The sequence below is a fragment of the Vibrio sp. Vb1337 genome (assembly GCF_033338715.1).
GTDB classification, from domain to species: domain Bacteria; phylum Pseudomonadota; class Gammaproteobacteria; order Enterobacterales; family Vibrionaceae; genus Vibrio; species Vibrio alginolyticus.
The window spans coordinates 1-57671 of sequence record NZ_JAWOTD010000006.1 but is presented as its reverse complement, the minus strand read 5'-3'; the positions used below and the strand labels follow the sequence as shown (position 1 = coordinate 57671).

The 57671-nt window shown below is 44.1% G+C and carries 47 protein-coding genes, 1 tRNA gene and 1 other RNA gene (1 of these 49 running past the window's edge); 20 read left to right on the top strand and 29 right to left on the bottom strand.

The window, feature by feature from the left end; translation table 11 throughout:
* The 8 genes from pflB to R7E42_RS08660 form a co-directional block, all read left to right on the top strand.
* On the top strand, positions 1-1037 hold the 3' end of the coding sequence (pflB, locus tag R7E42_RS08695; RefSeq protein WP_005378442.1) for a formate C-acetyltransferase. 1240 nt of this gene lie to the left of the window's left edge; only the last 1037 of its 2277 coding nucleotides appear in the window; the start codon falls outside the window, past its left edge; its stop codon occupies positions 1035-1037.
* 153 nt (positions 1038-1190) lie between these two features.
* Positions 1191-2168, top strand: coding sequence for a lipid A deacylase LpxR family protein (locus tag R7E42_RS08690; protein ID WP_005387855.1), 978 nt, complete (start codon positions 1191-1193; stop codon positions 2166-2168).
* Positions 2169-2379: 211 nt separating this feature from the next.
* Positions 2380-3120 (top strand): pyruvate formate lyase 1-activating protein, encoded by a 741-nt coding sequence (pflA, locus tag R7E42_RS08685; RefSeq protein ID WP_005378444.1) that lies wholly within the window; start codon positions 2380-2382, stop codon positions 3118-3120.
* A 154-nt stretch (positions 3121-3274) separates the two neighbouring features.
* Positions 3275-3940 (top strand): energy-coupling factor ABC transporter permease, encoded by a 666-nt coding sequence (locus R7E42_RS08680; protein WP_005378445.1) that lies wholly within the window; start codon positions 3275-3277, stop codon positions 3938-3940.
* 136 nt (positions 3941-4076) lie between these two features.
* Positions 4077-4577, top strand: a complete 501-nt coding sequence (locus R7E42_RS08675; RefSeq protein WP_005378446.1) for a YfbU family protein — start codon at positions 4077-4079, stop codon at positions 4575-4577.
* A 493-nt stretch (positions 4578-5070) separates the two neighbouring features.
* Positions 5071-7005: a PrkA family serine protein kinase gene (locus R7E42_RS08670; RefSeq protein ID WP_005378447.1), complete on the top strand. Its 1935-nt coding sequence runs from the start codon at positions 5071-5073 to the stop codon at positions 7003-7005.
* A 47-nt stretch (positions 7006-7052) separates the two neighbouring features.
* Positions 7053-8324, top strand: a complete 1272-nt coding sequence (locus tag R7E42_RS08665; RefSeq protein WP_005378448.1) for a YeaH/YhbH family protein — start codon at positions 7053-7055, stop codon at positions 8322-8324.
* Between the two features lie 11 nt (positions 8325-8335).
* Positions 8336-9895 carry a SpoVR family protein gene (locus tag R7E42_RS08660; RefSeq protein ID WP_005378449.1) on the top strand — a complete coding sequence of 520 codons (1560 nt, stop codon included), beginning with the start codon at positions 8336-8338 and terminating at the stop codon, positions 9893-9895.
* Positions 9896-9974: 79 nt separating this feature from the next.
* On the opposite strand, the gene kdsB is transcribed toward R7E42_RS08660, so the two are convergent.
* Genes kdsB through R7E42_RS08635 form a run of 5 tightly spaced genes read right to left on the bottom strand, consistent with a single transcriptional unit; the run spans position 9975 to position 15938 of the window.
* On the bottom strand, positions 9975-10730 hold the full coding sequence (gene kdsB / locus R7E42_RS08655) for a 3-deoxy-manno-octulosonate cytidylyltransferase (protein ID WP_017820020.1): 756 nt from the start codon (positions 10728-10730) through the stop codon (positions 9975-9977).
* The gene (locus R7E42_RS08650) at positions 10730-10909 is read right to left on the bottom strand and encodes a Trm112 family protein (protein ID WP_005378451.1); all 180 of its coding nucleotides are present in this window, start codon (positions 10907-10909) and stop codon (positions 10730-10732) included. The genes kdsB and R7E42_RS08650 overlap by 1 nt, the downstream gene beginning before the upstream one ends.
* Positions 10890-11897, bottom strand: a complete 1008-nt coding sequence (lpxK, locus tag R7E42_RS08645; protein ID WP_017820019.1) for a tetraacyldisaccharide 4'-kinase — start codon at positions 11895-11897, stop codon at positions 10890-10892. Before lpxK ends, R7E42_RS08650 begins: the two co-directional genes overlap by 20 nt.
* A 5-nt stretch (positions 11898-11902) precedes the next feature.
* Positions 11903-13651, bottom strand: a complete 1749-nt coding sequence (gene msbA, locus R7E42_RS08640; RefSeq protein ID WP_054575458.1) for a lipid A ABC transporter ATP-binding protein/permease MsbA — start codon at positions 13649-13651, stop codon at positions 11903-11905.
* A 31-nt stretch (positions 13652-13682) separates the two neighbouring features.
* Entirely contained in the window at positions 13683-15938 is a 2256-nt protein-coding gene (locus R7E42_RS08635; RefSeq protein ID WP_318072584.1) for a DNA internalization-related competence protein ComEC/Rec2, read from the bottom strand.
* Between the two features lie 8 nt (positions 15939-15946).
* On the opposite strand from R7E42_RS08635, the gene R7E42_RS08630 reads away from it, so the two are divergent.
* Positions 15947-16456, top strand: coding sequence for a DUF2062 domain-containing protein (locus tag R7E42_RS08630; RefSeq protein ID WP_005387834.1), 510 nt, complete (start codon positions 15947-15949; stop codon positions 16454-16456).
* Positions 16457-16604: 148 nt separating this feature from the next.
* On the opposite strand, the gene lolE is transcribed toward R7E42_RS08630, so the two are convergent.
* Genes lolE through lolC form a run of 3 tightly spaced genes read right to left on the bottom strand, consistent with a single transcriptional unit; the run spans position 16605 to position 19760 of the window.
* A complete protein-coding gene (gene lolE, locus R7E42_RS08625) occupies positions 16605-17849 on the bottom strand; it encodes a lipoprotein-releasing ABC transporter permease subunit LolE (protein ID WP_086046604.1) in 1245 nt (414 codons plus the stop codon).
* A gap of 2 nt (positions 17850-17851) precedes the next feature.
* The gene (gene lolD / locus R7E42_RS08620) at positions 17852-18559 is read right to left on the bottom strand and encodes a lipoprotein-releasing ABC transporter ATP-binding protein LolD (RefSeq protein ID WP_005378457.1); all 708 of its coding nucleotides are present in this window, start codon (positions 18557-18559) and stop codon (positions 17852-17854) included.
* The gene (gene lolC / locus R7E42_RS08615) at positions 18552-19760 is read right to left on the bottom strand and encodes a lipoprotein-releasing ABC transporter permease subunit LolC (protein ID WP_031778997.1); all 1209 of its coding nucleotides are present in this window, start codon (positions 19758-19760) and stop codon (positions 18552-18554) included. Before lolC ends, lolD begins: the two co-directional genes overlap by 8 nt.
* Positions 19761-20008: 248 nt before the next feature.
* On the opposite strand from lolC, the gene R7E42_RS08610 reads away from it, so the two are divergent.
* The 4 genes from R7E42_RS08610 to R7E42_RS08595 all read left to right on the top strand — a co-directional run bounded on the left by R7E42_RS08610 (position 20009) and on the right by R7E42_RS08595 (position 25535).
* Positions 20009-20578, top strand: coding sequence for a PilZ domain-containing protein (locus tag R7E42_RS08610; protein WP_318072583.1), 570 nt, complete (start codon positions 20009-20011; stop codon positions 20576-20578).
* Positions 20579-20583: 5 nt separating this feature from the next.
* Positions 20584-24045, top strand: a complete 3462-nt coding sequence (mfd, locus tag R7E42_RS08605; protein ID WP_132936528.1) for a transcription-repair coupling factor — start codon at positions 20584-20586, stop codon at positions 24043-24045.
* 7 nt (positions 24046-24052) lie between these two features.
* Positions 24053-24826 (top strand): peptidoglycan binding protein CsiV, encoded by a 774-nt coding sequence (locus tag R7E42_RS08600; RefSeq protein ID WP_005387825.1) that lies wholly within the window; start codon positions 24053-24055, stop codon positions 24824-24826.
* A 160-nt stretch (positions 24827-24986) separates the two neighbouring features.
* On the top strand, positions 24987-25535 hold the full coding sequence (locus R7E42_RS08595) for a GNAT family N-acetyltransferase (protein ID WP_005387823.1): 549 nt from the start codon (positions 24987-24989) through the stop codon (positions 25533-25535).
* A 76-nt stretch (positions 25536-25611) separates the two neighbouring features.
* Here R7E42_RS08595 and R7E42_RS08590 read toward each other — a convergent pair whose 3' ends face one another.
* From R7E42_RS08590 to hinT, 7 genes are all read right to left on the bottom strand, one after another.
* On the bottom strand, positions 25612-26901 hold the full coding sequence (locus tag R7E42_RS08590) for an NAD(P)/FAD-dependent oxidoreductase (protein WP_005378463.1): 1290 nt from the start codon (positions 26899-26901) through the stop codon (positions 25612-25614).
* A gap of 533 nt (positions 26902-27434) precedes the next feature.
* The gene (gene ycfP, locus R7E42_RS08585) at positions 27435-27977 is read right to left on the bottom strand and encodes an alpha/beta hydrolase YcfP (RefSeq protein ID WP_005378464.1); all 543 of its coding nucleotides are present in this window, start codon (positions 27975-27977) and stop codon (positions 27435-27437) included.
* Between the two features lie 75 nt (positions 27978-28052).
* Positions 28053-28934 carry a thiamine kinase gene (gene thiK, locus R7E42_RS08580; RefSeq protein ID WP_318070486.1) on the bottom strand — a complete coding sequence of 294 codons (882 nt, stop codon included), beginning with the start codon at positions 28932-28934 and terminating at the stop codon, positions 28053-28055.
* 24 nt (positions 28935-28958) lie between these two features.
* Positions 28959-29549 carry a penicillin-binding protein activator LpoB gene (gene lpoB / locus R7E42_RS08575; RefSeq protein WP_005378467.1) on the bottom strand — a complete coding sequence of 197 codons (591 nt, stop codon included), beginning with the start codon at positions 29547-29549 and terminating at the stop codon, positions 28959-28961.
* 66 nt (positions 29550-29615) lie between these two features.
* Entirely contained in the window at positions 29616-30008 is a 393-nt protein-coding gene (locus R7E42_RS08570) for a YcfL family protein (RefSeq protein WP_005378469.1), read from the bottom strand.
* Positions 30008-31405: a COG3014 family protein gene (locus R7E42_RS08565; RefSeq protein WP_025766940.1), complete on the bottom strand. Its 1398-nt coding sequence runs from the start codon at positions 31403-31405 to the stop codon at positions 30008-30010. The genes R7E42_RS08570 and R7E42_RS08565 overlap by 1 nt, the downstream gene beginning before the upstream one ends.
* Before the next feature lie 69 nt (positions 31406-31474).
* Positions 31475-31825, bottom strand: coding sequence for a purine nucleoside phosphoramidase (gene hinT / locus R7E42_RS08560; protein ID WP_005378473.1), 351 nt, complete (start codon positions 31823-31825; stop codon positions 31475-31477).
* A 269-nt stretch (positions 31826-32094) separates the two neighbouring features.
* Between hinT and R7E42_RS08555 the strand changes: the two genes are divergently transcribed.
* Both R7E42_RS08555 and R7E42_RS08550 read left to right on the top strand, forming a co-directional pair.
* Positions 32095-34086: a methyl-accepting chemotaxis protein gene (locus R7E42_RS08555; RefSeq protein ID WP_005378474.1), complete on the top strand. Its 1992-nt coding sequence runs from the start codon at positions 32095-32097 to the stop codon at positions 34084-34086.
* 163 nt (positions 34087-34249) lie between these two features.
* Positions 34250-35410, top strand: coding sequence for a DUF1887 family protein (locus tag R7E42_RS08550; RefSeq protein WP_005378476.1), 1161 nt, complete (start codon positions 34250-34252; stop codon positions 35408-35410).
* 157 nt (positions 35411-35567) lie between these two features.
* On the opposite strand, the gene udp is transcribed toward R7E42_RS08550, so the two are convergent.
* The 7 genes from udp to R7E42_RS08515 form a co-directional block, all read right to left on the bottom strand.
* A complete protein-coding gene (udp, locus tag R7E42_RS08545; RefSeq protein WP_005378479.1) occupies positions 35568-36326 on the bottom strand; it encodes a uridine phosphorylase in 759 nt (252 codons plus the stop codon).
* Positions 36327-36640: 314 nt separating this feature from the next.
* Positions 36641-38947: a zinc/cadmium/mercury/lead-transporting ATPase gene (locus R7E42_RS08540; protein WP_318072582.1), complete on the bottom strand. Its 2307-nt coding sequence runs from the start codon at positions 38945-38947 to the stop codon at positions 36641-36643.
* A gap of 172 nt (positions 38948-39119) precedes the next feature.
* Positions 39120-39539, bottom strand: a complete 420-nt coding sequence (locus R7E42_RS08535) for a CBS domain-containing protein (RefSeq protein WP_005378483.1) — start codon at positions 39537-39539, stop codon at positions 39120-39122.
* 247 nt (positions 39540-39786) lie between these two features.
* Entirely contained in the window at positions 39787-40521 is a 735-nt protein-coding gene (locus R7E42_RS08530; protein ID WP_005378485.1) for an RNA methyltransferase, read from the bottom strand.
* Positions 40522-40733: 212 nt separating this feature from the next.
* An RNA gene (gene ffs / locus R7E42_RS08525) (signal recognition particle sRNA small type) lies at positions 40734-40830 on the bottom strand.
* A gap of 137 nt (positions 40831-40967) precedes the next feature.
* Positions 40968-42971 (bottom strand): GGDEF domain-containing protein, encoded by a 2004-nt coding sequence (locus tag R7E42_RS08520; RefSeq protein WP_318072581.1) that lies wholly within the window; start codon positions 42969-42971, stop codon positions 40968-40970.
* 152 nt (positions 42972-43123) lie between these two features.
* Positions 43124-43867: a hypothetical protein gene (locus R7E42_RS08515; protein ID WP_005389942.1), complete on the bottom strand. Its 744-nt coding sequence runs from the start codon at positions 43865-43867 to the stop codon at positions 43124-43126.
* A 257-nt stretch (positions 43868-44124) separates the two neighbouring features.
* Between R7E42_RS08515 and R7E42_RS08510 the strand changes: the two genes are divergently transcribed.
* Positions 44125-44427, top strand: a complete 303-nt coding sequence (locus tag R7E42_RS08510; protein ID WP_033905036.1) for a DNA base-flipping protein — start codon at positions 44125-44127, stop codon at positions 44425-44427.
* Positions 44428-44457: 30 nt separating this feature from the next.
* Here R7E42_RS08510 and R7E42_RS08505 read toward each other — a convergent pair whose 3' ends face one another.
* Positions 44458-44892: a YbaY family lipoprotein gene (locus tag R7E42_RS08505; protein ID WP_005378572.1), complete on the bottom strand. Its 435-nt coding sequence runs from the start codon at positions 44890-44892 to the stop codon at positions 44458-44460.
* 240 nt (positions 44893-45132) lie between these two features.
* On the opposite strand from R7E42_RS08505, the gene tesB reads away from it, so the two are divergent.
* The gene (tesB, locus tag R7E42_RS08500) at positions 45133-45993 is read left to right on the top strand and encodes an acyl-CoA thioesterase II (protein WP_005378575.1); all 861 of its coding nucleotides are present in this window, start codon (positions 45133-45135) and stop codon (positions 45991-45993) included.
* 68 nt (positions 45994-46061) lie between these two features.
* On the opposite strand, the gene R7E42_RS08495 is transcribed toward tesB, so the two are convergent.
* Both R7E42_RS08495 and R7E42_RS08490 read right to left on the bottom strand, forming a co-directional pair.
* Complete coding sequence (locus R7E42_RS08495; protein WP_318072580.1) at positions 46062-49103, bottom strand: cadherin repeat domain-containing protein; 3042 nt, start codon at positions 49101-49103, stop codon at positions 46062-46064.
* A 456-nt stretch (positions 49104-49559) separates the two neighbouring features.
* Positions 49560-50024, bottom strand: a complete 465-nt coding sequence (locus tag R7E42_RS08490) for an Lrp/AsnC family transcriptional regulator (protein WP_025998626.1) — start codon at positions 50022-50024, stop codon at positions 49560-49562.
* Positions 50025-50164: 140 nt separating this feature from the next.
* Between R7E42_RS08490 and R7E42_RS08485 the strand changes: the two genes are divergently transcribed.
* On the top strand, positions 50165-51259 hold the full coding sequence (locus tag R7E42_RS08485) for a PLP-dependent cysteine synthase family protein (RefSeq protein WP_054575193.1): 1095 nt from the start codon (positions 50165-50167) through the stop codon (positions 51257-51259).
* 62 nt (positions 51260-51321) lie between these two features.
* On the opposite strand, the gene R7E42_RS08480 is transcribed toward R7E42_RS08485, so the two are convergent.
* Positions 51322-51639: a DUF1244 domain-containing protein gene (locus R7E42_RS08480; RefSeq protein WP_005378586.1), complete on the bottom strand. Its 318-nt coding sequence runs from the start codon at positions 51637-51639 to the stop codon at positions 51322-51324.
* Between the two features lie 214 nt (positions 51640-51853).
* Between R7E42_RS08480 and R7E42_RS08475 the strand changes: the two genes are divergently transcribed.
* The gene (locus R7E42_RS08475; protein WP_033905033.1) at positions 51854-52429 is read left to right on the top strand and encodes a porin family protein; all 576 of its coding nucleotides are present in this window, start codon (positions 51854-51856) and stop codon (positions 52427-52429) included.
* Positions 52430-52519: 90 nt separating this feature from the next.
* Here R7E42_RS08475 and R7E42_RS08470 read toward each other — a convergent pair whose 3' ends face one another.
* The 3 genes from R7E42_RS08470 to R7E42_RS08460 form a co-directional block, all read right to left on the bottom strand.
* Positions 52520-52717, bottom strand: a complete 198-nt coding sequence (locus R7E42_RS08470) for a type II secretion system protein (protein WP_031781369.1) — start codon at positions 52715-52717, stop codon at positions 52520-52522.
* Positions 52718-52938: 221 nt separating this feature from the next.
* The gene (gene vmeF, locus R7E42_RS08465) at positions 52939-56052 is read right to left on the bottom strand and encodes a multidrug efflux RND transporter permease subunit VmeF (protein WP_318072579.1); all 3114 of its coding nucleotides are present in this window, start codon (positions 56050-56052) and stop codon (positions 52939-52941) included.
* Entirely contained in the window at positions 56052-57146 is a 1095-nt protein-coding gene (locus R7E42_RS08460) for an efflux RND transporter periplasmic adaptor subunit (RefSeq protein ID WP_005389959.1), read from the bottom strand. Before R7E42_RS08460 ends, vmeF begins: the two co-directional genes overlap by 1 nt.
* Before the next feature lie 284 nt (positions 57147-57430).
* Here R7E42_RS08460 and R7E42_RS08455 point away from each other — a divergent pair.
* Positions 57431-57515: transfer RNA gene (locus R7E42_RS08455), tRNA-Tyr, on the top strand.
* The last annotated feature ends 156 nt before the right edge of the window (positions 57516-57671 follow it).

Below are 57671 nucleotides of genomic sequence, written 5' to 3'. Positions count from 1 at the left end.
CGATCGCATGTTGTGTATCTCCAATGGTTGTTGGTAAGCAAATGCAGTTCTTCGGTGCTCGTGCGAACCTTGCGAAAACAATGCTTTACACCATCAACGGTGGTGTGGATGAGAAGCTAAAAATCCAAGTTGGCCCGCAAATGCCTAAGATCGAAGGCGATGTTCTTAACTACGATGAACTGTGGGAGAAAATGGACCACTTCATGGATTGGCTAGCGAAACAATATGTGACTGCACTAAACGCTATCCACTTCATGCACGATAAGTACAGCTACGAAGCGGCACTAATGGCTCTACACGACCGTGACGTTAAACGTACTATGGCTTGTGGTATTGCTGGTCTATCTGTTGCAGCTGACTCACTATCTGCAATTAAATACGCAAAAGTTAAGCCAATTCGTGACGAAGACGGTCTAGCAATCGACTTCGAAATCGAAGGCGATTACCCTAAATTCGGTAACAACGATCCACGCGTTGATGATATTGCATGTGAACTTGTTTCTGTATTTATGGGCAAAATCCGTAAGCTTAAGACTTACCGTGATGCAATCCCTACTCAGTCAATTCTTACTATCACTTCAAACGTGGTTTACGGTAAGAAAACTGGTAACACGCCTGACGGTCGTCGTGCTGGTGCTCCATTTGCTCCAGGTGCAAACCCAATGCACGGTCGTGACGAGAAAGGTGCTGTAGCATCACTAACTTCAGTTGCTAAACTGCCGTTTGCTGACGCACAAGATGGTATCTCTTACACATTCTCTATCGTACCTAACGCACTAGGTAAAGATGAGGGTTCACAACGCGCTAACCTTGCAGGTCTGATGGATGGTTACTTCCACCACGAAGCGGGTATCGAAGGTGGTCAACACCTAAACGTGAACGTTCTTAACCGTGAAACTCTAGAAGACGCAGTTAAGCACCCAGAGAAATACCCTCAGCTAACAATCCGTGTATCTGGTTACGCTGTTCGCTTCAACTCTCTAACTGCAGAGCAACAAGCTGACGTAATCGCACGTACATTCACTGAGTCTCTATAAGACTATAGCGAAATAACGTTCTAGTAATACAACAAAGGCTGATGCTAAGTAGCATCAGCCTTTTTTTATTTCTTGAATGAAAGTTGTGATATCGCGAAAGACTTTTGCCCGCATTCTTACGTATGATGCGAAAAAAGTTAGCAAATAAAGTCTATGAGATTTAGCAAATTAATTATTCTTACCCTTCTTTCTCCAGTTGCAATAGCATCCACTAAGTCTACGGTTTCTTTTACCATCGACAACGATGGTATTTTTGGCGTAGATCAAGACTATACGAATGGTGTTTTCCTTTCTTACGCGACAGACCAACTGACACAAGAAAGCCAATGGAAATGGCTGAGTCTAGCTAACTCAGAGCACGCCAATATCGATAAAATAGAGTTGGTTCTTGGCCACAAAATGTGGACTCCAAGCGACATTGAAGCCGATTATCCACTAATCAATGATCGTCCATATGCCGGTTACCTACACACCGAAATCAACTACCTTTCCCTAACGAGTGACAAAGCTGTACGGTACAATTTCACCATAGGAGCTACGGGTGAAAGTTCGCTATCAGAAAAGGCGCAAGAAATCGTTCACGGCATAACAGGATCGACGGACCCTCAAGGTTGGGATTACCAGATTGAAGATAAAGTTGCGTTCAGCCTTGGTTACCGCGTATTTAACAAATTGATGCGCAGCGAAGAACAAAAAACACAATGGGAGATCACCAACATTAACGACATCAATGCGGGTAACTTCCGTAGTGATGTCTCTCAAGGCGTCATGTTTCGTTGGGGTACAAACCTAGCGAATAGCATCGGAGCCGCCAATATCAGTGTCGAAAGCCCTTTCTCAGCAAGTATGATCGCTCAGAACACGTCGAGTTGGTTCTTGTTCACCGGGTTTGAAGGTCGTTACCGCTTTAATGACATGACTATCGAAGGAGATCGTCCTGGCATTCCTGAACCGTCAGCGCCATACGACGTCACACTGCAAAATTGGCAAGCAAGTGCCGTCGCGGGGGTATCTTGGTACAACCAAAATTACGGTGCAAGCATCACCTTTACAATTAAAACACCGGATTATGAAGAAGCCCAAACCGATGTTTATGGGACAGGCTCGTTCTCCGTGTTCGCCTTTTTCTAAAAACTGAATTATCCCAGCATCGAAGTCAATCTAGATACACGGCAAGTTCTCGGGGTAGGTATTAACCACCTCGTGTTCAAGCGTTTATGTAGATTGGCTCCATCTATTTTCTTTCTTCAAATAACCTTGCCTTTAGTACCGACAAAGCTGTTTTAACCCTGCTTTTTGTAATAAAATAACAGCTAGAATTTACTAGTAATGAGAGCAAAAGATGTCAACAGCTGGTCGTATTCACTCATTTGAGTCATGTGGTACCGTAGACGGACCTGGTATTCGATTTATCGTCTTCTTGCAAGGTTGTTTAATGCGCTGTAAGTATTGCCATAACCGCGATACTTGGGACACGCATGATGGCAAAGAAGTCACGGTTGAAGAAATCATTTCCGAAGCGAAAAGTTACCGCCACTTCATGAATGCATCAGGCGGTGGCGTTACTTGTTCTGGCGGCGAAGCGATGCTTCAACCGGAATTCGTACGTGATTTTTTCCGCGCTGCTAAAGCCGAAGGCATTCATACATGTCTAGATACTAACGGTTATGTTCGTAAGCACACTGATGTTATCGATGAAGTACTGGATGCAACAGACTTAGTCATGCTTGACATCAAACACATGAAAGACGAAGTGCACCAAGATCTCATTGGTGTATCCAACCGACGCACATTGGACTTTGCTCGTTACTTGCAAAAAATCGGAAAGAAAACATGGATTCGCTATGTCGTCGTGCCTGGTTACACAGATGACCCAGAAGCAGCACACATGCTTGGTGAATTTATTAAAGACATGGATAACATCGAAAAGGTCGAGTTACTTCCTTACCACAAATTAGGGGCTCATAAGTGGGAAGCGTTAGGCTTAGAATACCCACTCGAAGGCGTAAACCCGCCACCAAAAGAAACCATGGATGAAATTCAATCCATTCTTGCTCAATACAACGATAACGTAAAATACTAAGTGAACCGCAAGACTAACCTCTTTAAAATACCAGCTTATTGCTGGTATTTTTTTGATTATATCTAAGCCTTATCAGTGAGTTTCTCTGCGGTCATTTAGGTATAAAAAGAACGATAGAAATGATTGCGTCATGTTCGCATAGGAAGGAAGTAACATGGATTTGTTTAACTTAGGCTCTCTTGTTGTCTCAATTTGGATAGTAGTAGTCTACTGCCTACCAGATTGGAAAAAAGTCGTTTGGCCCAAACTGGAAAAAGAGAAAGGATTTCAGCACCTCGTTTTTGCAACGCTCTTCTTTTTCAGTATTTTATGGACAGCTCAAGCAGGTGTAAAAGAAGGATTACAGATTCATTTTCTTGCACTAACAACGCTGACGATGATGTATGGTTGGCGTATGGCATTTCTACTCAGTATCCCTGCAATGCTGGTCAACCACCTACTACATGATGTGTCCTTGCTACTCTTACCCACGTCGTTAGTTCTATCTGCCCTAATTCCGATTTTCATTAGTTACTTAGTGTTTCTTCTGAGTTACCACTACTTGCCACGAAACATTTTTGTTTTCATCTTCGTTGCTGGATTTTTCAATGGCGCGATAACAGGAAGTCTGCACCTCATCATTAACTCTTTTTATCACCTATCAGTTGGTCACTACGATTGGGAAACCATTCAACATAACTACTTTGTTTTTGTGCCGTTGCTCGCCTTTCCAGAAGGTCTATTAAATGGTATGGCACTGGCGGTTTTAACCGTATTCAAGCCAGAGTGGCTGAGAGTATTTTCAGACCGAGACTACATATACAATCATTACCATAAATAAGTGTTTTCAAACTGGTCAAAAGTGACAGTTCTTGCCATTTTTTAGTATTAAATATGTGTTGAGATCATGTTTCACTCATGTCTTAAGCGTTAACCTAAGCACATTAAAAATGTATTAGATATCTAGTGAGGTCACCATGGAAATGTCAAACGCTCAACGTTTGATTCTATCAAACCAATACAACCTTATGTCTCAACTTGATCCAAGTAATGCGGCCAAATACAAACGCTTACAAACGATCGTTGAACGTGGTTATGAACTACAAATGCGAGAGTTGAACAAAGATTTCGGCTGCCTCTCAGAAGCAGAGTGTCGTGAGATCATCGACGTTATGGAGATGTATCATGCGATGCAAGAGTCTTACAACATGCTAGACGATGAAGATCGCAGCAACGTGGATCAACGTCGCTTGAAGTTCTTGGGATTTGATATCGCTTCAGAAGCGCAACAAGTACATTACGTACGTTTTCTCATCGATTCTGAAGGTTTGTACCCTCAGTTTGACAAGGCAGATCATCACTTTAACAGCCAAATGCCGATGCTAGATAAATACCGCCGTATGCTGCAAACTTGGCGTAACTGCCCTCGTCAGTATCATTTATGTGAAAACGAACTAGCGCAAATCTTCAGCGCATAAAATGGTCATCTAAGAATGAGGAGAGCGCCCGCTCTCCTTGTTATTTACCCTGTCACAAACTTATCTAAGACTTTGCTCTCTTCCTACCTCTTTCACTTGCCTTGCTCAATGTAGAACAACGAATCACTGAGACTCTTCCGTCTTTGCCAAATATTTGATTTCTATTGCACCTATTCACGACATAAATTCGTCCTTAATAAAAGAGTGATTCAAATGTCACTTTTACAATAAATTCATAATTGTTAAGCAAAATTGCAAATCCCCGACTAGGCTTAAGTAGAGAAAGGCTGTGATTGAAAAATTCATATCCACCGCTCACCGTTGTAACGAAAAAACCGTCCATAAAGCAAAGTCTTTGGTGTCGCCAATCTTACATTCTGTACGAACCAAATGTGATAACAGGACGTATATTCAAACAACAACGAGCATAACTGTTGGTGGAAAGCCTGAATCAACGTTCGTCGGTAGACTGACTATTAAAGGGGAAAGCGACATGAGTATTTTCGACCACTATCAATCAAGATATGAAGCTGCAAAAGATGAAGAGATGTCGTTACAGGAGTTTTTAGCCCTGTGTAAAGATGACAAAAGCGCTTATGCTAATGCAGCAGAACGCCTACTGATGGCGATTGGTGAACCAGAGATAATCGATACGGCAAAGGATCCGAGACTAAGCCGAATCTTCTCGAATCGTGTTATCTCTCGTTATGAAACCTTTAAAGACTTTTATGGCATGGAAGATGCCATAGAACAAATTGTGTCTTACCTAAAACATGCGGCGCAAGGCCTAGAAGAGCGTAAGCAGATTCTTTACCTACTCGGCCCTGTCGGCGGTGGTAAGTCTTCGCTTGCAGAAAAGCTTAAGGCTCTGATGGAACAGATGCCTATTTATGTTCTTACTGCTAACGGCGAACGCAGCCCAGTGAATGACCATCCATTCTGCCTATTCAAAGCCACAGAAGATGGCGATATTTTGAAAAAAGAGTATGGCATCGAGCACCGTTATCTTCGCTCGATCATGTCTCCTTGGGCCGCTAAACGTCTTCACGAGTTTGGTGGTGATATCACCAAATTTAAAGTAGTGAAAGTACGCCCTTCTATCCTTGACCAAATCGGTATTGCCAAAACTGAACCAGGCGATGAAAACAACCAAGATATCTCATCATTGGTTGGTAAAGTCGATATTCGTAAGCTTGAGCACTATTCGCAAGACGATCCAGACGCTTACAGCTACTCCGGTGCGCTGTGTAAAGCAAACCAAGGTTTAATGGAATTCGTTGAGATGTTCAAAGCACCAATCAAAGTGCTTCACCCGCTGCTAACAGCAACGCAAGAAGGCAACTTCAACGGTACAGAAGGCCTTTCTGCGATTCCATTCGACGGTATGATTCTGGCTCACTCAAACGAATCTGAGTGGCAGACCTTCCGTAACAACAAGAACAATGAAGCGTTCTTGGACCGTGTTTATATTGTGAAAGTACCTTACTGTCTACGTGTTTCAGAAGAAGTCAAAATCTACCAAAAACTTCTTGAAAACAGTGAGTTATCTCAAGCCCCTTGTTCACCAAGCACACTCGAGACTCTGGCACAATTCAGTATTCTTTCTCGACTTAAAGAGCCTGAGAACTCGTCCATCTTCTCTAAGATGCGCGTATACGACGGTGAAACGCTGAAAGATACGGATCCAAAGGCAAAAAGCTATCAAGAGTATCGTGATTATGCTGGTGTCGATGAAGGCATGAACGGTCTCTCAACACGTTTTGCCTTTAAGATTTTGTCACGCGTATTTAACTTCGACCAAACCGAAGTGGCAGCCAACCCTGTACATCTATTCTATGTGATTGAACAACAGGTTGAGCGCGAACAGTTCCCTGCTGAAACAGCAGAGAAATATCTCGAGTTCTTGAAAGGCTACCTAGTACCTCGATACGTTGAATTTATCGGTAAAGAGATTCAGACCGCTTATCTTGAGTCTTACTCTGAGTACGGCCAAAACATCTTCGACCGATATGTCACCTATGCAGACTTCTGGATTCAAGACCAAGAGTACCGAGATCCAGAAACTGGTCAGCTATTTGATCGCTCTTCACTGAATGCTGAGCTAGAGAAGATCGAAAAAACAGCTGGTATTTCTAACCCGAAAGATTTCCGAAACGAAATCGTTAACTTTGTGCTTCGTGCGAAAGCGAATAACAATGGTCAAAACCCGGTTTGGACCAGCTACGAAAAACTGCGCACAGTAATCGAGAAGAAAATGTTCTCCAATACCGAAGAGCTACTTCCGGTTATCTCATTTAATGCGAAAACCTCTTCTGAAGATCAGAAGAAGCACGACGACTTTGTCGCTCGCATGATGGAAAAAGGCTATACCGAGAAACAGGTTCGCCTACTTTCTGAGTGGTACCTACGAGTACGTAAGTCATCCTAACCCAGTATTGAGTTAGGTCGCTTGTGAAACATGAAGAGGGCTATTTCATGGCGCAATTTATAGACCGAAGGCTCAATGGCAAGAACAAGAGCGCTGTTAATCGACAGCGCTTCTTGAAGCGCCACAAAGAGCAAATAAAAGAGTCGGTAGCAGACGCAGTGAATCGACGCTCGATTACGAATACGGAAACGGGCGAAGACGTCTCTATCCCTCACAAAGACATCAATGAGCCTATATTTCATCAAGGCAAAGGTGGTGTTCGAGAACGAGTTCATCCCGGTAACGACCAATTCATTACTGGTGATAAAATTGAGCGTCCCAAAGGTGGCGGTCAAGGTAGCGGCTCTGGAGAAGGGAACGCCAGTCCAGATGGAGAAGGCCAAGACGAATTTGTATTCCAAATATCAAAAGATGAGTACCTCGATATTTTGTTCGAAGATCTCGAGCTGCCTAATCTAGAAAAAAACCAAATTGCCAAAATCACAGAATGGAAAACGCACCGTGCAGGCTTTCAAACTGCCGGTATCCCTTCCAATATCGCCGTAGTACGCTCTCTGCAACAATCTCTTGCGCGCCGTACTGCAATGACTGCTGGTAAGAAACGACTTCTTAAAGAGTTAGAAGACGAACTTGCTCGCATCAAAAATATTGAACCTGCTCAGCAGTTTGAAGAGAACCGCTTGAAGGCTGAAATTGAAGAACTGCGCAAGAAAATCGAAAGCGTGCCGTTCATCGATACCTTCGACTTACGCTTCAAGAACTATGAGAAACGCCCGGTACCATCGAGCCAAGCGGTAATGTTCTGTCTAATGGACGTATCCGGTTCGATGGACCAGGCAACGAAAGACATCGCAAAACGCTTCTATGTTCTTTTGTACTTGTTCTTAACTCGTACCTACGAGAATGTCGAAGTCGTCTTTATCCGCCACCATACCCAAGCGAAGGAAGTGGACGAGCACGAATTTTTCTACTCACAAGAAACCGGGGGTACCATTGTATCTAGCGCGCTCAAGTTAATGGATGAAATAGTAAAAGAGCGATACCCGATTGGTCAGTGGAACATATATGCAGCTCAAGCATCCGACGGTGACAACTGGGCAGATGATTCGCCAAGATGCCGGGATCTGTTAGTGAACAAATTACTTCCAAACTGTCAGTATTACTCTTACATAGAGATCACGCGGCGATCGCACCAAACTCTATGGCATGAGTACGAAAAACTCACTGAAGAGTTTCCTAATTTCGCAATGAAAAACATTCGCTCTGTGGAGGATATTTTCCCAGTCTTTCGTGAACTATTCCAAAAAGAAACGGCGTAAGGAGGCTAGCGATGAATACCGCAACGAGAAACCTCTCAGGAGAGGCGCCTAAAAAGCGTAACAGTAAAGTGTTGCCAGATGGACCAGATTGGACATTTGAGCTGTTAGAGCGATACCACAAAGAAATTAAGCGTGTCGCGGAGCATTATCGCCTAGACACTTACCCTAACCAAATAGAAGTGATTACTTCAGAACAGATGATGGATGCCTACTCAAGTATCGGCATGCCAATCAATTACAACCACTGGTCATTTGGTAAAAAATTCATTCAAACAGAGCAGAACTATAAACATGGTCAAATGGGGTTAGCCTACGAGATTGTGATTAACTCCGACCCTTGTATTGCTTATTTGATGGAAGAAAATACGGTAACAATGCAAGCACTCGTGATAGCGCACGCGTGTTACGGCCATAACTCTTTTTTCAAAGGTAATTACCTATTCCAAACGTGGACTGACGCCAGCTCTATTATCGACTATCTGCTGTTCGCCAAAAAGTATTTAGCCGAGTGTGAAGAACGATATGGCGTAAAAGAAGTGGAAAAACTGCTCGACTCTTGTCACGCGTTAATGAACTTTGGTGTAGACCGCTACAAGCGTCCAGAGAAAATCTCAATTACAGAGGAAAAAGCAAGACAAGAAGAACGCGAAGCATACCTACAATCTCAAGTTAATGAGCTTTGGCGCACGGTACCGACAGCCAAGACGAAAGAGGAAGACATTAAAGAGCGATTCCCAAGCGAGCCTCAGGAAAACTTGCTCTACTTCTTCGAAAAACATGCGCCGTTGCTAGAGCCGTGGCAGCGTGAAGTTGTTCGGATCGTCCGTAAGATCAGTCAGTATTTTTATCCGCAAAAACAAACGCAAGTTATGAATGAGGGCTGGGCAACGTTCTGGCACTACACCATACTCAACCATCTTTATGATGAGGGCTTGGTGTCTGAAAAATTCATTCTAGAGTTCTTACATAGCCACACCAGTGTCGTGGCTCAGCCGCCTTATAACAGTCCTTACTTTAATGGCATTAACCCCTACGCGTTAGGCTTTGCCATGTTCCGAGATATTAAGCGTATCTGTGAAGAACCAACTGATGAGGACAAAGAGTGGTTTCCAGACCTAGCAGGAACCGACTGGTTAGATGCAGTGCATTTCGCGATGCATAATTTCAAAGATGAAAGCTTTATTAGCCAATACCTTTCTCCGAAATTAATGCGTGATTTCAAGCTGTTTGCGATCAACGATGATGATCATAAGAACTTTATTGAAGTCGCTGCTATACACGATGAGATGGGTTATAAACGCATTAGAGAAACCTTAGCCGCTCAGTATAACTTATCTAATCTTGAGCCAAACATTCAGGTGTTTAATGTCGATGTCCGTGGTGATCGCTCGCTTACGTTGCAGTACGTTCCTCACAACCGCATCCCACTTGATGATAGTTACGAAGAAGTTCTAAAGCACGTGTATCGATTATGGGGCTTTGATGTCATTCTCCAAGAAGTGAAAGACACCGGTCACCGAGAGGTGTTAGCGACCTGCCCTAAACGGAACCAATACGACACTAACATTTAACTAATACCGCGATACAAGTAAAACAAAAAGGCTCCTAATTCAGGAGCCTTGTTTATTCTTAAATCTATATGAGCATTTGTTACGCTTGCTTCTCAACAATCGCGCGCACGGCTTCTAGGTCTTCGGGCGTATCAACCCCTGCCGCTGGTGCTTCTTTCGCTACCGCCACATGAATTTTTTCACCGTACCAAAGCACTCGCAGTTGCTCAAGACACTCAATCTGCTCTAATGCACTTGGTGCCCAGTTGACATACGTATTAATGAAACCAGCTCGATAAGCATAAATACCAATATGACGCATTAATGGGTTGGCAATAGTTTTGTCTTGTTTAGCAAAGTTATCGCGATCCCAAGGGATGGTTGCTCGACTAAAGTACAACGCATAGCCTTGCTCATCTGCGACAACTTTAACAGCGTTCGGGTTGAACACTTCCTCTTCCGAGTCTATTTCTACAGCTAACGTCGCCATCGGGGCTTCACACCCAGATAAGTTATCAGCAACCTGACGAATGATGGACGGCGGAATCAAAGGCTCATCCCCTTGCACATTAACAATAATGTGGTCTGACGGAATAGCCATCTTTTCAACAACTTCGGCAAGACGCTCCGTACCTGATTCGTGGTGGGGAGAGGTCATACAAACTTTACCACCAAATGACGAAACCGCTTTCGCAACACGCTCGTCATCAGTTGCAACGATGACATCTTCCGCACCCGCTTGTAGCGCTTGTTCATAAACCCACTGAACCATAGGCTTACCACCAATATCCGCTAGCGGTTTACCAGGCAAACGGCTCGATGCGTAGCGCGAGGGGATGACAACCGTAAAAGACATTAGCGTCCCTCATCCATGCTCATAGTGCGAGCTTCAGGCTCTAGCAGAACTGGAATACCCTCTTTGATCGGGTAAGCAAGGCGATCCAATTTGCAGATCAACTCTTGATTATCTTTATCGTACGTCAGCTTACCTTTGCAAACAGGGCAAGCTACAATCTCAAGTAGACGGTGATCCATAAGCCGCTTTAACCTCTTTTATTCTATTTAAAATTTGCTCTGCATCGTTTGATTCAAACTGGGCAGATACAGGCAGATACCACCAATTATCTTGCGCATAATGGCTGCACTTGACGGCATCTTTCTCGGTCATAACCACATTGGTCCCTTGTTGAGCCAATGCTTCTAATTCTTGTTGATCAAAGTCTTGATGGTCAGCAAAACCTTTTGTGACTTTAACATCTGCGTTCATCGAGTTTAGTGTATGAAAAAAACGCGGAGGATGCCCAATGCCCGCAAATGCGACGAGATCTTTCAACTCCGAGACATCCACATGTTGCTTAGTCTTAAGATTAATAGCTTTAGAGGGTGCTAAAGCCATTGCGATTTCGCCCGTATGCGCTTGACCGCCATTGGTGATGATAAAGTCGACTTCTTTAAGTCGCTCAATACCTTCACGTAAAGGACCTAATGGAATCAGGCTTTCATTCCCAAACCGGCGATTCCCATCCACAATCACTAACTCAATATCACGGCCTAACGCATAATGTTGTAATCCATCATCCGTAATTATGATATCCACATCCAAATCTAGCAGTGCTTTCACTGCATTTGAACGCACAGGATCTACCGCAACAGGTGCTCCTGTACGGCGATGAATCAACTTAGGTTCATCGCCACAATGCTTCGCTGGCGTATCTTCTTTTAGCACTAACGGATAGGCAGGAGCCTTTGCCCCATAACCACGAGAAACAACCCCCGGCTTAAAGCCCATTTGCTGTAGTTGCTCAACAAGCCACACAACAACTGGTGTTTTACCATTGCCACCAGCAGTGATATTGCCAACCACAACAACAGGTATTGGCGCATTATAAGCTTGCTTGCGGCCAGTTTGGTATTGCTTTCGCTTTGACTTGCTTATCGTTCCAAATAATAAACTCAGTGGCCACAAAAGCGGCCACAAGAGGTATTTTATTGGATGGTTTTCAAACCAGATTTTTTCAATCACCGCGCTTATTCACCAAACTGAATACGGTGCAATTGTGCATACGCACCATTTTTCTTAATAAGCTCAGCGTGGTTGCCACGTTCAATGATGGCACCATCATCAACCACAAGAATTTCATCGGCTTTCTCGATTGTGGATAAGCGGTGCGCTATTACAAGTACCGTTTTATCTTTTTGCAGCTCATCAAGTGCAGCTTGAATAGCTCGCTCGGATTCGGTATCCAAAGCCGAAGTTGCCTCATCAAGAATCAGCACTGGAGCATCACGCAATAGAGCTCGCGCAATCGCAACACGTTGGCGTTGACCACCAGACAAGCTAGCACCATTTTCACCAATCATGGTATCAAGTCCATCATCCATTTTGCCGATGAACTCCATCGCATGCGCGAGTGTTGCCGCTTTCTCGATATCACTGCGCTCGTATTGGCCATCCGTTGCGTACGCAATATTGTTTGCTATCGTGTCATTAAACAAATGAACATTTTGCGATACTAGTGCAAATTGCTGACGTAAATTCTTTAGCTCGTAATCACGAATATCATGCCCATCTAATGTGATAGATCCACTGTCAACATCATAGAAGCGGTTGAACAAGTTCGCGATGGTACTTTTACCTGAACCAGAACGGCCAACTAGCGCCACCGTTTTTCCTCTTGGAATATCGAAGCTGACATTTTCCAATGCTGGTTTTTCTGCACCAGTGTAAGTAAAGCTTACGTTTTTAACTGAAACATCGCCATTTGCGCGTTCAACTGTCAACTTACCTTCGTTTTTCTCAGGCTCGAGGTCAATTAACGCGAAGAGCGTTTGGCTCGCGGCCATACCACGTTGGAACTGAGAAGTAACGTTAGTCAGCGCTTTAAGTGGGCGCATCAGACCAAACATTGCAGAGAAGACAACAGTAAATGTACCTGGAGTCAGTTGCTCTTTAATCGAATCAATACTTGCTAAATAAAGAACGGCAACAATTGCAAGTGATGCAATCATTTGGATGATAGGGTTAGCCGCCGCTTGAGCCGTCACCAACTTCATGCTTTGTTGACGCATTTGGTTGCTGACTTTTTCAAATCGTTTACGTTCGATGTCTTGGCCGCCATAGCTCAACACAACTTTATGGCCTTTCAGCATCTGCTCTGCTGATGCAGTTACGTTACCCATCATGGTCTGCATATTTTTGGATATTTTTCTAAAACGTTTAGAAACAACACCAATACCCCATGCTACAACGGGAGCAACAGCAAACAGCACTAGCGACAATTGCCAGCTGTTGTAAAACATCAAAACTAACAGACCAATGATACTTGCGCCTTCACGGACAATGCTCACCAACGCTTGGCTAGTTGCCGCTGACACTTGCTCTGAGTCGTAGGTTATACGCGACAATAAATTGCCCGTCTTTTCCTTATCAAAGTAAGACACTGGCATATGCATAAAGTGATTGAACACCATGCGACGGACTTGCATAACTACGTTGCCAGATACCCAGCTCAAACAGTAGGTGGAGACAAATCCACTTATGCCACGGATGAACATCATGGCAAAAATAATCAATGGAAGCGTGCGTAAAAAATCAGATTCAGCGTTCCCAAAACCTTCATCGAGTAGTGGTTTTAGCAGGGAAATCATATAGGTATCTGATATGGCATTAATAACTAATGCAATGACTGCAACGACAAGACCTGACTTATAAAGGCGAATAAATTGCCATAGACGCTTAAACGTCTGCCAAGTCGTTTCATCAGTATTTATCGACATAGAAGTGCTTTATTTTCTTACATTAAGACTCTCATTCTACTCCCTTACGCAGCATCTGCCTATACCAAGGCTCAAATGTATCGCTACGTTTGGTTTCTGAGCGCCAATTATCACGGTGAATAAAGAAGCTTACCTGACCACCCTCACCAGTATCAAGCCAAGTAATGCCAAGCTTTCGGTATGAAGCAACGACATTTTCCGCTGGCATTCCCCATCGATTGTTTTTTGCTAAAGAAGCAACCGCCACACTCGGGCTCACCGCCTCGATAAATCGAGGATTCGATGAACTTTTACTCCCGTGGTGAGGGACTAGCATCACATCGCTTTGTAACTTTCCGGGTTCTCTAAGCAAAATCCACTCGCTAATGGCCTCAATATCACCAGTAAAAAGCATACTAAAGTTAGAAATAGGGTCAGTAAGTCGTAATACACAGGAGTGCGGATTATACGCACGTTGAACAAGTTCAGGAGGCCAGAGCACTTCCATCTTTAATCCTTGCCATTTCCATTGGTCGCCTCTAGTGCAAGGCTCATATCCGATAAAGAATTGACTACTACGTTTACGTTGTGGAGAAAAGGCATCTTCAATGAAAAAGCGGCCGCCTGCGTGATCATTATCGAAATGGCTTAGAATCAGTGTCTCTATGCTTTCATAACCTCGTTGATGCAAAACCGGAGTGACGACCTGCTCTGCGATACTGCCGCTTTGCCATGCTTTACCAGTGTCATACAGCAACACCTTGTCGTCTTTTTCTACAACCACTGCAAGGCCATGACCTACATCTAATACATCGATACGCCAATGCGGTTCATACTCCGCTGCAAACTTGATACTAATAACGATGCCGAGTAACAAATACCACGCGTACTGAGACATGAACCGTTGAAATATTAAGCAAACCACTATCACCATAACCAGCATTGTCATTTCCATGCTAATGGGTTGCCAAGAACCTACTGCGTACTGTATTGACGTGCTCAATGGCTGTAATGACCAGTCCACCAAATGCCACAGAGGCTTCGCTATCATTTCAAGAAACAAAGATGAGAACAGGGCTAGAAACATCAAGGGTACAACGATAAATCCGAACCAAGGAATAAATACCAAGTTGTAGGCTATTGAGGACAAACTAAAACCGGAGAAGAAATGGCCACTAACAGGTACGATTAAAGCGCTCAACATCAATTGAGTAAGCAATAACGCTTTTAATCGCGCTTTCCAACCTCCCCTTTGATGTCGAATCAAATTAATTGCGAACAATACCGCACAAACGGAGAGGTACGATAACCAAAAGCTCATACTGTAGGATGCAAAAGGTTGGACAAGCAGTTGTAGAGATACTGCAAGCAAAAGAACTCGCCAAGAAGTCCAGTGCACCAGAGTATACTTCAGGAGAACGTAAACAACGCATACCGACACTGCTCGCGTAGTAGGCAGAGAGAAATCCGCTAACCAAGCGTAGGCAACAGCGAAGATCAGCCCATATAAGCTAGGTAACAACTGGTATTGGGGTAATAGATAACGAACGGTACCGCCCACGACTAGCCCAAAAGTAAACGCCATACCAATATGTAAACCAGAAATGGAGACCAAATGCAGTAAACCACTGTCCCTGAGCGCTTGCCAATCTTCCTTAGACAACCAAGAACGATCAGCAAAAACTAACGCACTTATTAACGAGAAATGATGAAGGGAAGACACATCATCAGCGACATCGGCAATAATGGATTGACGCAGAGATACATTAGAACGAACAATCCACTGAGCGTCTTTGTTAACAACCGCTCGGGCGATAATATTTTTACCCATCGCGTGCTTTTCAGCATCAAAGCCAGCTTCGTTGCGTAGACCTATAATCGGCTTTAACGAGATGGATGTCGTAAACTCACTGTTAACATCGAGTGGAAAAGGCGTAATAAGACGGATTTTAGGTTTAAGAAAAGGTAACAGAGTTTGAGAATTTACCGCTTCTATAGCGACAATACCTTCATAACCGTGACTTATTTGCGTAAAAGGGCTGTCAACTTTACCAATTATGGTAATATTCTCCCCTGCTTGAAAAAGGGCTTGTCTCTGAGACTCCAATACATTGCCGTGGACGATGACAACCATAAAGCCCGCAATTGCGCCTATGCTAATTAAGCCACGACGTAATTTGATTATTGAGCCAGTGGTTATTATTCCCAGCAGCAACCAACGCCAATCTGGTATTGTCGGCCACCAAGCTGACGAGATTACGCTCGCTACAAATAACGCCAAGGTCCAACTTTTTTCTGAGAGAGTCATGCTGTCCTATGCCTAGAAAGCTGATAAAACGCTTCATGCCAGATCATGAATTGATCAAACGCCAAAAAGCATTGAAGGTCTTCGGCAATGTGTTGTACAACCCAAACTTGTGGTGCTTAAACCGCCGCTCGGCATCAGGGGCTTTTGCTGTCGGGTTATTTATGGCTTTTGTTCCGCTGCCGAGCCAAATGATCATGGCCGCTGGTTTGGCCATTATGTTGGGTGTCAATCTGCCCCTCTCCGTCGCTTTGGTATGGATCAGCAATCCTATCACTATGCCTGTGCTATTTTACTTTGCGTACAAGCTAGGTGCTCTAGTGATGCGTCTTCCCCCGCAACCTTTTCACTTTGAACTATCGTGGGAATTCATCATGCAGCAAATGAGCACCATTGGACCTCCATTTCTATTGGGCTGCGCAATTTGTGGGGTTGTATCCGCGATTATTGGCTACTTCGGAATTCGTGGGCTTTGGCGCTACTCCGTGGTACGGAGCTGGCAAAAACGCAAAATAAGATAAGACCTTACTGCGTAAAAATCAGCATTTGAGCTATCAGTTGAGGGGCATCTAACAGTTAGAATGAAACGCGATGTTACTCAAGTCGGATAAATACAAAAAAGGACCGAATTCGGTCCTTTTTGTTTTTCGCATATTGTAAAACAATCCGCTATTTAGAACTCAGTACAGCCGCCGGATTCAACCTTGCGGCACGCGAAGCAGGATACCACGTCGCAAGTAAACTAAGCACTATCGCCGTCACTGACACCAATGCCACATCTGGCCAGTGTAGTTGTGATGGTAAGAAGTCGACGAAGTAAATATCACCCGATAAAAACTGATGACCAATTAAGCTCTCTAACCCTTTAATTAACGGAGTCAGGTTTAACGCCACTAAGACACCGATAACACTGCCGACGAGACTACCAAATACACCAGAGAATACACCTTGCCAAACAAAGATCCGTTTGATTAGGCTATCTTTTGCTCCCATTGTTCGCAAAATTGCAATTTCCGCCGCTCGGTCTTTCACTGCCATCATCAACGTAGACACAATATTAAAACATGCCACGCCAATCACCAGTACCATCACCAAGTACATAATGGTGCGCACGAGCTGAATATCGCGATACAAAAAACCAAACTTTTGCTGCCAGCTTTTCAAATACACGTAAACATCAACCATGCTACCAACCTCGCGAACAATAGAAGGCGCATTGAGAACATCGTCAGTTTTTAGTGAAATGCCTGTGACCCCTCCCCCTAACCTCGCGTATTGCTGCGCATCAGCTAATGGTACTAACGCTAGAGAGTGGTCGATTTGGCCATTCAACGTTAAGAACCCTGACACCTTCACGCGCACACGCTTAGGTGCCTGCACTTTATTTGCGCCGCCTGTTTGCGGAATCATTAACGTAACGTAATCCCCCACGGCGACATTTAGCTCGTTTGCTACACCTCGGCCTAAGATCACTTGCTGCTGACCGGCATAAAAGTTTTGCCAAGCTTCTTGGTCAATAAAATTCGACAAGCTCGACACCGCTTGCTCGAAAGTAGGCTCTACGCCACGAACTTCTATCGCTTTTAGCTTACTGCCTTTTTCTGCCAAACCCGTAAAACGAACGTACGGTGCTGCCGCGACAACATGTTCATGTTTTAGAGCTTGATTCATCGTTTTGGTGTAGTCATGAAGTGGTCCATTAACACCTTCTAACTCGCCGTGTGGGATCACAGACAACACACGCGATTGCAGCTCGCGCTCAAAGCCATTCATTGCAGACAAACCGATAATGATCACAGCAACGCCAACCGCTATACCAATGGTCGAAGAAAGCGATATGAAAGACACCATCTTGTTGCGCTTTTTCGCTCGACTGAAGCGACCACCAATCATCAAAGCTAAAGAGGTAAACAAAACTAGCCCTCCGCAGATGCTGTATCAGTCACAAAACGATCTACGAGCAAACCATCTTGCATGTGCATTTGACGATCCATTTTTGCTGCCAGCTCTTTGTCATGCGTGACAACCAAAAATGCAATGTTTGACTCTTTATTGAGCTCGCGCATCAAATCATAGATAGACAGTGCCGTATTGTGATCTAAGTTCCCCGTAGGTTCATCAGCCAAGACCAGATCAGGTTTATTCACCAATGCACGCGCAATCGCAACACGCTGACGCTCACCGCCCGATAACTCGGAGGGTCTATGTTGCATCCGATGACTCAAACCAACTTTATCTAACAGCGCTTTAGCCGCCTGTTTTGCATCCGCTACTTTAGCACCGCCAATCATCAGTGGCATCGCCACATTTTCAAGCGCAGTAAAGTCAGCCAACAAGTGATGAAACTGGTATACAAAACCAAGGTGCTTGTTGCGTAATGCCGCCTGTTTGTTCGAGCTCAAAGCTGATAGGTTTTGCCCTAGAAAATCAACTTCACCATGAGTTGCGTCATCTAACGCACCTAAAATATGCAATAAGGTACTTTTTCCCGAACCAGAAGAGCCAACAATAGAAACCAACTCCCCTTTGTCGATATCGAAACTTACGCCTTTCAACACTTCCGTATCTAACGAACCCTCTCGGTAGACTTTACGAATATCACGACATTCTAATAGCTTATTCATAGCGAAGTGCCTCAGCAGGTTTAACAGAAGATGCTCGATAAGAAGGATAAAGCGTAGCAGCAAGGCTAAGAGCAATCGCCAATACCACCACTAAAAGAATTTGCAGTGAATCAATCAAGATGGGTAGATGACCACCAAAGCTGAATAGCGCCACACCAGCAGATTCAAGAATCGCATTTAGATTAAGTGACAAGATCACGCCCGCAGCGCCACCAACAATCGCGCCAATTACACCACTGCTTGCACCTTGCACCATGAAAATGGTCATCACTTGAGATTGAGTCATGCCTTGAGTTTTCAATATTGCGACTTCTGATTGCTTCTCCATTACCACCATGATTAAAGCGGAGATAATATTGAATGCAGCGACACCCACAATTAGACCTAGCATAAGTCCCATCATGTTCTTTTCCATTTTCACCGCTTGGAAAAGCTCACCACGCTGTTCGCGCCAATCACTCCATTCCCATCCATCAGGCATGGGTTGGTCAGCAAAATCCGTCACCATAAATGGGTCAGAGAAAAAGACACGCCAACCAGAAACCGTGTCTTTAGGGAAACGCATCAGCTTAGATGCATCCGTCATGTTCACAATCATTAATTGACCATCAACGTCCGATCCCGTATTGAAAATGCCTGAGACAGTAAAGTTTCGCTGGCTAGGAATACGACCAAGTGGGGTAAACTGCGTTGCGTTGGTCACCATCAAGCGCACTTTATCCCCGATTGAGACCTTTAGTGAACGCGCCAAACTGTGACCCAAAAATACATTGTAGTCACCTGCTTGAAGTGACGATAATCGTCCGGCAATCAAATGGTTGCTAATCGGATCGCCTTTCTTAGGTTCAATACCGATGAGGTAACCAGCCGTCAGCTGTGCAGAACTCTGAATAACAGCCTCTCCTCTAACGATAGGCTCCGGCTGGGATTCACTCGACATCGCTTGAACAAATGGAGGAGCAGACTCGGTCATAGGCGTTTTTCCATCGTGTTGCGAAACAACGGCATGAGGTAGCACACCTAAAATGCGTTCTTTTAACTGCGATTCAAACCCGTTCATCACAGAAAGAACCGTCACCAACGCCATTACACCGATCGTAATACCCGCCGTCGACATATAAGAAACAAATCGGCTGAACCTATCTCCAGAGCGTCCCCGAAGATACCTTAAGCCAATAAACAATGAGATAGGATGATACATATAAGACAAACCAACTGGTTGTTTTGATATAAAGCTTTAGCGGATTATCTTACCTTACTCTTCTCATTAAGAAGACAAGAGAATCGCTAAATTTGTCAACGACATGCAATAAGTCTGTATTTAGGGCAAAAGTTCAAGGACAAATCGGCTAAACTTGATAACTTCATTCAGTTAGCGATAATCAGTGCCCTATTTCTCTTTGTTTGTTGAGTGAGCAAGGAGCGCTCGCTGGCAAAAGGATCGACTATATGACAGAGCAAGAATACTTTACCGTCCATCATAACCTCACCATCAACGTCGAAACGTTGAGTGCGGACTTTGCTTTGCCAGATGAAGAAACGTTTGTCTCCGAAATTCCAGCACCATTTATTGTCGCCTGTGAATTTAGTCACTTAGATATGTTGGCAGACAACGCGCGTCTAGAGCTGAAAAACAAAGAGTTAAAGCATGTGATCAACTTGCTTGATACGCAAAACGCGAAACTTAACCTCTTGTTGAGCTTTATGCTTTCACAACAAGATGACGCCTCCATTCGCTATCAAACGACGCAGTTTGGTGCTAGTCAACTCAGTTTCCGCTCAGATACAGCGTTAACTACTCAACAACTCGTTCGTGTTAAACTGTTCCTCGATCACCCTGCTGCGGCGATTTACTGTTACGCTCAAGTAGAAGAATGTGATGCTTCAGAGCAAGATTTCATTATCACGCTTAGATACAAGATGCTCCGAGAATCTGATCAAGATTTACTGATAAAGGCGGCACTGTATCAACAACAAAAACTTTTACGTCAGCGCTCGATGGAGCGAGATAAAAAATAATTCCTATGACAAAAGCAACGATTCTTTCCGTCACCAACCCTTCAGAGCGTGGCGACAAAAAACAGCTAGGTAATTTGCCGGGCGCAGCTCTACCTCTAGCCATTGCAGAGCTGGCCAAACAGCATTCGAGTCACTCGCTACTCGTTGTGCCTGACCCGCAAATTGCTTTAAAGCTTCAGGCAGAGATTGAGCAATTCACCGACCAAACGGTAAGCCTGTTCCCCGACTGGGAAACGCTGCCTTACGATAACTTTTCTCCGCATCAAGAAATCATCTCTGAACGTATCGCACGCCTATACCAACTGCCAAGTCAACGTGATGGCATAACCATCGTCCCGGTCAGTACAGTATTGCAACGCCAATCGCCACGTGATTTTTTGTTGCAACACACTTTAATGGTGAAAACTGGTGATCGAATCTCGCTAGAGAAGTTACGTGTACAACTTGAAAATTCAGGCTACCGCCATGTAGATCAAGTATTTGGGCCAGGTGAATATGCAAGTCGTGGGTCTATTCTGGATCTCTTTCCTATGGGCAGCAATGACCCGTACCGCATCGACTTCTTTGATGATGAAATAGATACCATTCGCACATTTGATCCAGAGAACCAACGCTCTATCGACGATATTCAGCAAATCCAATTGCTGCCTGCACATGAGTTCCCAACCACTAAAGAAGCGATTGAAGATTTCCGTACACGTTGGCGCACCCAGTTCGACGCACGCCGCGAGCCTGAATCAATCTACATGCAAGTGACCAAAGGCACGTGGCCCGCTGGTATTGAGTATTGGCAGCCGCTGTTTTTTGACCATACCGAGACTTTATTTGAATATTTGCCAGAAGACTCTCAAGTCATCACATATGGTGATATCGAATCTGCGGTCGATACTTTCTTAACCGATGTCGAATATCGATACGACCAGAAAAAAGTTGATCCGTTGCGTCCTCTTTTGACTCCTGAACAGCTTTGGTTGAAAAAAGACGAACTTTTCAGTCAACTAAAACAGCTCCCTATCGCTCAATTGAGCCTAGATAAAGTGGTTAAGCGTGCCGGTCGTCAAAACCTACCCGTACAATCGTTAGCCGAGCTTGGCGTTCAGCAACAAAATAAAGAGCCGCTCTCGCGCCTTCGTCAGTTTAGTGAGCAATTCAGCGGCAAAATCGTTTTCTCGGTAGAGTCAGAAGGTCGTCGTGAAGCACTAACGGAGCTGTTGCAAGGCATCAAAGTTCGGCCAGTCGTACATGGCTCACTTTACCAAGCTCTAGACTCGGGTGATCGATTCAGCTTGATCTTAGGCGCAGCAGAGCATGGTTTCATTCACGAAGAGCTGAACTTCGCTCTGATCTGTGAAAGTGATCTACTCGGTGACCGTGTTATCCAGCGACGCCGCAAAGATAAAAAAGCCGTCAACAGTGACACCGTTATTCGCCACCTTGCGGAGTTAAAACCCGGTCAACCTGTGGTTCATATTGATCACGGTATTGGCCGCTACATCGGTTTACAAACACTTGAAGCCGGTGGCATGAAAACGGAATACGTCACCCTTGAGTATCAAAACGATGCCAAGCTCTACGTACCAGTTTCATCACTGAATCTTATCAGCCGTTATTCTGGCGGCGCTGAAGAGAGTGCGCCACTGCATAAATTAGGTGGTGAAGCGTGGGCAAAAGCACGTCGTAAAGCGGCAGAAAAAGTGCGTGATGTCGCGGCAGAATTGCTGGATGTGTATGCAAAACGAGAATTAAAACCGGGCTTCAAATTTGAGCTAGATCGTGGGCAATACGCAACATTTAAAGCAACATTCCCGTTTGAAGAAACAGATGACCAAGCGATGGCCATCAATGCTGTCTTGTCAGATATGTGCCAAGCAAAAGCGATGGATCGCTTAGTGTGTGGTGACGTGGGCTTTGGTAAAACGGAAGTCGCTATGCGCGCAGCATTTGTCGCAACGGATAACAGTAAACAGGTCGCCGTACTCGTACCAACAACCTTGCTTGCTCAGCAGCATTTCGAAAACTTCCGTGACCGTTTTGCCAACTTACCAATCCGAGTTGAAGTACTGTCTCGTTTTAAATCTGCCAAAGAACAAAAAGTCATTTTGCAAGACGTTGCCGATGGTAAAGTCGATATTGTCGTTGGTACGCATAAGCTGCTTTCGAGCGACATTAAATTCAAAGATTTAGGTTTGTTGATCGTTGATGAGGAACACCGCTTCGGGGTTCGTCAAAAAGAAAAGGTCAAAGCAATGCGTGCGGATGTGGACATTCTTACCCTCACCGCAACACCAATTCCACGCACACTGAATATGGCAATGAGTGGCATGCGAGACCTGTCGATCATCGCTACACCTCCTGCACGCCGTTTAGCCATTAAAACCTTTGTTCGACAAAAAGAAGAGCCAGTGGTCCGTGAAGCGGTACTGCGTGAAATTATGCGTGGTGGTCAGGTTTACTTCCTGCACAATCAGGTTGAAACCATTGAAAAAACGGCAGAAGACTTACAGAAACTCATCCCAGAGGCACGCATTACCGTGGCTCATGGTCAAATGCGCGAGCGCGAACTTGAGCGAATCATGAATGACTTCTACCATCAGCGCTTTAATGTGTTGGTGTGTACAACCATCATCGAAACCGGTATCGACGTACCAACGGCAAATACCATAATCATGGATCGTGCGGACAATCTTGGCTTGGCGCAGTTGCATCAATTGCGTGGCCGTGTTGGACGTTCACACCATCAGGCCTATGCTTACTTATTAACGCCACATCCAAAAGCCATGACCAAAGATGCCATCAAGCGTCTTGATGCGATTGCTTCACTGGAAGACTTAGGTGCTGGCTTTACGTTAGCAACCCACGATTTAGAAATCCGTGGTGCTGGTGAGCTGCTTGGTGATGAGCAAAGTGGGCAAATTCAATCCGTTGGTTTTACACTTTATATGGAAATGCTGGAACAAGCAGTGCAAGCATTAAAAGAAGGCAAGGAGCCATCTTTGGATGAGCTGCTTCGTGAGCAAACTGAAGTGGAAATGCGAATCCCAGCGCTCTTACCAGATGATTACATTCCGGATGTAAACACACGACTGTCGATGTACAAACGCATTGCGAGTGTCACAAGCAGTGATGAACTATCAGAGCTAAAAGTGGAACTGATTGATCGCTTTGGTCTGCTTCCAGACGCAACAAAGAACTTACTTGCCGTCTCAGAATTGAAAATTTCGGCTGGTAGTTTAAAAGCGAAAAAGATAGAAGCCCATGATAAAGGTGGATTTATCGAGTTTTACCCTGATGCTGACATAAATCCAGCGTATTTAGTTAAACTGCTGCAATCACAGCCGCAAAAATTTGCAATGGAAGGTCCAACTAAGTTCAAGTTTAGCGTACCATTGGTGGACCGACGTAAACGCATTCAGTTTGTTCAAGACTTACTGAATGATTTTAAACAGAATTTATTACCAACGAGCTAATAGTCGAATGAGAATACTGATCCCGTTATTGCTTCTATGTGTCTCAATGCCCTCTTGGGCACAGCGCCAATTTGATATTGAAGTGATCATTTTCAAGCGAGCAGTCGACGCTGAAAGCACAACAGAATCTTGGCCGAATCAACTGCCAAAAATCGATATGGAAAATGTCGGTAGCCTAGAGAGTGAATCCTACCGCCGCTCTAAAGGCGTGACACTTTTGCCAAGTTCTTCTTTCCGTCTCAACGCGCAAGAAGCGGCACTAAATAATCATGCCGGCTTTAAAGTGCTTAAACACGTAGCCTGGCGTCAAGGTGACCGAGGTAAATCTAGCGCCCCAATTTTCCGCATCGTTGGCGGGCGAGATTTCTCTGATTCTTATCAAGCAGATGGCCGCCCAATCAATGGCAATAGCAATCAAACATTTTCCAGCGACGGTTACAGTGAAGAGACGGTCAATGGTCCTTTATATGAACTAGATGGTCGATTCCAAATATACGTACAGCATTACCTCTTCGCCGAAACAACACTAGATCTGCGCGAACCAAGTGTTAGAGAGGTGCGTTTTGAACCAACCTCAACTGAGCAATTGGCGGATGACTTAGGTGAAGTAGATGGTAACGTCCAAGTCGGTAACTTGGCAGAAATATCGCCGACAGTAACCGAAGAGAAATTCCTGAAGAGTTATCGAATGGATCAAAAACGTCGTATGCGTAGCAGCGAGACTCATTACCTAGATAACCCGTTGATGGGTATGATCATTCAAGTTCGTCGGGTTCGATAAGCACGAGCGGTTCGACAAAGCGCAGCAAAGCTGCGCTTTGTTTTTATCTGCTATACCTCAATTATTCCTAACCAACGCAGAGCAAGGAAAATAGCTGCGTTCAAGTATAAATAGACAGCTTTCAATTTACTTACACTCAACATGGAAGTCGTATTAGTTCATGAGTCCAGACTTTGAAATCATTGCGCCCCGCTTAGCGCTCAAGCTCATCCCTGCTGAAGAAGCACATTCACTACAACGATTACTTGCAGAATCCCCTTCGCTGCACCAATGGCTTGATTGGTGTGATAAAAACGTCACATTGAAAACCGCGCAGGACTTTCTGTTGGCAACCCGTCTTAACTGGGTCAAAACTGAGGCTTTTGGTTTCGGTATCTATGAGCGGCAAAGTAACACTTTGGTTGGAATGGCAGCGGTTAATGAGTTATATCATACGTTTAATATGGCGAGTATTGGTTACTGGGTTGCCGACCGCTATCAACGGCAAGGCTATGCCCAAGAAGCCGTTAAAGCCTTAGCAGAATTCTGCTTCGCAAAGCTAAGTTTAACTCGACTAGAGATTGTTTGTGACCCCGACAACGAAGCTAGCCAAGCCTTAATTGAGTCCGTCGGTGCACAAAAAGAAGCCATCGCCAGAAACCGGTTTATTTTTCAGGGTAAGCCTAAAGATGGCGTTGTGTTCTCACTTTTACCGACAGATCTAACATAAACAAAAAGCCACCGACTTGCGGTGGCTTCTGCATTTTTTAAGATACAACACATCCACACAGAGTGGATTTAAAACCTTAGTGCAGCTTAAGGTTTGGACGCAGCACGCGATTAATGCGGCCGACGAGCATCATCAGACCGGTTTTGAATACACCGTGCAACGCCATTAGGTGCATGCGATACAATGAGATGTAAACGACACGAGCAATACGGCCTTCTACCATCATCGACCCTTTAGTTAGGTTCCCCATCAGACTACCAACGGTTGAGAAGCGACTTAGAGACACTAATGAACCGTGATCTTTATATACGTAGTCTTTCAACTCGCGCCCGTTGATCTTCGCGACGATGTTACTAAATGCCTGGCTTGCCATTTGGTGTGCAGCTTGAGCGCGTGGCGGCACGAACGAACCGTCAGACTGGGTGCATTGTGCTAAGTCACCAATAACAAAGATGTCATCATCTCGTGTTGTCTGTAGTGTGTTTTTCACTACAAGCTGATTGATACGGTTCGTTTCTAAGCCAGCGATATCTTTAATAAAGTCTGGAGCTTTGATACCCGCAGCCCAAACCATGATTTGAGCTGGGATCTTCTCACCATCTTTTGTAGTAAGGCCATCTTTTTCAGCTTTAGTCACCATAGTGGCGGTGCGCACGTTTACGCCCAACTTCACCAACTCTTGATGAGCAGCAGAAGAAATACGTGGAGGTAACGCTGGTAAAATACGCTCACCTGCTTCAATCAGATTGACGTTCAACTTGCTAGAATCAAGATCACCGAAGCCATAAGTGCGCAGCTCTTTAACAGCATTATGTAACTCAGCTGATAGTTCAACGCCAGTTGCACCAGCACCAACAATCGCAATATCGACCGTACCGTTACCGTTTTTCGCGTGCAGCTTTAGGAACTCGTTGTTCATTTCTGTACGGAAACGGTGTGCTTGCTCAGGGCTGTCTAGGAAAATACAGTTTTCACGAACGCCAGGCGTGTTGAAGTCGTTTGATGTCGAGCCAATCGCCATCACTAGAATGTCGTATTCTAGCTCACGGCTTGGCATAAGAAGTTCACCGTGTTCGTCTTTAAGCTCACTTAAGATGATCACTTTACGTTCACGGTCGATGTCTTGAAGGCTACCCATTTGGAAGTCGAAGCTGTGGTTTTTTGCATGAGCTCGATAGCTCAGTGCATCTACTCCTTCGTCCAAAGAACCTGTAGCAACCTCATGCAATAATGGCTTCCACAAGTGGCTCGCTTTTCGATCGACTAGCGTAATTTGCGCACGGTTTTTGCGACCTAGAGTTCGACCAAGCTTAGTTGCCAACTCAAGACCACCTGCACCGCCGCCTACAACGATAATGCGTGTCACAATGATTTTCCTCTACAAAAATGAATATATGGGGTTCAGCTCGATGCATGACTCACAAATATTTGTGGCATCCATCCAACCGATGAATTCTTGGTTCTTAGAGGTGTCTCAATTACTTGGATTAAAAAACTGCCACTCACCTTGATTCTTTATCTATCAATGACTTGTCAGGGTTTGGCATGTTTATCTGGTACGCATACGACGCCAGAATTTTTTGGGCAAGTTTATTACTCGCTCTCAATTTTTTTTGATATTTATCAAATTATTTTAGTCCGGTTCATTATATAGAGACCAACTTTGAAGGCAACCAAAATCCGTGTAACGAGTACGGATTGACTACTTTTCGACTACTCTACAACAAGGTGTTCGTGCTACATAGGAGGGAAGTAAGAAAACGGTAAGGAGAACACAATATTCAAAGCGTTAAACCAAGAAAATGTGCCTTTCAAAGAGACAGTGGCTCGGCATACTCAAGAGAAGGAATCGCAGCAAAGCAGCCGATAAAAACGCCGCTTTACTGTCTACACTCAACATTAATAAGTATTTTTAAATGCCTTTATAGCTTGTAAATGATGAGAGATTTTTTTGAACTTATGAGACTGAGTTTCATCCCAAATGATTTGATAGTGTTTTTCTAGCTCAGCTGCCGTTTTCGAATTGTCATGCACTTCATCATCTTTAGAGAGAATCACTAAGCAGTGAGCTTGATTTTTCGCTCGGAACTGATCAACACATTTTGTTGCGATATCTTCGTACTCTTCTGGACGATCGATTCGACCAGCCATCGTTTTTTCTGGGTGCAAGTTCGGGTTGAACATCACTTGCTTGATACCGCATAGAAAACCAATTCGCTCAGACCAGTAACCACCTAAACCAACCCCGCAGATTAATGGGTTTGGGTCATCAGATTGATCGATAACTTTAGACACTTCTTTTAACAAGTGTTGCATGTCGTGCTTTGGGTGAAGGGTGCTGTAATTGATAAAACGAACGTCGTCGTCGATAAATTGCAGTTGAAGAACTTTTTCGTGGTTACCCGGGCTTGTACTGTCAAAGCCGTGTAAGTAAATAATCATGTGTACCTCTCCCTGTGTGTATCTGGTACTTTTATTAAAACTACCACTATTTCCTTACTGTTAAAGGGGAAAATATCACGAGTTCTCAAAACAGTGATCTTCCATACACAATGAGCCTTTCAACTCATACGCACTGTTTAAGTATTGTTCATCTCCCCACAATTTATAGGCAAGTAGATACCAGAGCATCGCCATCACCAAGGTTCTTGGTTGCCAAGCGTGTACACCTCTCAGCCAAAGAGACACATCTTCGATACCTCGAATTTGGCAATACTGCTTTACCGCTTCTTCCACAGGCGCATTCGCGACCTGAATAGTTAAGGTCAAATCAAGCCTAGGGTCAGCAATCCCGGCATACTCCCAATCAATGACTTTCACCCCACTCTCTCCTCGCACTAGGTTGTAACACCCCAAATCGAAGTGACATAGGGCAAGCGGAACAGGTGCAACGTTCGGTTCCGTGCGCCACTTCATGTACAAAGCCTCAAACTCCGTACCCACATACTGACCATCAAGCTCAAGCCAATAATGATCGATGCGAGAAATATATGAAAATGGAACCAAAGGAATTGCGCTTATCGGATATTGATGAATCTTCGCCGCAATGGATAATAAATCGCTTAATGCTAAGCCTGACTCCGTCAGTGCCTCTCCTTCTATCCATTCCACCAGCAACCCTTGCTCATGAATAAAAACTGGCTTGGGGCCAATTTCCAATGAAGAGACTGCATTCAGCACTTGATATTCACCGTGACGAGAAATTGAAAAAGCCTTGCAGACATGACTGGTCGGTCGCCAGATGTATGCAAGGCCTTGAGAAGATTCCAACCGCCAACAGCGGTTGGTTAGCCCCCCGGTAACAGTTTGTACTTTTACCGGAGGCTCCGTAAAGAAGCCATCGAGAGATTTAAGACTCGGATCTAACTGTTTTGCTTGTTGCCAAGAAAACCATGCCATTGATGACTTCTCCACCCTGTTCGATTAAAGACCGAATAGGCTCTTAGATTGCGCTTTACGAATTTCAGTTTCATCCGCCCACTCAATCAAACCTGTTTCTAGGTCCATTAGGCGCATGGTCATCTTGTAGTATACATCTTTATCGCTACCTGCATTTTTCACAATGCTAGATAGGTTGCCGTAAAGCATGTATTGAGCACCAACCATTTTACCAAATTGGATCGCTGTGCTTTGGTTAACAAGCTCATCCGTATTTTGGAAGTTAAGTTGTTCACGCACAGACTCAACACGATCCATATCAACAAAACGGAACTTACCTGAGTTCAACATCTTAGTAGAGATCGTGTCAGTAATGGATTCAGTGTCAATATGTTCACTGGTTTTGTTCTTAATTCGCTCAACAAAAACGATAGGACGTTGGTCACGAGTAATTGCTGCTACAGAGCCCGACATCATCATGCTATCCACCATTTCAGCCGCGATTTTTTGTAAATCTGTTGAGCCAAAATCGATAGTCGTGGTTTCTGTTGCTTGCGCATCGCCGTAAGAGACTTTGTTAGAACAGCCACCTAAAATGACGGCAAGACCTAAAAGAGCAATAATACTTTTTTTCATGAGAGTTCCTTAGTTTTTCAATACCAGCGCATCGTTAGCGCGGCAGCTTCGGCAGAGCCGTTAAGATTAATCGTCTTGTGCTTCTCTAATTTGCACACGGAATTTTGTGCCATTTGGATTCACAGTAACTTCAGATAACGTGACTTGCTCAAATCCTCGCACAATCATTTTTCGCCACGGACCAGGTTTGGTATTCACTTCTAAACCATTGTTGTCATACCAATAAAATCGGTAAAGAATGTGCTGATCACCTTTGTAATTGCTACTCAACTGCACGACTCCTCGTGGGCGATCATCAACGTAAGTGGTGGTGATGTTGTCAACTAATAAGCGACTACCTAAAACGTTATCATTAAAGAATACTTTTTGCGTTTGGCCATCAATTCGAATACCAGCCGTGTTTTCGGCGCATCCAACTAAACCAATAGCCATTGCTAAACAAACAAGCCATGCTTTCATTACAGTCTCCCTAGCTGTTTATGCCACACGGTTGAGTGTGCTCCCTGACGAGATACCCATACCAATGTAGTCTGCTGTGCAGGCACTTCAAACTGATAGGTTTGATCACCCAAGTTTAAACTTTGTGTTCCCGGTTTCACGATTTTTGAAGCCGTTTTCACTTGCGCTGGCAATGTTTGCCAACTTCTCGTATCTGGCTGTTCGGTCAATGTGTTCCATACATTGAAAAGTATGTTGCCCACATCATCGCCTTTTTTCGCCGCCTCTTTTCGGATTCGATCTTTTGCCCAAACACGAAGAGCTTGACGGATCACTATTGTAGTAAGACGTTCATTAAGATCGTTTTGCGCCATCGCATTAACATCAGTCAGCGTACTGGAAGGCAATACCTGACCATTTAAAACAACATCGCTAAAACGTTGAGCACCTCGGTTCTGATAATAAGGAAGCGCCAACGAATAAATCGCGCCATTATCGCGACTGTCGTAAATTGGTAAATCAATACGCCACCCTTTCATCGCCTCAACAACACCCTGCTCATCAATAACGATGACTCGCCCTTGTGACTGAGTTAATCCAGAAGGTGCTTTACCATACCGCTTCTCTAGCATGCGCAAGTCTTCACGCATGCCCAGCTTCTTAGCAGCGTATAAGGTGCTTTCCACAACTTGCTTGTTGTCTGGCATTACAGCGAGTGCTCGTCGGTAATCAACATAAGCACTGTTTAAGTCTCGCGACGCTTCATATAACAAGCCAGAAAGATAGAACAGATAACCATTTTGTACCGCGCTTAGTTTTTTACCAGCATCAGGGTAGTTCGCTAACACACTGCCTAAATTGGCAGACATGCCTTGCTTGTTAAGGTCTTTCTCTGCTGCTTTTAGCTCTTTTTCACGCGCCTTTCTTGCTGCTTCCTGAACTTGATTAGCTCGACGCACTTCAACTAGTGCCCCTTCTAAATCGTTTTTCTGTAAGTAATTTAGTCCTAGATACAGGTGCAAAAAGCCAAGTTCGTAATCGGCGGGATGATAGTCTTGGAGATTGTCGTTCACTGCGAGAGAGCCGACGCTCGTTGCCGTGTCTGACACAGATATCGTCGCACGATCTTGTTGAACACGTACAGCACGATCGCTGCTTTCTAGCGCATTTAAACTTGTTGGGTAATCTTCAGCAAGAAAAGAGATACGACCTTTTTCAAAATTGCCAAGTATCTCGCCACCCACTTCACTTGATTGAAGTTGTTTTGCTTTGGCATATTCCCCTGCAACAACGGCTTGATAAACTTCTTGATTCTGGTTGCTGTAATGGCTAAACAGATTGCCCGCAGATAAATTCGCGCAGCCAGAGGCCATTAAAGCCCAGCTCATCAGCCCTAACAGCTTTACACCTAGTTTCACATTTATCTCCACAAATGTGTCATTCGACAGGAAAAAGAAGTGGGTGAATCACCACCCACTTTTAAAAGCTTAGCTCAATACCATTGGACCTAGAGGGCGGCCGCCTAGTAGGTGCATGTGAATATGGTAAACCTCTTGGCCACCATGTGGATTACAATTAACGATCAGGCGATAGCCGTCTTCAGCAATACCTTCTTCTTTCGCTAACTTTCTAGCAACAGTGAACAAACGCCCCATCATTGCTTCATCTTCAGCTTCTACATCATTCGTTGTTGGGATCAGTTTATTCGGAATAATGAGAATATGGCTTGGTGTGCGAGGGTTAATGTCGCGAAACGCAGTCACCAAATCATCTTGATAAAGGATATCGGCAGGGATTTCCTTGCGAATAATTTTACTAAAGATCGTTTCTTCCGCCATGAGGACTCCATTTTATAAACGTAATTAGACCCCAATTAGTATGCGCCAACCAAAAGCGGAGCTCAATAAAAACAGTGTTCACTTAACATTATTAATCAAATGCTAATTAACGAGGCTTTTTTTGTCGTGTGCGTCATAAAATGCGCGTCACAAACTGAATACAATCCAATGAATTTTGTTACTTTTTTAAGACAATTATTATTTTTATACCCAAGTAAACTCAAAAATGCTTGGGTAGCTTGTCTATTTTTGGGAGAGGAAGCTCACTTATGCGAGGTTCAGTTATTAAAAGGATGTATGCCGGCTTTGCACTGATCATCATCCTATTTGCCGTCACAATTGCCATTATGATGGGAGGAATGAGTGATATTCACGGAAAATTTGGCACGGTTTCTAAATCATCCCTACCGTTGGTATCGTTATCTAATCAAACCAGTGTTGAGCTGCTTTCTGCCGACAAATCATTTAAAGACTTCCTGACGACAGAGAATAAACAACGCATGGATGAAATGCGTCAGGAATTTGCTAGATCTCAACAGCGCTTCGAATCCACATTGGCTCAACTGAAAACCGCAAGCCAAATCTACCCTTCTCTTGCCGAACCGTTTTCACAGTTAAAAACGTTAGAGCAGAGCTATTTTACAGAAGCTCTAGAGGCCATGGACAACTACGAAGCAATGTTTGCGGCTCAAGAAGAAGTGCAAAAATCCTCACGCCGCTTCCAAAAACTGAATACCGAACTTTCGGTTGGTCTTAAAGAATATGTGGCAGATCAAACCAGCATTTCTGTCAAAGTCATGGCAAAGAGCTACTTTATCAAGTTAAAAGATGCCGAAGTAATTACCTCTGATGCCCTCGCCAGTTCCAACCCTGAGTTTGTTACGCAAGCCGTAGCTAAAAACCGCAAAGCAGTAACGCACTTGAATTACGCATTCCGCGGGTTGGTGACTCAGCTTCCTGAGCTAGAAAAAGCTTTTGGCGAATCTGTAGAGCAATTTACTCGTGACGTTGGTATGCGTGGCGGTGTGCTAGACCAACATAATAATTACCTCAATGCTCGCGCCGCTTTGTATAACAATATCGCCAACCTAGCAAATAAAGTGGATTCAACCATGGCGATTCTTGAGCAATTCACGACAACCGCAACAGATAAGCTCAATGAATCATTGGCAGACGCAGGTGACATATATTCGGCGGGTGTAACGAAAGCCATCATCATTGGCGTTATTGTCGTTTTACTCGCGACAGCGATTGGCTACCACATCGCACAAAGCGTTCGCGAACCGTTGACTCGTATTCTAAAAGTGTTAGAAAGCCTGACTGAAGGTGATATGACACAGCGTATCGACATTCGCTATAACAACGAATTCAGCCGTGTGAGTGGACACATTAACTCACTCGCCGACAACCTTCACGAGATCTTGGTGAAACTCAACGAAGCGTCAGAAAACCTATCGTCAACCGCGACAACCAACGAACGCACCTCTTCGCAAGCACAAATTAAATTGAGCTCTCAACGCGAACAAACAGCAAACGTCGCTACCGCGATGACAGAAATGTCTCATTCAGTGCAGGAAGTCGCGCAAAGTGCGCAAGGCTCGTTAGAAATGGTGCAACGCGTCGAATCTGCCTCTGAAGAAGGTAGAAATGTTATGAGCAGTAATATCTCAACCATTAATCAACTAGAAACACGTTTGAACGAATCGGTTTCCGCAGTTTCTGAGCTACAAAAAATGAGTGGTCAAATTGGGTCTATCCTTGATGTGATCCGCAACATTGCGGAGCAAACCAACCTACTGGCATTGAACGCGGCAATTGAAGCAGCTCGTGCTGGTGAACAAGGTCGCGGCTTCGCGGTAGTGGCAGATGAAGTACGAGTACTCGCATCAAGAACGACTCAATCAACCACTGAAATTGAATCCATGATCAGTAATCTGCAATCTAGCTCACAATCAGCAAACCAAGTAATACAAAGCTGTATGAGCGATATGGAGATGTCGGTTGAGCAAGCGTCAAAAGCGAACAGCTCAATGGAAGAGATCCAGGCGCTAATCATTGAGATCAGCCAAATGAGTACGCACATTTCACAAGCAGCAGCAGAGCAAAGTGAAACATCAACAGACATTGCTCGCAGTATTGAAGATATCAACAGCATCGCCGATGAAAGTTTCCAAGCCATGTCGAGTATCGCACAAACCAGTGAATCACTGACCCACTTGGCTCATCAGCAAAATGAATTGGTCCACCGCTTTAAGTTATAAATACTTTATAATTAAGAGCATTAATTAGTGCAATCAACTGTATAAGGGCGACTTTTTGTTAAGTCGCCCTTGTTTTTTGTCGGCCATGTCTACATATGATTAATAAGGCCAGCTCATCCCCTTGCACAACTCTTTTCGAGCGGCCTCATAAAAAGGAAAATCTATGGCTGTTCATGTTGGTATTATCGACCAAGACCCAGTGAGATTGGTCACTCCTCTATTAGATAATCGTACGCTAAGCACACATATCGTCTTCATCGGAGACAAGAGCCAGTTAGATATATTTGACCGACTGAGTGCCGTTTTAGATCAACGAGAAATTACTTCTGAATTTTTTGAAATTCCATCCGCTGTTAATACATCTCTGATCAAACAAGCAATTCAAAAACTGGCAAAAGACCTCCATGAACGCGGCGAAGATGTAAAATTGAACGCGAGCTGTGGTCTTCGTCATCGCTTGTTGTCGGTGTACGAAGTTTTCCGTACCTATCGCTGGCCAATTTTTGTGGTTGAGCCTAGTAGCGATAAGCTTTGTTGGTTATACCCTGATGGCAAAGAAGATACCCAAGTCGAAGATCACATTACGATTGCAGATTACCTCACTATCTTTGGTGCACGCGGCGAGTTTCACCACGTTGATTTACCACCTCTTCTTGATAAAAAATTGTATGAACTTGGTGAACGATGGGCCTCAAATGCGCTTGAGCTTGGGCCAGGTCTAGCAACACTTAACTACCTTGCAACCACATGCCGCAAAGAACAAAAGCTTGATGTCGAGCTCTCCGAAAAACAGCAGGGCTACCGTGAGCTCAACATGTTGCTTTCAGATTTAGTAGAAGCTGAAATCGCCACCTATGAGAATGGCGTTTTAACGTTTGCAGATGAAGATGCTCGACGCTTTTCAAACGGTGAGTGGTTAGAGACTTTGGTTCACAGCACCGTGAAGCAAATCCAAGACACCATGCCGACGATCCAAGATCGATCGTTAAATGTTCAGGTTTATCGCAAACTTGGTGAAAGTGAAGTACGCAATGAGTTAGATGTCGCAACAGTTGTAAACAACAAGCTGCACATCATCGAGTGCAAAACCAAAGGCATGAGAGATGACGGCGACGATACTTTATATAAGTTAGAATCGCTTCGCGATCTATTAGGTGGCTTACAAGCGCGCGCAATGTTGGTGAGCTTCCGTCCTCTTCGTCACAATGACATTACTCGTGCTGAAGACTTAGGGCTAGCCCTGATTGGCCCTGATGAGCTTAAAGATTTAAGAACGCACTTAACGGCTTGGTTTAAAGACGCGGGCGGTTCAGACGAGATCTAGTGCCATTAAGAAAAGCTAAAATTCACAACGATAAAAAGCAGCATTAATGCTGCTTTTTTTATACCTAAATTTTAGCTGTACGCCTTTCTATAAGTAGAAAAAAACCAGAGGTTAGCCTCTGGTTTTTTCTGTTTGTTTAAATGCCAACTATAGCGGCTTAAAGCATTTTACGCGCTGCTTCTACAACCACTTTAATTGAACGCGCTTCCGTTTCTTTCAGAGTTGAATGATCTGGAATCTCTTTTTGTGTACGGTTGATGATAACACCAGCCACACAACCCGCTTTTAAACCAGAGCTCGCACACATTGTTAGCAGTGTTGCAGACTCCATCTCGAAGTTAAGTACGCCCATGTCTTGCCATTCTTGCATAGAGCCTTGGAAACGCTTAACAACACGACCAGAGAACGTATCGTAACGTTCTTGACCAGGGTAGAACGTGTCGCTTGATGCAGTCACACCCATGTGAACTGTAGCGCCAGACTCTTCTACCGCTGCTTTCATTGCGGTTGCTACTTCAAAATCAGCAACTGCTGGGAATTCCATAGGAGCAAAGTGTAGGCTCGCACCGTCAAGACGAACTGACCCCGTCGTTACGATCATGTCACCCACGTTTACATGTGGTTGAATTGCACCCGTTGTACCAACACGTAGGAAAGTACGAACACCAAGCTGTGCCAATTCCTCAACTGCGATAGAGGTAGAAGGACCACCAATACCTGTAGAACAAACCACAACAGGTTTACCGTCTAGCTCTGCACGGTATAGCGTGTATTCACGATGGCTTGCTAGAAATACTGGATTTTCCATTTGTTCTGCGATTTTTTGAACACGCGCTGGGTCACCAGGAATGATCGCTAGAGTCGCACCATTAAGATCAGCTTCAGTAACACCTAAATGGAATACAGCTTGAGACATAAGTCGCTCCTTATTGTGGCTTATTTTATGAACAATAAGCTCATTAATCAGTTATTGGGTACAGATGCACTGTAGCGAACCTTTCACCAACATAGAGTGATCACAATCACAATGACAAGATGTAATGAAAATGAAATTTCAAACAAAACTGGTATTGATCACACTTTAAGGGGCATTAGATCATTTTGTTGCATAGCAATGCGTGATTTCAAGGACGAGAAAAACGTCTGATCGCATCAGGTTAATACGGTTAAAAAAAGCCCGATACACGAATGCCTCGGGCTATTAATGAGTGGGATCAATGGTTAGGTCAGTTATTTGATCTGCTTGGACTCAAAACGAAGTAATCTCAACGCATTCAATGTCACCAGTGCTGTTGCACCACTGTCGGCTAATACAGCAACCCACAACCCAGTAACACCAAGTAAACTTGTCACTAAGAATACACCTTTCAAACCTAGCGCTAACGCGACATTCTGACGAATGTTACTTAGCGTCGCACGCGACAGTTCTATCATGGCAGGTAGCTCAATCAAACGGTTGTGTGTTAACGCCGCATCAGCAGTCTCGAGCGCAACATCCGTACCGCCTCCCATCGCAATGCCGATACTCGAAGCTTTCATGGCTGGAGCATCATTGATACCGTCTCCCACCATCGCAACGGTATGTTGTTGTGATAGCTTCTCGACGTAATGCACCTTGTCTGCAGGTAACAAACTCGCTTTATAATCCAAGCCTATTCTATTTGCCATTGCTTCTGCACTTCTCGGGTTGTCACCCGTTAGCATCACCGACGTGACCCCAAGTTCCTTCAACATTGCGATGGCTTGCTGGGCATCTGAGCGCAATGTATCTTGCCATGCGATCACGCCAATGACCTCGTCATCGAAACGCACAATGACAACCGTTTTACCTTGTTGTTCCAACGTAACCACTTGCTCTTTGGCTTCTTGAGAAAGTGGAAAGTCTGCCTTTGAAGGCGTGACCACTTGGACCATTTTTCCATCGACGTAACCAGTGACACCAGAGCCTACTTGCGCGGTTTTATCCAACGCTTCAGGAATAGTAAGCCCCTGCTCTTGCACTTTGGTAACTAAAGAAACCGCTAGAGGATGACTTGAACCAACCTCGATTGACGCAGTTAGGCTAAGTAACTTGTCTTCATCCATATCAAAAGCAAAGACGTCAGTCACTTCTGGTTTACCTTGCGTCAGTGTCCCAGTTTTATCAAATGCGACAGACTCAACCTTGCCAAGCAACTCAAGCGCCGCACCACCTTTGATCAATGCGCCCCGCTTAGCAGCTGCCGCCAAGCCAGAAGTGATCGCCGCAGGCGTTGAAATGACTAATGCACATGGACAAGCAATCAACAGCAGGGCGAGTCCTCGATAGATCCACGTTTCCCACGGTTGGGCAAATAGTAATGGCGGCGTAACGATAACCATCAGAGACACCAACATCATTAGCGGCGTATACCAACGGCTAAATTTATCAAGAAAACGTTCTAATGGTGCCTTACGAGATTCGGCTTCTTCAATCAAATGAAGAATTCGGTCTATCGCATTCTCGCCCTGACGGGAAGTCACCTGTAAGCGAACCACTTTATCGACAACCACAGCCCCGGCCATCACTTTGCCACCGGTTTGATGTTCAACGGGAACAGATTCTCCCGTTAACGCACTTTCGTCAAAACTCGCAAGCGCATCTTGCAAAACACCGTCGGCAGGCAAACGACCTCCGGGTGCGACTTCTATGGTATCCCCTGGTTTAAGCTGAGCAGCTGGTACTTCTTTACGCTCTCCATCAATAATTAAAATTGAATTTTCTGGGACTAAGTCCATTAACGCCTGGACACCGCTTCGCGCGCGAGATGATGCATATGCTTCTAACTTTTCACCAATAAGGAAAAGCAATAACACCATTGCGGCTTCGGCGGTTTCACCTAAATATAAAGCGCCGAGCGCCGCTACACTCATTAACGTTTCAATCGCAAAAGGCGTACCGCTACGCGCCAACTTAAATGCTTTGAGCGCGATTGGGTATAAACCAAGTAAACACGTCAAAGTGAATAACCAAGCGCTTATTTGAGGGTCGATCTTAGAAATTACTGCCGCAGTAGCCATTGCACCAGCAATCGAGAGAATTTGGATGTTGTCTCTTATGACGCCAAGCCAGCCTTTCTTTGTAGTGCTTGGTTTTGGAGCATCCAGTGAAGAGAGCGGGAAACCCGTTTTTTGGGCTGTCTGCTCTATCGTAGTTATCAGCTCTCGATCATCAAAATCGACGACCAGTTTTTCTGTTGCAAACAAAACCTTGGCTTGGCTGACGCCTTGTAAAGACGTAATGGCTTTCTCAAGCTTTTGCGCACAAGATGGGCAATCCATACCTGACACAAGCCAAGCGTTCCGAACGGAGGAATTACTCTCCCTTTTGGGATCGTCTTCCTCGCCTGTGTCAACGCTGCAGCCTCCTCCACTACAGCAAGAGCTTTCAGAAACATCAACACTGGCCTGAGAGATATTGAGCGAAGATTTTACTGGCGCACAGCATGACTCGCTTGCACCAAGCGGCACCGCAGTTTTGATTTTGCTAGATTGGCAACCTTGATGTTTTGTACACATAATTTTTTCCTTATTGGTATCGGTGATTTACCTATTGCTAAGGATAAACCTTAGAGTAAGCTCCAAGGTCAAGATAAATTTGTACAGTTCGGCGATAGAAAATAAAAAAGACGCCGAAGCGTCTTTCCAAACCAGTTTAAAAGCAATATTCCGTAAAGTTTAAACAGAGAGGTTAAACGGGATGCTTAAAACACTCATTTAATGTCATTCCTATGGCACGCAGCACGTCTCTTCTTGTGATAACACCAACCAACTTACCTTTGCCATCCACCACTGGATACATTTTCGGCTTTCCAACTTTCATCATGTCAGCCAGTTCAATTACTGACATTTCTGGAGAAACAGATAAGACATCATCATGCATACACTCTTGTACCGTATGTGTATCTTGGCAGTGATAACTTGCTTTCACCAACTTATCTAATAAGTCTTGCTCCGATAAAAACCCAACCACTTTTTCATTTTCATCAATGACAGGGCCACCTAGTGTGACACTTTGCATTACTTTGTTTAAAGCTGCCGAAAGTGACATATCTTTCGTGAAAGTCACCGCTTGCAACGTCATGTAATCTTTTACTTTTAATGAATGCATTCTTATCTCCTTAAGGGCATTTTATTGCGGCCTTTAGATAAGTGTCGCCTAATTTCCTGATTTTACTAAATGGAAAGGAGTAATTTTATTTATAGGCACAGCCTATTGAACTAAAACAAAATTAACTCACCGAACAACATTCACTGTATTTCGTTAAACGCAAGATTCAGCCAGGCTGATTTTTCTAGGCAATAAATACAACAAAGCCAGTCAAATTGACTGGCTTTGTTATTAAGTAATTGTTGCGTTAGCTATGTTGGCGGCGCATGTTGTCTAAAATAATGCCAGTCGCCATCGCGACATTCAGTGATTCGGCACCGCCAAACGCCGGAATCGTGATCTTATCTGTCACGAATTTTGCTGCGGCTTCGCGCACACCATGAGATTCGCTGCCCATCAACAAAATACCTTCAGCAGCGAAATCCGTTTTATGAACGCTCTCTCCCTCCAAAAACGCGCCATATACTGGCAATTTGGCGTGTTCCAAATAACTTGGCAAATCCACCAAACTCACTTGTACGCGGCCAAAGCTGCCCATGGTCGCACTGATCGTTTTAGGATTATAAGGATCAGCACAATCTGTACTCGCAATAATGTGCTTGATGCCATACCAGTCTGCAACACGAATAATCGTACCTAGATTACCAGGGTCGGATACACCATCTAGCGCAATCATCAAGCCTTTCGCTTGAGGCTCTTTTACACTCGGAATTTCAACCACAGCAATGGCCGCATTATTGCTCACAAGCGTGCTCGCTTTGGTCAATTCATCAAGCGATGCTTCAACACAATCAAAACGATTTAGCGTACCAGCATTTTGTTCGAGAAATGCCGCTGTTGCAAAAACCTGCTTCACCTTCAATGAACTACTTGCTAGCTCTAGTACGTTCTTTTCACCCTGAACTAGGAATAAGCCATGCGCTTTACGCTGTTTCTTTTGACCTAAAGCACGAAGCAGTTTTAATTGGTTTTTTGAAATCATTAAAGTATCCCAGGTGAAAATGGTTATTCGGCGAGCGTACCCTAAACAATCTTCACGAAAGTTCGGTATCAAGCGGATGAGATTATAAATTATACCTAAATAACCTCAAGAAGCTTGATCATCAGAAGACGTTGAACACCAAGCGTAGCCAAAATAAAAGAAGGCTCAAAAACGAAAAAAGCCCTGCGATAACGCAGGGCTTTCAAAGGGTGGGACCCCAGCCACATCCCGGCACACAAGTCACACGCTGCGGCTGCTTCCTTCCGGACCTGACCGAGTTCACGAGCTATTGTTGCGAGAGGACCAGAGCCCCATAATTCTTTTCGAGAGGTCTTGCCTCAATCGATGGGGCGATTATTCAGTATCAGCTCTCATAATGCAAGAGCAAAAACCTTGAATTTCATCATTTCATTACCGTTTGAACAAAACTCGATCAATTCATTCCTTTATGATGAAACCGTACAGTCACGATAAGAGGAGTCGTGCCGTGAGGACTGCTTACTCATGTACATGTCTTCATCAGCCAAATGCATCGCTTGCTCTAAGATCATGTGCCGTTCCCTTTTTGCAGAGAAACCAATAGAGATACTTATAGACTCCAAATCACTACATAATTTGCCTTTCACGTCGATTCTACTGAGCTCTCTCATTGCTCTAGTTAACTCGGCTTGCGTTGGATAACCCAGCAATATGAACTCATCCCCTCCAATTCGATAACATCTTCCCGACCAGACATAATGAATTTTTAGTGCCAGTAGTTGTAAAACTTCGTCCCCAGCGCGATGCCCATAAGTGTCATTGATTCGTTTGAAATGATTAATGTCTAAGTAAAGTATGGATAGATCTTTGTTTACTCCTTTTCGATACTTTACTTGCAACGCACGACGGTTCCTTAACCCTGTTAAGTTGTCAGTGTTCGATTGACGGTAAAGATAAAGCGAAACACAAATAGCAAACAATAATACAAAGATAAACACAGCTTGTGTTTGCGTCGCTAATCGAATCTCATATTCAAGTGCGGTACGCCAATCTGGGCGTACATCGTACTGAGCAATGATCTTATCAACTTCTAACATCGCTATCGCTCGACTGAAGAAAGGCGCAAGCATGGCTCCTTTTTCATTCGCGACCAATCCAACAGAGAGTTGTGACTCATAAAACTCGCCAATAGCGGTATCCTGCTCTATCGGAACCAATTCACTGAGACGTAAAAAATGATTGAGCATCGCCGTATCCATCGGAATGTAATCGACTTCTTCATTTAGTAGCCCCTGAATGAGCTCTTGTTGGGTACGATAACGTTTGAGTTCTTTTAGCGGTAACAATTGCGTCATCATTTGATCGAAAAAGTCATCCTTAACTACGCCAATCCGCTCAGATATCAACTGTGAAACATGAGAGTATGTGCTCGGCTTGTAACCTAAACGCTTGACCATCACCGATGCTGGCGCGTAATGGGGCTTTGGAAAGTAGCTAAATGCGCGCCGCTCACGGCTGACCGTTAACGGCGCCAAAATTTCGAAATTACCTTGGATAAACTCATGGTACATAGAACCCCAGCTTTCACCAGGCTCACTAATGATCAAGCAGTTTAAAGCCAAGATCTCACAGCTTCTCAGGACTACATCAGCCGTCATCCCTTCGACACTACCATCTGCGTTGTATACAACATATGGAAAGATAGATTCGAGCTTAATCCGTATTGGTTCATTAAAATCAAGGGGTAATAAACGAATAGAATCACGCAACGCTGCTCGCCTTAATTCAAATTGATACTGGGAAATTTCTTCGCGAAGCTGCTTTTGCACCGCTTCCCCGTGAATAAACGTAGCGAACGTGTCCAACTCTTCAAGATGATGATCTTTTTTACTGATGATGGATACGGGCTTTATCGAAATCTGATCATTGAGCATCTTGGCGTCAAACCCCTCCATCAGCATCGGCTTGAGCTGGTTAATGGCATCGACAACGCCATCCACAGCACCTGAACGTAGCAGTGTTACTGCTTGTTCGTGACCTTGATAAGAGATCTGTTCTAGCTCAGGGTAGTGTTGTTTAAGTAATTGGGCATAAACTGTATCTTTGGGGACGCCAACACGCGAAATGTCACTCAACGTCGAATCTTTTAAACCAAAGAGGTAGGTATATTCGATATTTGTTGGGCGGGAATAACTAAAACGTTGAGCACGTTCTTGTGTGTAAGTGATATTCGCAGCAAAGTCCGCTTCCCCATTCGCTACTGAATTTAGAATGGCATCAAAGCTGGAGTAGTTCACGTATTGAACGGTAAAGCCAAACTCCTTTGAAGCAGCATTGAAAAGAACACGAGTGACGACATCATCCGCTTCAGTCGCGACTTTATAATGAGCAATTAAAGGGGCTTCGGCTTTTACATTCAAACTCAAGAGGCAACATGCAAAAAGCAACAGTGTTCGAGCAAAAGTTGTCATGACAAACTTATCTTAAATCAACCACTTATATTGTGGTTATTATTATTGGAAGTGTAGTAAATATGAAATGAAGAACATATACTAATCTCCATTTTGTTCCACAACCAATTCGATACTCTGCCGCACATGTCACTTTTTACCTGACTAAAAACTCATAATTCAGCCTGTTCATCGCTACTACGTAAAATATAGTCAGTCATCCAAGCCGTCCCTAACAAACAGATCCAAACCACGAAAACAGGGTTTGGCACATCCGTGGTCGGGCTGACGACTAAGGCGGCAAAACCCACAGTCGGCAATGTCCAACATAATAATTTGCTCCAACGAATGGTATGTTGAAGCTTCGCAAGTGCTTCCATTGACGCTAACATTCCCGTCAAACTTAACGCCATAAGAACGGCGTACGGTAGGCCTGCAATCCACAAAGGGAGCAACAAAAACAACGGCCACCAGCTGTGTTTATTGGATGGCGTCCAATGCGCAGCCGACCACCACATCGCCATAACCGCAATGGTTTGAACCACTGTAACCCAAGCAGACCCATCCAGCTTACCGCCTTGCTGTGTGACCATAAGACCAACTTGCAGTGTAAGTACAATAAGACCAGCGGTGAGCAACACGCCTAAAGAGCTTCTACGAGAAAACACCACCATTAAAAGTGGGAAAAGGATCAAAACACCAACCGACAAAGCAATTGGCTGCATTGAGAGTGTCGCACCAAAAGCCATCATCGCGCCCAGCAATACTAAGCCAGCGAACCCACCTTGTGGCAGAACCCACAGCGCGGGGATCATAAGTGCAAGAACGGGAATGTCACCCTCGCTCAAACTCATCGCCCGAACGCAGACAACAGCGAGTAAGGTCGTAACGAAAAATTGAAGTGTCGATAAAATCATAGCGCCTCCTGGCTTCCCCACCTACTTGGTAACTCAACGGCAAAAACTGGGATTGAAAGTCGTTGAGAGGGTCTAGATTCAAGCTTAGCTTGCGTTTGCTTCATGCTGTTTAAGGCTCATCAACCAACGACACTAAAGAACAGAAAATGTAATTCTTCAAAGTGAGTCGCTGACAACACAAGGGTTAAGAACCGTTAGCAATATACAAGTCCAATGGTTTACCATTCCTTAGTAATCCAAAATAGACACTTTTGAGTATGGACCAATTTTTAGCGCAAATCTTTGCTGTAATTCACCAAATTCCAAAAGGAAAAGTCTCCACCTATGGGGAAATTGCAAAAATGGCCGGTTATCCGGGCTATGCGAGACATGTTGGTAAAGCACTGGGTAACCTACCAGAAGACAGCAAACTCCCCTGGTTTAGAGTGGTAAATAGCCAAGGAAAAATATCTTTAAAAGGCAGAGACTTAGAGCGACAAAAAAAGAAATTAGAAGCAGAAGGGATTGAAGTATCGGAAGTTGGCAAAACTTCACTTAAAAAATACAAATGGCAGCCTTAAGCTGCCATTTTTTGTTCTCAGTACGTCGTATTAACGTGTTCCAACTAGACGAATATCTAATTGGTGAGTTTGTGCTTCATCTGTAATAACACCGTTATGTGTGTCGCTGATAAAACGCAGCTTTCCATCTACCTCAATGCGAGCACGAACGCTGTAACGATGGTTTGGTTTGATTTCATTGCTGTCGTAACTCAACTCAAAAGAAAGAGGAACTTGCTTACCTTCCGTTTCGAATGTCTGTTTCGCCAACACTTTTGCTGGGGCATCCGCCAAGGACACATCTTCTAATGCAATAGTAACCACTGCGTTTGGTGGCAAGGCAATCCGCTCGCGATAAGCCACTGTACCTGTAATCGTCTTCATTGACGCTTCTGTAGATTCCATTTCTGTATTTTGAGAAGTTTGGCAACCCACTAACGCAGCCCCAAAGAGTAGAGAAGTAACAAGTAGTAGTGTTTTTTTCATATATTCCTCGAAAAGAGCATTAAACCGAGGCAATTATAGGTGTGGAATATAAAACTGTCTGCTTCCTGTCACTTTATTTGACAATAGTTTGACTGAGTTAGAATTTATCAAACAATTGATTTTGTTTCATAATTGGAACAATACTATTTCTAAGTTACTCAATAGTTCTTAACTATGCCACTTCACAAGAGTGAGGCTGTTGAGGTAACTTGGAATGAAAGACAACGGTGAGGAGACACAATGAGTAAACCACTACGAGAATTGCTCAGCCTACTACAACTCGAAAAATTAGAAGAAGGCTTGTTTCGTGGCCAAAGTGAAAACCTAGGTTTGCCTCAAGTTTATGGCGGTCAAGTAATTGGGCAAGCGCTTTCTGCTGCGCGCTACACCGTTGAAGAAACACGCACGGTACACTCCTTCCATAGCTATTTTTTGTACCCTGGCGATCCAGAAAAACCTATTATTTATGATGTAGAAAATCTGAGAGATGGCCGTAGCTTTAGCACTAGACGCGTAAAAGCAATTCAAAATGGACGCCCTATTTTTTACCTAACCGCATCCTACCATGGCGATCAACCTGGGTTTGATCATCAAAAAGAAATGCCAGATATCCCTGGTCCAGAAAACTTTGCCTCAGAGAGTGAGCTCGCAAGCCATATTGCAGAATTTCTACCCAAACGCTTACGCAAAACATTTTGCGGGGAAAAGCCAATCGAAACTCGCCCCGTTACGGTTATCAACCCTTTGAAGCCCAAAAAAGCAGAACCCAAACAGTACCTTTGGATTCGTGCTAATGGTGAAATGCCAGAGAATCAGCTAATTCACCAGTACCTTCTGGCCTACGCATCCGATTGGGGATTCCTTGTGACAGCAATGCATCCACATGAAGTCTCATTAATGACGCCTAACTTTCAAGTGGCCACCATTGACCACTCTATCTGGTTCCATCGTCCGTTTAAGATGGATGAATGGCTTCTATATGCGATAGAGAGCCCAACGGCGAGCAATACTCGTGGGTTGGTCCGTGGCGAAATATACAACCAGCAAGGTCACTTAGTGGCGACCGCCGTGCAAGAAGGGGTGATGCGCTACACGAAATAGCTCGTGTTCGCCAGACGAAAAAAGGAGTGCTGTTCCGCACTCCTTTTTTAATGGGTATCAAACGATGATTAATTTGGTTGATACTTCATGTTAATAACCGACCATTCGTAAAGTGATTTCGGGTAACCATATTCGCCTTTCCCGTAAATGACATTTGGGTCGGCATAGAATCCACCTTTATTCGTTGCTAAAAATTCACGAACCCCACGACGGTAAGTAATCACAGGTGCTACTAACTCATACTCTACCTTTTCCATCTTCGAGTCATCAATTATTAAGAACCGAGTCATACGAATCGTGCTGCCGTTGGTGCAGTACCCTGGGTCATCATAGTCAATTGCTTCAAAAGGCTTGAGATCATCTTCGAACAGCTCTGATGTACATCCATCAAATCGAGCTAAGTGTACCCACGCTCCTTTTATTAGAGTTTGGTCATCGTTACCCACCGGCTTGAATGCAAGTAGTGCAATCTTACCTTTGCCGTATAATTTCAATTCTTCGTCCGTTGGCTCACGCACTGAACGAACGTTCATCAAACCAAACTCACTTTCTTCTAAGTTAGAAAACTCACGTGCATTTAGCGTGCTAAACAATACTGTTTGTTCAGTTTCAAGCAATGTATATTGATCCGCAACACCTTCATCTGCAAAGCTTAGATACAGCTGGACTTTCTTACTTTCCAACGCTTTGTAATCTCGAGATTCTCCTTCCGAAACGTCGAGAGAAATCCAACGTCTTTTTACTGGTGGGAGGTCAAGTAACGTCAGCTCTTCCTTATCAACATCTAATGAAGCGACTCCTTTAATTGTTGAGCTGGATATTTGATAGCTGCGGTTTCCTATTGGTGTACCAAAATCTAGCTTAACCTTTTTAAATGGTTCAAATTCCACCTTCATTGTAGAAGCACTTAAACCAGGGTGATTCGCTTTGTTAATAGTGCCATTTACGACGATTGTTTTAGCTTTGTAGTTGCGCCCAGTAAGGGTAACCTCTAATTGGTACGTGCCTGCATGCAGGATTTTCAAACGCCCTGTATCAGGAGAAACTAGCTCGACCACAGGGTCTTTTTGGTTAATAAGACGGTAACTTGCCTTCGCAGTCCCACCACTCATCACTGGTGAGATAACACTACCAGCGGAGAATTCTACCGTTGGGTAAGTAACCGATACAGGGTTTGTGCCTTGTTTAATCGTGACCGAGAAACTACTTTCACCCGGATCCACTTTGTCGTCCCCCGCATCCGAAACAATAATTTTTGTGCTACCAGAGTTAAGAATTTGCATGGCACCCGTTTGGCTGTTTAAGGAAACCACATCTGTTGCTGCGTTGTCTGCAAATCGGTACGTAACTTCCCCAACCGTACCAGAGATTTTCGGCGCAAGAAATGTTTGGTCAACCTTCCAAATCTCTTCCACATCGGATTGAACTTCAATTCGGCTCGGCGCACTCAAAATTGTCACGTAGACTTTTTGATCAGGACCAACAGTATAATTCGCGCTCTCTTTTCTGCGCACAGTTAGCGTCGCTTTACCCGCTTTATACACATGGAGACGTCCTTCACTAAAACCACCGACAACATCTGGTGCGGTGTTATCTACAATCTCAATTTGCTCGTCAGCACTCAAACCAAAATCACGGTGAAGATCAAAACTGTATTTGTTGCTGTATACAACGTCATAATCGTGCGTTGCCATCGGTTGGCCTTCAGCCTTTGCAACTTTAATGACGACATTAAATTGAATAGGTTGGTAGAACTCCCCACCATCGTCTTCAAACTTAAGGTCGTACTCACCCGCAGTCACTACCTCCAACTTGCCGTCAGTCATTCGTAAGCCATTAGGTAAGCTGCTAACTAGATTTACGTTACCTTTTTGCCCTTTAAACGCCAGAGGGATTGAAAGATTTGGTTGATAGGTAAGCGGCATTTCAATGTCTTTTATAACGGGATGAGGCGCGCGATTAACTTCAAGATCAAAGCGAGTTTTGCTTGCAGGATAATTACGCATGTCATGCTCGTAAATTTCCACTTCAGCAGCACCAACACCTTTGATCAGTAATGCTTCACCATTTTCAGTTTTAGCGACAACGTCTTCACCACGAATGATTCTCAGCTCATAGTCACCGTAGACGTTCGTCACCTTAGGGAAAATTCGTCCACCTTCCTCATAAGTTGTGACGATATCCGCTGCGCTGATTTCTTGACGCTTGCCTTGTTTTACATCCACAAAAAATTGCGCTGTTTGCTGTTTATCCAGAAACGCGTCGCTGTAAGTTGCAGTCGCTTCAACCGTTAATCGACCAACATTATGAACAAGAAGCAAACCCGTTTCAGGGTCTAGCAACTCGGCCACCTTGCTGTCTGGTACGCTATTTATAATTTTGTAAGAAATACGTTGCGTTTGAGCTTTATCTAGACGCACTGGTTCTAACGTCAACCCTTCTCGATACTCGTCTTCAAGCAAAGCGAACTGTAATTGCCCCGGAGCTACTGCATGCAGTTTAACCGCAGCGCGAACTTGTTTCGGCAAGTAAAAGTCGTTACCTGAATCGGTAATCAGCACCGATGCCTGACCAACTGAACCTAATGAATATACCGAACCGTTCTCATCAACACGAATCAAGTTATGACCACTTTCTACCTCATAACTCAGTTCGCCTTTTTGGCCACGGACGATCAACGTTTTTCCTTCTGACTCAATCGCATTGAAATTCAGATCACTCACTGAAAGTTCAGTATTGATGCCTCGCTCTACAGTGACAGAAAATCTTGCTTCAGAAGATTCATAAGCAGAGCTACTATCTATAGCAAGAATAGTCGCCGTTCCTGGGCGCAGAATTTGTAGTATTCCTGAGTCATTAATTTTCACGACATTTGGCGGATTAGAATCAATGACTTGGTAAGATACCGACCCATGTACATTGCTCAGTTTTGCTTCAGTAACCGTTCCCACTCCTTCAAACTTCAACACCGTGTCTTCCACTTTTAATTGCGGACGGTTCTGCTTTGTTATCGTAGTTGGTGTCTTCGTATTGTTCGGCTTAGAGTCTCCCCCACCGCCACAGCCAGCGAGTAAAGCTGCGAGAAAAAGCAAATAGTAATTTCTGTTCATTTTTAGTAATACTTTGTTACATACAAGATGGGGCGATAATAATACGATGTTTTATTAATCACTATCCCCATTTTTGAGTACTTTATTACTTAAGTAATTGCTACTGTATTAATCCTAAAAACAAATACTCAAAAATAGCGACCAAATTACATGAAAACACAAAAAGCAAACGTTTAAATCAAACTCTTCCATTAATTTAGTAAAAATTAATATTCAATAAAATAAAACATGAAAAAGAAAGAGAAAAAATTGCGTTATTTTTTCTTTCATTATGATGTATGGGATTAATGGACTGTAAAAACAAATGGTTAATGAAAAATAGAAGAGAGAATAAATATCGTTTATATTTATGAAAATCTGATAGGAAATAGTTTTAAAAGCATAATCAAACTACCTTTTAACATTTAAAATACTAAAAGGTAGAATTAACATTAGATAGAATTCTTATAGGGCGAGTTATTTTAGGATTGGTAACTCTGTTGTGTATTTAATGGACTCCATAGCAAATGTTGAAGTCACATTAGATAGCCCTTTTACGCTATTAACTAACCGCTTATAGAATTCGTCAAAACACTTCATATCTTTGACTAGTACTTTCATCATGTAGTCATACTCGCCAGCCATACGATAAAACTCCATTACCTCAGGAAAGTCACTCACAGTTGTAACAAAATGGTGATACCAACCTTCGGAATGATCAATCGTTTTTAACTGAACAAATGCAATGAAAGATAGCTCGAGCTTTTCTGCACTTAACAACGCCACGCGTTTTTCGATGTAGCCCTCTTCTTCCAACCTTTTCAAGCGCTTCCAGCATGGTGTTGTAGTAAGATTGACTCGCTCAGCCACGTCATTTAATGACAAGGTGCTGTCGGTTTGTAGTAAAGCAAGCAGCTGCTTATCTATTCGATCTAAACTCATTTCTATAAAACCAATAAAATGTAGAAAATTTTTCTACAAAAATCTTTATTAAGAGTAACAATAGCAAAGTTTTTCTCGAAAATTATAGATAAATTATCCCTATCTAATACTTATCTATCGATTTCCCAAGGAGAGACGCCATGTGTACTGACCACAATTGGATCAACAATGCAGTGCGTAAAATTGAAGCAGACTTCCAACGTTCTGCTGATACTCATTTATTTAAACTTGAACTGCCTTCTCTTGATGGTATCGATATCTACCTAAAAGATGAGAGCACGCATCCAACAGGCTCTCTGAAACACCGATTGGCACGCTCGTTGTTTCTTTATGCGATTTGTAACGGATGGATTGGTCCTGAAACCACTGTAATCGAGGCGTCCTCAGGCAGCACTGCCGTTTCGGAAGCGTATTTTGCGCGTTTACTTGGCTTACCGTTCATTGCTGTTATGCCGAAAACCACCGCACGTAAAAAGATTGAACAAATTGAGTTTTACGGTGGTAAAGCGCATCTTGTTGAACGATCAGATCAGATTTATGACGAGTCTCGACGCTTGGCTCAAGAGCTAAATGGTCACTACATGGACCAGTTTACTTATGCTGAACGTGCGACTGACTGGCGCGGTAACAACAACATCGCGAACTCTATCTTTAGCCAAATGGAGTTAGAGGATCACCCGATTCCTAGCTGGGTAGTGATGAGTCCTGGAACAGGCGGCACATCAGCGACCATTGGCCGTTTTATTCGTTACCAAAAATACGACACTAAGCTTTGCGTGGTAGACCCTGAAAACTCAGTGTTTTACGACGCTTTCCAGTCAGGAAATCACTCATTGAAAGGCGATACTGGCAGCAAAATTGAAGGTATCGGGCGACCACGTGTCGAACCAAGCTTTATTGCTGGTGTCATTGATGAAATGCGCAAAATTCCAGACGCAGCCAGTGTGGCAACCGCCCATTGGGTATCTCAGCTGATTGGACGTAAAGTCGGCGCATCAACAGGCACCAATCTTTACGGTGTGCTGCAATTGGCTTGTGAGATGAAACAACGCGGTGAGAAGGGTTCTATCGTGACGCTTCTATGTGATTCTGGAGAGCGTTACCTAGATACGTATTATGACTTAACATGGGTAAAAGAGAACATCGGCGATATTCAACCTTACTTAGCTCAACTCGAAGTCATTCAAGCAAAAGGTTGCGTTGAGTCAGCTTGTTGCGGCTCAACTAACGCTTAACGTGCAAACTGGACTTTAAAAAAACAGCCCAACTTCATGCGGGCTGTTTTTATCGCTGGGTTTTACTTTTTCTGGCGCGCTTCAAACGCAGCCAATTGTTCTGGCGTTGCCGCTGGTTGATGATTTTGTTTCCATTCATCGTAAGTCATGCCGTAAACACGTTCGCGAGCGTCATCAATATCTAAATCCAAACCGAGATTTTCAGCCTCAGATTTATACCATTTGCTAAAGCAGTTGCGACAGAAGCCCGCAAGGATCATCAGGTCGATGTTTTGTACGTCTTTGTTGGCATCTAAATGCGCCAATAAACGGCGAAATGTCGCCGCGTCTAACTTATCTTGTTCTTCTTGAGTCAAGTTTTTGTATTTGAATTCAGCCACTTTCCTTTCCTTCTCTCTTATTTAGCTAGCTTTCGTCACCATATCTAGTTAGTCGGTAGTCATGAGTAATAAGTATGCTTTAGCGCAACAATTCCCATTCTAAAATCACTACCTTTGATAAAAGCTGATATGATAATTACCGTCCATCCTATTGATTGAATTAACATTTAAACAAATCATTACAACGGTCTTTTACCAAGGTTATCGTCTAGTTATGAAAAACGCCATTCTATTATTGTCTGCCTTGACCATTAGCGTGCCAACTTTAGCTGCTCAAGAACAAGCTCATCAATCTTATTTTTATCTGGGTACTGGTAACGTTGGTTTTGATACACCGTATTTCGGCTCGGATAGAGACAATGAGTGGTCAACACCACATATCACAGTTGGCTGGGGTTACCATGTAAACCAATACCTCGCGTTTGAAGGGGTTCTGCGCTATTCACAAAATGAACTTAAGAACGATGCTCTAAAAACTGACTTAGATCTTCACTATTACCAAGCAGGTATGTCAGCTGTTGTAACGAGTGATGACTTAGGCGATACTCCACTATCACTATTCGGTCGCGTAACAGCGCTTGGCACTCAAGCCGAAATGTACGTACCAAACGAACAAAAAGTCACAGATGACTCAGGCGCACTATTCAACATCGGTGCTGGCGTCCATTGGGATATGAGTACAGATATCTGGTTACGCGCAGAGTACATTTATAATGTCGCGGATATGGGTTTTGAAGATTTTTACGACAGCTACGAAGGTGTACAAATCAGCCTAGGGAAACGCTTCTAACATTAGATAGCACCAAGTTTCCATAATTGAAAAACAAAGAAGCCGAGAGTTTTACCTCGGCTTCTTTTAGATTCTATAATATGTCGTCACTTACTGAACAGAGAACGTTTCTGTAGCCTCTTTGTTCACATGGTTGCTTGGTTGACCAGCATCGAGAGAATGCAAAATACCATCTTGACGATCTTTTAATGCATTCGTCAACGTTGGAAGTGCGGTAGTTGCTAGCAACGCCATAACACCTGCAACTAAAACCATTTCGACCATGTAACTACCACGTACTTTTTTCAAGGAAACACCTCAATAATAATAGGCATAGGCTGCTTTCCTAGCATTAAACCTAACAAGACCCAACATTCAGTCAAAACGATGAGCGAGTCCTGTGCCCCTCGAAGAAGTGGCGAAATAATAAACAAAAATAATCATTAAATCTATAAGTAATCACTATCTATATAAAAAAACACCGAACAAAAATTGCCCGGTGTTTTCAATCAAAGCTTTACGTGCTACTGCTAGGGGTGGGCAACACGGCCCTTCGTATCATGGCTAATTGCTTTGTTTAACTCTGCTTCTACATGACCTGGTGCTTGTGTTTTAGCCGAAATCAATCGGTACATTGCCGGGATAACAAACAAGGTCACCAATGTCGCAAAACCCATCCCGAAAAAGATTACCGTACCCACGGCAATACGGCTCTCATAACCCGCCCCTGTCGATACGATCAACGGAATTGCGCCAGCAAGTGTGGTAAACGCAGTCATCAAGATTGGACGTAGACGTCGCGCAGCTGCATCAATGATCGCTTTTTCAAACCCAACGCCACGATCACGTAGCTGATTGGCAAATTCTACGATCAAAATACCGTTTTTCGTCACCATACCAATCAACATGATCATGCCGATCTGGCTATAAATGTTCATACCTTGGCCCATAATAACCAAACCAAGGAAGCCACCAAATACACCCATCGGCACCGTAAACATGACCACTAGCGGGTTTACGAAGCTTTCAAACTGAGCCGCCAACACGAGATACGCCACTAGTAGTGCCAATGCAAACACAACAGCAACACTCGCTTGGTTCTCTTTAAAGTCTTTCGACTCCCCCGAATAGCTCACCGAAATGTCACCCGGTAAGTTGTCGATGGCTTCCTGGTCTAGGTAATTCAGCGCATCTCCTAATGTATAACCTTCCGACAGGTTGGCAGTAATAGTGATAGACTTCTGTTTGTTGTAGTGAGAAAGACGAATAGAGGCCGCCACTTCTTCAATTTTTGTGACCGCATCTAACGTCACTAGCTGACCGCTATTCGTGCGCAGATAAATCTGACTTAAATCTGCAGCATTATTAAAGCTATTTTCATCACCGCGAAGATACACATCGTACTCTTCGCCACGCTCAACATAAGTCGTTTCGCTTTTACCACCGAGCATGATTTCTAGGGTGTCAGAAATGTCTTGAACACTGACTCCTAGCTCTGCGGCACGCTGTCGGTCAACTGTAACCAATAACTCAGGCGTTTTTTCCGAGTAATCTATCTCTGCTCCTTCCATCATTGGTGATTCTTCTGCTTTGTTCTTTAGCATTTCAGCCCAAACAACGAGCTCACCGTAATCAGAGCCGCCTAATACGAACTGAACTGGCTCACTCGAACCACCTTGGAAACCTGGCATAAATGGGAACACTCGAACATCTGGGATACCTGCCAATTCTTTACGTACTTTGTTAAGGGCTTGCTGAGCCGTGATATCACGTTCGTTCCAATCTTCTAGAATCATGATCACAAAGCCTGTCTGGTCTCCTGCCTGGCCACCAAACGCTGGCGTTTGGATGCTGAATGACTTCAGATAACCTTGCCCTAGTAATGACATCAATCGGTCTTCGACAATATCCATATTGGCTGACATACGATTGTATGACGTAGCATCTGCACCGCGCACAAACGCGAATATCACACCGCGATCTTCTTGTGGAGTCAGTTGGGCCGGTACCTGATTCATCAAGAAATAGCTACCGCCCAAACAAGCTAGAATCACCAGCGGAGCAGCCCAACGTACTTTCAATGTGCCTTTCAATAATGCGCGATAACCACTCTCAAGCTTGCTAAACAAGCGATCAACCGCTTCATTGAATCGATTTGGTTTTACATTCGCTTTCAAAATCTGACTACCTAATACAGGAGTCAGCGTCAGGGCAATCAAAGAGGAGAATATGACCGACATAGCCAGCAATACAGAAAACTCTGTAAATAGTAGACCTACCATGCCATCCATAAAGGAGATCGGTAAGAACACCATCACCAGCACTAATGTTGTTGCTATAACAGCAAAACCAACCTCTCTTGTGCCTTTATATGCGGCGAGTAATGGCGATTCACCGCGTTCAATATGGTGGAAGATATTCTCTACAACCACAATTGCGTCATCCACCACCAAACCAATCGATAATATCAACGCCATCAAGGTGATCAAGTTGATAGAAAACCCAAAGTAGTACGCGGCAATGAACGAAGAAATCAGAGAAACAGGTACCGTAACCGCAGGAATTAAGGTTGCACGAGCTTGGCCGATGAAAATGTACAACACCAAAATCACCAAGCCGCCCGTGATAAATAGCGTGCTGTACACCTCTTCGATTGAACGCTCGATAAATACTGTCGCGTCGTAATCTATCGCAAGACGTGTACCTTCTGGTAAGAACTTCTGGATGTTATCGACTTCAGACCTAACCAGCTTCGCAACCTCTAACGGGTTTGCGTCTGACTGCGGTACCACACCAAGACTGATGTTTACTACACCATCACTTTTGAAGGTTGAGTTTTCGTTTTCTGCACCAATGAAGACATCTGCTACATCTTTTAAATAGATAGGTGTATTGTCGCTTGCGCGTTTAATGACAAGATATTGAAAATCTTCAGGCGTGTTATAAGTACGAGCCGTACGCACGGACATTACCGTTGAGTCGTTGCGAACTTCACCACCTGGGCTTTCTAGGTTCTCACTTCGCAAAGCTGATGTAATGTCCGAAGCTGTAACTGAACGTCCAGCCATTAGTTCTGGCTTAAGCTTCACGTACATTACCTTGTACAAACCACCGGAGAGATCAATGGAGCTAACCCCAGAGATCAGGCTAAAGCGGTCCATCAATACACGTTCGGCATAATCGGTTAATTGAGTACGGTCCATCTCTGCAGAACTGAGATTGATATAGAGCGACGCCTCTCCCGAGCCATTGTTCTTATAAACAATAGGGTCATCCGCTTCATCAGGTAGCGAGCGCTGAGCACGAGCCACAGCATCACGCACGTCGCTCACACCTGTGTTGAGATCGTAACCTAATTCAAACGTGATCGTGATACGCGACATGCTGTTACGAGTAGTGGAGCTAATTTCATCAACTCCACTGATCCCAGAAAGCTGGTCTTCCAAAACGGAGGTAATTTGGCTTTCAATAATAGTCGCCGATGCACCCTCATAACGCGTACTGATAGAAACGACTGGGCTTTCTATATCAGGCATTTCACGAACGGCTAATTTGGTGAATGACACAAAGCCAAACACACACAACAGCATGCTCAGAACCAACGCCGCGACAGGGCGTTTAACTGAAACGTCGGACAGTAACATTAGTTTTCTTCCTCATCCGATTCACTGTCATTGCGTGTCACATCCGTGGTGTTCGCTTTTAGTGGCGCGACAATTTCTTTCACTTCGACACCATCACGCATGTTAACAATGCCTTGAACCACAATCTTGTCACCAATCTCAACACCAGATTCGATCACCACCTCGTTACCAACACGAGCACCTAGCGACACTTCTTGACGAGTAGCTTTGTTGTTTTCATCAATTACATATACAAAACGTTTAGTTCCGGAGTATTCAAGCGCTTGAACAGGAATGATTGGCGCCTTAATAGCAGGAAATGCTAGTGAAGCGTTCATCAACATGCCCGGCTTCAATTGATTTTCTGGGTTATCAAACTCAATACGCACGCGAAGATTCAGTGTTTCGGCGCTGATACGCGTATCAATACCTGTGACTTGACCAGTAAAGATCTGGCTACCCCATGCACTGGTTTTAGCGATGACTTCCATACCAATAGAAAGCATCGATAAATAGCGCTCCGGTACTTGTAAATCCAGTTCCATGACGGAAAGATCATCCAACGTCAAAAGTTCAGTACCCGCACTGACCATTTTGCCGCGGCTAAAATCGATAAAACCAACAGTGCCAGAAAATGGAGCAGTAATATGGAGATCAGCTAAATTGGCTTGAGCAGCATCTAGCCTCGCTTGTGCTATTTCAACACTGGCTTTTTGTGCATCGATTTCAGTTTGAGTAATCGCATTCCGCTTAACCAAACGTTGGAACTCTTTTAACTTACGCTGTTCATCTTTTAGATACGCCTTTGCCTCAATCAAAGCGGCTTGAGCCTTATCGTCATCTAACTTAATTAATAACTGGTCTTGCTGAACATTTTGATTCGCTTTAACAGCGATTTGATTCACTTTGCCGGCGACTTCCGATGCGACAACCACAGACTCCGCTGCCTTTAATTTGCCGATAAGAGTTAAGGATTGATTGATCTCGTGCGTTTCTACTTGTTCAGTCACAACGGTAACCGCTGAGCCTCCTCGCATCGCAGCGCAAACCGATGGAGAACTCAGTAATATAGAAAGCGTTAAAACAGATAACGATAACGTGGCTTTCATGCTCATGATATTGACTTCTAAACGAATAAACTTATGTCATTAAACTGCTTACAGTTTATCAGTAGATACGGTGTTTAACGTCAAGTAGTGTAAATTCAAGTAAAAAGCGCGCTTCTCTTCTGTTCAAAGGACAAACAAAACGCTGACTTTCTACCATCTTTGCCCAAAAAGACAGCATTCAACGTAAAAACGTAAGAAAAACGCTTTACAGCCTGAGCGAGTTTGCTATGATTCGCTCCGCACTTGGGAGATGAGTTGGGAAAACATCTTACTAAGTATAAAAATCCTCTGGAGGGGTTCCCGAGTGGCCAAAGGGAGCAGACTGTAAATCTGCCGGCACTGCCTTCGATGGTTCGAATCCGTCCCCCTCCACCATATTCTTTCTTATGTTTTTCCTTTAAACGTGAGAACAACTTGAAAGCTAGGTTGGGAAACTAACTTTTAAGTATAAAACACCCTGGAGGGGTTCCCGAGTGGCCAAAGGGAGCAGACTGTAAATCTGCCGGCACTGCCTTCGATGGTTCGAATCCG

What these genes read in the sequence shown, in the direction of transcription:
- R7E42_RS08650 (WP_005378451.1), bottom strand. Translation starts at nt 10,909, where the DNA reads ATGGATCACCGTCTACTTGAGATTGTAGCTTGCCCTGTTTGCAAAGGT.
- kdsB (WP_017820020.1), bottom strand. Translation starts at nt 10,730, where the DNA reads ATGTCTTTTACGGTTGTCATCCCCTCGCGCTACGCATCGAGCCGTTTG.
- R7E42_RS08530 (WP_005378485.1), bottom strand. Translation starts at nt 40,521, where the DNA reads ATGATTTCAAAAAACCAATTAAAACTGCTTCGTGCTTTAGGTCAAAAG.
- R7E42_RS08550 (WP_005378476.1), top strand. Translation starts at nt 34,250, where the DNA reads ATGGCTGTTCATGTTGGTATTATCGACCAAGACCCAGTGAGATTGGTC.
- R7E42_RS08460 (WP_005389959.1), bottom strand. Translation starts at nt 57,146, where the DNA reads ATGAGCATGAAAGCCACGTTATCGTTATCTGTTTTAACGCTTTCTATA.
- mfd (WP_132936528.1), top strand. Translation starts at nt 20,584, where the DNA reads ATGACAAAAGCAACGATTCTTTCCGTCACCAACCCTTCAGAGCGTGGC.
- pflA (WP_005378444.1), top strand. Translation starts at nt 2,380, where the DNA reads ATGTCAACAGCTGGTCGTATTCACTCATTTGAGTCATGTGGTACCGTA.
- lpoB (WP_005378467.1), bottom strand. Translation starts at nt 29,549, where the DNA reads ATGAAAAAAAGTATTATTGCTCTTTTAGGTCTTGCCGTCATTTTAGGT.
- R7E42_RS08515 (WP_005389942.1), bottom strand. Translation starts at nt 43,867, where the DNA reads ATGATTTTATCGACACTTCAATTTTTCGTTACGACCTTACTCGCTGTT.
- R7E42_RS08610 (WP_318072583.1), top strand. Translation starts at nt 20,009, where the DNA reads ATGACAGAGCAAGAATACTTTACCGTCCATCATAACCTCACCATCAAC.
- hinT (WP_005378473.1), bottom strand. Translation starts at nt 31,825, where the DNA reads ATGGCGGAAGAAACGATCTTTAGTAAAATTATTCGCAAGGAAATCCCT.
- R7E42_RS08675 (WP_005378446.1), top strand. Translation starts at nt 4,077, where the DNA reads ATGGAAATGTCAAACGCTCAACGTTTGATTCTATCAAACCAATACAAC.
- R7E42_RS08570 (WP_005378469.1), bottom strand. Translation starts at nt 30,008, where the DNA reads ATGAAAGCATGGCTTGTTTGTTTAGCAATGGCTATTGGTTTAGTTGGA.
- R7E42_RS08495 (WP_318072580.1), bottom strand. Translation starts at nt 49,103, where the DNA reads ATGAACAGAAATTACTATTTGCTTTTTCTCGCAGCTTTACTCGCTGGC.
- R7E42_RS08665 (WP_005378448.1), top strand. Translation starts at nt 7,053, where the DNA reads ATGGCGCAATTTATAGACCGAAGGCTCAATGGCAAGAACAAGAGCGCT.
- R7E42_RS08540 (WP_318072582.1), bottom strand. Translation starts at nt 38,947, where the DNA reads ATGTGTACAAAACATCAAGGTTGCCAATCTAGCAAAATCAAAACTGCG.
- msbA (WP_054575458.1), bottom strand. Translation starts at nt 13,651, where the DNA reads ATGTCGATAAATACTGATGAAACGACTTGGCAGACGTTTAAGCGTCTA.
- thiK (WP_318070486.1), bottom strand. Translation starts at nt 28,934, where the DNA reads ATGGCATGGTTTTCTTGGCAACAAGCAAAACAGTTAGATCCGAGTCTT.
- R7E42_RS08630 (WP_005387834.1), top strand. Translation starts at nt 15,947, where the DNA reads ATGCCTAGAAAGCTGATAAAACGCTTCATGCCAGATCATGAATTGATC.
- R7E42_RS08555 (WP_005378474.1), top strand. Translation starts at nt 32,095, where the DNA reads ATGCGAGGTTCAGTTATTAAAAGGATGTATGCCGGCTTTGCACTGATC.
- ycfP (WP_005378464.1), bottom strand. Translation starts at nt 27,977, where the DNA reads ATGATTATTTACTTACACGGCTTTGACAGTACAAGCCCGGGTAACCAC.
- lolC (WP_031778997.1), bottom strand. Translation starts at nt 19,760, where the DNA reads ATGTATCATCCTATCTCATTGTTTATTGGCTTAAGGTATCTTCGGGGA.
- R7E42_RS08680 (WP_005378445.1), top strand. Translation starts at nt 3,275, where the DNA reads ATGGATTTGTTTAACTTAGGCTCTCTTGTTGTCTCAATTTGGATAGTA.
- R7E42_RS08505 (WP_005378572.1), bottom strand. Translation starts at nt 44,892, where the DNA reads ATGAAAAAAACACTACTACTTGTTACTTCTCTACTCTTTGGGGCTGCG.
- R7E42_RS08485 (WP_054575193.1), top strand. Translation starts at nt 50,165, where the DNA reads ATGTGTACTGACCACAATTGGATCAACAATGCAGTGCGTAAAATTGAA.
- udp (WP_005378479.1), bottom strand. Translation starts at nt 36,326, where the DNA reads ATGTCTCAAGCTGTATTCCATTTAGGTGTTACTGAAGCTGATCTTAAT.
- R7E42_RS08600 (WP_005387825.1), top strand. Translation starts at nt 24,053, where the DNA reads ATGAGAATACTGATCCCGTTATTGCTTCTATGTGTCTCAATGCCCTCT.
- tesB (WP_005378575.1), top strand. Translation starts at nt 45,133, where the DNA reads ATGAGTAAACCACTACGAGAATTGCTCAGCCTACTACAACTCGAAAAA.
- R7E42_RS08475 (WP_033905033.1), top strand. Translation starts at nt 51,854, where the DNA reads ATGAAAAACGCCATTCTATTATTGTCTGCCTTGACCATTAGCGTGCCA.
- vmeF (WP_318072579.1), bottom strand. Translation starts at nt 56,052, where the DNA reads ATGTTACTGTCCGACGTTTCAGTTAAACGCCCTGTCGCGGCGTTGGTT.
- R7E42_RS08535 (WP_005378483.1), bottom strand. Translation starts at nt 39,539, where the DNA reads ATGCATTCATTAAAAGTAAAAGATTACATGACGTTGCAAGCGGTGACT.
- R7E42_RS08670 (WP_005378447.1), top strand. Translation starts at nt 5,071, where the DNA reads ATGAGTATTTTCGACCACTATCAATCAAGATATGAAGCTGCAAAAGAT.
- R7E42_RS08490 (WP_025998626.1), bottom strand. Translation starts at nt 50,024, where the DNA reads ATGAGTTTAGATCGAATAGATAAGCAGCTGCTTGCTTTACTACAAACC.
- R7E42_RS08635 (WP_318072584.1), bottom strand. Translation starts at nt 15,938, where the DNA reads ATGACTCTCTCAGAAAAAAGTTGGACCTTGGCGTTATTTGTAGCGAGC.
- R7E42_RS08510 (WP_033905036.1), top strand. Translation starts at nt 44,125, where the DNA reads ATGGACCAATTTTTAGCGCAAATCTTTGCTGTAATTCACCAAATTCCA.
- R7E42_RS08660 (WP_005378449.1), top strand. Translation starts at nt 8,336, where the DNA reads ATGAATACCGCAACGAGAAACCTCTCAGGAGAGGCGCCTAAAAAGCGT.
- R7E42_RS08520 (WP_318072581.1), bottom strand. Translation starts at nt 42,971, where the DNA reads ATGACAACTTTTGCTCGAACACTGTTGCTTTTTGCATGTTGCCTCTTG.
- lolD (WP_005378457.1), bottom strand. Translation starts at nt 18,559, where the DNA reads ATGAATAAGCTATTAGAATGTCGTGATATTCGTAAAGTCTACCGAGAG.
- R7E42_RS08595 (WP_005387823.1), top strand. Translation starts at nt 24,987, where the DNA reads ATGAGTCCAGACTTTGAAATCATTGCGCCCCGCTTAGCGCTCAAGCTC.
- R7E42_RS08690 (WP_005387855.1), top strand. Translation starts at nt 1,191, where the DNA reads ATGAGATTTAGCAAATTAATTATTCTTACCCTTCTTTCTCCAGTTGCA.